Here is a 55090-nt window from a genome sequence, read left to right on the forward strand (position 1 = left end):
ATATTCCGAGCCGAGTGTACCTACCCGAAGCCTCTTATGAACCAGCCCCCAAAGGTCGGGTGATGAGCGACACTGTGGACGACGTCGACCTCCCATACGACGAGGACGAGGCGTCCCAACAGGAGAAGATCCAGGCGCTCGAGGAACGGCTGGAAGTCCTCGAGTCGCAAAACGAGGAGATGCGTGACAAGCTCCTCGATGCGAACGCCGAGAACAACAAGTACCAGCAGAAACTCGAGCGACTGACCCACGAGAACAAGAAACTCAAGCAGTCGCCGTTATTCGTCGCCACCGTCCAGGAGGTCACGGACGAGGGCGTCATTATCAAACAGCACGGGAACAACCAGGAGGCGCTGACGGAGGTCACCGAGGAGATGCGGGAGGACCTGGCGCCCGACGATCGAGTTGCCGTCAACAACTCGCTGTCGATCGTCAAGACGCTCTCGAACGAGACGGACGTCCGCGCACGCGTGATGGAAGTCACCGAGAGCCCCGAGGTCAGCTACGAGGACATCGGCGGCTTAGAGGAGCAGATGCAGGAGGTCCGCGAGACCGTCGAGATGCCCCTCGAGAAGCCCGAGATGTTCGACGACGTCGGGATCGAACCGCCGAGCGGCGTCCTGCTCTACGGCCCGCCGGGGACGGGCAAGACGATGCTCGCCAAAGCGGTCGCCAACGAGACCAACGCCACCTTCATCAAGATGGCCGGCTCCGAGCTGGTCCACAAATTCATCGGTGAGGGCGCGAAACTCGTCCGCGATCTCTTCGACGTCGCCCGCGAACACGAACCCGCCGTCATCTTCATCGACGAGATCGACGCCATCGCCGCCAAGCGGACGGAGTCGAAGACCTCCGGCGACGCCGAGGTCCAGCGGACCATGATGCAGCTCCTGAGCGAAATGGACGGCTTCGAGGAGCGCGGCGAGATCCGCATCATCGCCGCCACCAACCGCTTCGACATGCTCGACCGCGCCATCCTCCGGCCCGGTCGGTTCGACCGCCTCATCGAGGTTCCCAAGCCCGACGCCGAGGGCCGTGAGATCATCTTCAAGATCCACACCCGCGGCATGAACGTCGCCGACGACGTCGAGTTCGGCGAACTGGCCGAGGACGTCGAGGAGGCCTCCGGGGCCGACATCAAGGCGATCTGCACCGAGGCCGGTATGTTCGCCATTCGCGACGACCGCACGGAAATCCGTATGGAGGACTTCCACAGCGCCTGGGACAAGGTCCAAGCCGACTCCAGCGAGACCGAGGACGTCTCGAAGACCTTCGCCTAGACGGCTTTTACTCTCCGTTTCTCACGCCTCGAGAGCGGCGCGTTTCGAGGTCCTGATCGTGAACTGAGTTCGCGATCGTCCGCGTTCGAATAGCGGGCGGACCAGCTACAGTGCCGTGAAGACGAGATAGGGTACGATAAACAGGGCGACCGTCAGCACGGCGAGGATCGCCAGATAGCCGATACCCGTGCCGGCCGCGGCGAGCCACGCCGGATGATCGAACTCACTGAGATCGATTGCCATACGAATACCGTCTGGGGAGACGAGTATAAGCGTACCGGAACCGAGAACCAGTCGGTATCAGTTGCGAGCCGGTCCCCGCACGCGACGACCCTACCGCCACGCGTCCAGCGAGACGGCGTCCCGCTCGGTCATCGAGAGCCAGACGTCGTCCCGTGTGATATCGGCGATCACGAGGTGTGGCTGTCCGTCGATCTCGTCGATCGCGGCGACGACATCCCCGTCGGCCGCCGACTCACTTCCGACCGATCCGGCCTCGAGTGTCATATTTCACGATAGTCTTCCAGGATGTATGAACGTTTTGGTACTGGCCGAGAAGGTGGTTGACTACTTGTTGTTATCGGGTTCTATTGACGGTAAATTGGATGTATTGGCTATATATTTTGAGAAAGTAAATTACAGAGTGTCGCGGTACCGAGCGACAGCGCGGGTGGAAACCGACGCGCGGCGACGACGGTTTCCGGACCGTTTTTACCGGGTGACTGGCTAGGAACGCTCAATGACGAAGATCGTCGTGGTGGACAACCACGGACAGTTCACCCACTTAGAGCGCCGGGCCCTTCGCGACCTCGGCGTCGACACGGAGTTGATCGACAACGAGACACCGCCCGAAGACGTCGACGCCGACGGCGTCGTCCTCTCCGGCGGTCCCGACATGGACCGGATCGGCCACTCGGCCGACTACCTCGAGGCCGACGTTCCGGTACTCGGCATCTGCCTCGGCATGCAACTGATCGCCGCGGAACTCGACGGTCGCGTCGGCGGCGGCGAGTACGGCGGCTACGCCGACGTGAACGTCGAGATCGTCGACGACGACGACCCGCTGACCGGGTCGCTCCACCCCGAAACGCGCGTCTGGGCCAGCCACGCCGACGAAGTGAAGGAGCTCCCCGACGGCTTCGAGCTCACCGCCCGGAGCGACGTCTGCGGCGTCGAGGCCATGAGCGACACCGACCGCGACCTCTACGGCGTCCAGTGGCACCCGGAGGTCGCCCACACCGAGGAGGGCGACGAGATCTTCGAGAACTTCCTCGAGATCTGCGAGTCGGAGTAGGGCGACTCGAGTCGCCTCGATCACTGATCGGGCCGCCTACTGTCTTCTCCATTCTTCGATCGCGGTCCGACGGTCGCGGTGAGCACTGCTACGTTTTCCCTCGCGTCGGTGTCGGTAACATCGGTGTCAGGTAGTATCGCTAGTGTCGCCGCGGTTATATACGGGTTCGGAGCCGAATCAGGTAACGTGATGAAACCAGTTGCGAACGGCGTTTCGCTCCCGACCGTATCGACTCCGACCACCCTCCTCGCGACGGAGGTGAACTGAGATGACCAGCGTCCTCGTCACCGGCGCGACCGGCAATCAGGGCGGTTCGGTCGTCGACCACCTGCTCGCGTCCGAGACCGACTTCGACGTCTACGGGCTGACGCGTGACGCCTCGAGCGACGCGGCCGAGGAACTGGCCGATCGCGGCGTGACGATGGTCGAGGGCGACCTGAACGACAAGGACTCGCTGGCGCCCCACGTCGCCGAGGTCGACGCGGTCTTCGCGGTCACCAACTTCTGGACGGAAGGGTACGACGCCCAGGTCCAGCAGGGGAAGAACCTCGCCGAGGTCGCGACCGAGGAAGGCGTCGAGCAGTTCGTCTTCAGCGGCGTCGGCGGCCACGAGCGCGACACCGGCGTTCCCCACTTCGATTCCACCTGGGAGATCGACCAGCACGCCCAGGAACTCGACCTGCCGCTGACCGTCCTCCAGCCCGTGTTCTTCTTCCAGAACCTCGAGGCCTTCGCGGAGGACGTCGTCGAGGACGGCCAGCTCGCGCTGCCCCTCGAGGAGGGCGTCTCGCTCCAGATGATCGACACCGACGACGTCGGCCGCGCCGCCGCGGTCGCGCTCGCGAACCCCGACGAGTTCGTCGGCGAGCGGATCGAACTCGCGGGCGACGAGAAGACCCTCGCCGAGACCGCCGAGGTCCTCACCGAGGTCACCGGCGAGGACGTCGACCCGGTCCACGTCCCCATCGAGGACGCCTACGAGAGCTTCGGCGAGGAGTTCACCGTCATGTGCGAGTGGTTCAACGAGGTCGGTTACGACGCCGATATCGACGCACTCGAGGAGCAGTTCGGCTTCGCGTTCACCGACCTCGAGTCGTACCTCCGTGAGAACGGCTGGGAGGACAAGGACGGCATGGCCTCGGTCCCCGGCTGGGTCAAGGCGATGCAGTAGTCGGCCGCGTCGCTCCGCGTTGTCGTTTTTCGATCCGTTGATTCGCGACCGGACCGCGATGCCAGTCGCTGATCGTCGAGAAGACAATCGAGAAGGGGACGTCCCGAGCCGTTACTCGCCGAACAGTTCGTCGACGGCGTCCCGCGCGACGAGCGCGGCGTCGTCGGCGACCCGTTCGGGGTCGGGATCGTCCGGTCCTCCGGGTGCGTTCAGATAGACGTCGACCTCGAGGACGCCGTCCTCGAAGGTGACGGTGACGTCGAGATCACGCACCGCCGATTGCTTGTACTGCGAGAAGACGTAGCCTTCCGCAGCGTCGGAGGCCGTCTGGACGACCTCCTCGTCGGTCGGTTCGCCGGTCGACATTTATGCGCCGCCTGCGCCCGGACCGCCCGGGCCGGCCGGGCCGCCCATGCCGCCGCCGGCGCCGCCGAGCAGTTCCTCGAGCTCGTCCTGGAGCTCCTCGAACTGGTCCTGAACGCGCTCTTCCTGCTTCTCTAAGGTCTCGAGTCGGATCTCGAGGGAGTCGACCTTCTCCTCGAGGTCCTCCTCGGCCTCGTCGTACTCGGTCTCGACGAGCAGTTCGCCGACCTTGCGGTACATCGGCGTCTCGGCGTCGATCTCCTCGAGCTCCTCGAGGGCGTTCTCGGCGTCGGTGAGGTTCGATTCGGCTTCCTGCTTCTGGACGGCGACCTGCTGTGCGGTCTCCTGAAGGTCCTGAAGCTGTTCGATTTTCTCTTGTGCTTCCGGCGGCAGATTACCCTGCATACCTCGACCGTCGCCCTCCGGACTGATAAAGCCAAGCTTTGTCATCGAGTCGGGGAGTCGGCGAGGGCAGCCCCCACGCCTATCCGTCGCGGCGGTGTGGAACGGGCGATGCGACGACGCACGGTGCTCGCGACCGGCGGGGTCGTCCTCGCGGGGCTGTCGGCCGGCTGTCTCGAGACGGTTCGCCGGGACGACGCCTGGCGCGAACTCGTCGTCGATCCGCCCGAGGGGGTCTACGTCCCGCCCCACGCCGACGGGATGGTGACCTACGGGACCGCGACCGCCGGCGGGCGCGAGATCGCCCTGCTGGCGACGCGCCCGCACTCCTTTTGGATCGTTGCCGACGCCGAGCGCAATCGAGCGGACGTCCGCTCCCGGCACGACGTCCACCTGATGGTGACCGTCCGCGACGCCGAGACGGGGGCCTTCGTCCCGGCGCCGGTGCGGACGACGATCCGGGCGCGCGGTGACGCTACCGACGCCCGCGACGACACCGACGGCCCGGTCGACGAGCGCTCCCTCTGGCCGATGCTCTCCCAGCGGATGGGACCCCACTACGGCGACAACGTCCCGCTCGAGGGCGACGGCCAGTATACGGCGGCGATCCGGATCGGGGCGACGACCGCGGACGCGATCGGCGGCGTCGCCGACGGCCTCGAGACCGAGACGAGCGTCGACGTCGACGTCGACTTCGAGTTCGATACCGACGAGATCGAGGAGATACCGCGTCGGTTGATCGACGAGGACGAGGGCCGCGGCGAGGCCGACGCGCTCGAACCGATGGCTCACGCCGTGGGCTCCGGAGACGGTGACGACCGCGAATCGGCCGCGGAACTCGGCAGCGCGACGAGCGACGATATCGAGTACACGGCGACGCTCCTCGACGCCGATCGATCCGGGGCCGACCGGCCGGCGCTCGCGGTGACGGCGCGAACGGCCTACAATTCGTATCCGCTCCCGTTCGCCTCGCTCTCCGCAGCGGTCGCCCGAAACGGAGAACAGGTCGCGAGCGCGTCGCTCGAGGAGGCGATCGATTCGCGACTCGGCCACTGCTATCGGACCGCCGTCGATCCGACCGTTCTCGAGGGCGGCGACGAACTGACGATCGACCTCGAGACGCCGCCGCAGGTGGCGCGCCACGAGGGGTACGAGACCGCGTTTCTCGAGGGCGATTCGGTGACGGTAGCGCTCGACGCGCCCTGAGCGGTAGTTCGACGCGCAGATAGCTCACTCGAGGTGTCCCGCGTCGGCGTTTCTCGGGCCGACGGCCCGGTCGACCACCCGAAGGAGACCCAACCCGAGCGCGAGCATGACGACGCTGACGACCACCCAGTGGGGGTTCCACGCCTCGGTCCCGTGGACGACGTTGTGCAGGTCGAGCACGTAGTGGTCGACGATCCCGTCGAAGACGTTGAACACGCCCGCTCCGACGAGGATCGAGCCGACGAGATAGGTCGTCGAGAACCGGCGGTCGGTCCCGTTGACCACGCGCCAGAGCAGCCCGAAGCCGACGCACGTGACGGCGAGCGTGGCGATCAGGAACAGCCCGTCGAAGAACACGTTCGTCCGGTAGCCGTCGAGGCTGTACGGGTCGTAGTAGCCCGAGAGGAGGTGATGCGTCTGCAACGTGAGGTGGAAGATCACCGTGTCGACGACGGCGCCGAATCCGAAGCCGATCGTTCCCCCCGCGAGCAGGAGTCGCCGCCGCAGGCTGTCAGCCGTCGCCATACGAACGCTTCGCCGTCGACGGCCAAAAATCGGGAACCGGCACCTGCTACGCGCGAACGCCGCCTCGAGCGTGCCCGCCTACGACTCGAGGGCCGCCGTTCCGAGATCGGCCGCCTGCTCGGCGACGTCGACCAGCGTGAACCAGGTGTTCAGCGCCGCTCGCAGGGCGATCACGTCCGCGGCGTCGATCTCGATGCGAACGACCGAGCCGTCGCGATCGATGGTCGTCCGCGAGCGCTCGTCGTCGATCTCGCCGATCTCGCGGGCGACGCTGTCGGCGACGAGCCGCGCGCGAGACGGCGTCTCGTAGTCGAACTCGAGGGTCGCGTCGTGAGAAGGCACGCGCGGTTACCGGACGTCGACTTCCTTGACGTCGCGGCTGCGCTCTTTGAGGAGCACGCGGTGGCCACAGTAGGGACAGCGGACGCCACCGTACTCGTCGAGCTGGACGTCGCGTTTACAGCGGGAGCACTTGTAACTCATACTGAGTGTAGAGAGTGTGGGGTTACTCGTCGTCCTCGGCGAGCGCTGCGCGGATCGAGCGCTTGACGGTGCGGCCGGCGGGGGTCTCCGGACGGTAGGCGCCGCCGGTGAAAACCTCGCCGGTCTCCTCGTTCTTCCAGATGCCGGTGCCGACGCGGGTGACATCGTCGCCGTCGACTTCGGCGTTTTCCATGTCGTCTTCGATCTCGCTGACGCGACGTCGGGCGACGCGACCGTAGCGTGCGCCGAACCGGCCCGCGCTACCGACCGTTCCTTTCTTGGCCATAGTAGGGCTAGCTATCGGCAGCGGATTCTTAAACCTGTTGAGTTAGGGCCGCTCAGTCCGTCGCCTCCTCGGCGACCGGCCCGATCAACAGCTCCAAGAAGACGAGCGCCAGCGCGGCGAGGTAGCCGACGGGCGCGAGGGGGGCGGCCAGCAGTCCCGTCCCGATGCCCGTTAGCGCGATAGCTGATCGGAGAACGAGCCCACTCAGTGCGAGCAGCGGAATCGCAGCCAGCACGGCGTCGGGACGCTCGAACATGGCTAATTATATCTAATTACCCCCGATCGGATAAGGGTCTGAGAACCAGCAGACAGTGTCTCTTCCATAAGGTCGTGACAATACTTGCGCGACGGACGTCGAGAGCGCTCGCGACCCGCCACCGGCGTCGGGATCTCGGAGCGCCGGCGATCAGTGATACCGGACATCCCAGTATCGCACCGCCGCGGGTACGGAACGCCGCAGAAATGTCCCGCCCTTTCCGGCGAAGCAGATATTACTGGAACTCCGCGTTCGTCAGCACTTCGTTGAGGTCCTCGCGGATCCGTTCGCCCATCTCCCGGTCGCGTGCGGTGGTGACCACGCGGTTCTCCTGGACGCTCGAGCCGTCCCGCAGGAGCATGCGAACGTTGCCGCCGTCGTCGGCGCGGGTAACTTTCGCCCGAAGCCCCGACTGCGACCCCTTCCCGCCGGCGTCGATCGGGCCCGGGATGACCTTCTTGACGTGCGGGTGGCCGGCGACGGTCCGGATCGCCCGCATCCCCGTCCGGCCGCCGATCAGCGTCGAGTGGCTGCCGCCGATCTTCTCGACGGGCGGCGTCTCGACCACGTCCAGCGCGCGGTTGCCCCGCCGCTCGAGGACCGCGTCGACGGGGTCCTCGTCCTCGACGCGGTAGAACTGGTGGTGGATGTCCTCGCGGACGGCCTGAATCACCGCGCGCTCGCCGCCGGCGTAGACCTCCTCGGGGCGTTTCCGGCGGATCTCGTCGCCGATCAACCCCGCGAAGTTCCGGAGTTCGACGACCTCGTTCTCGCCGTCTTCGGGCATCGTGGTGATCGTCGTCTCGCCCAGAATCGGATCGTCGTCCCGCCTCGCCGAGTCGGCGTCGTCTCCGCCGTCACCGTCGGCCGCGAGCATCGTGAGCGTCGCTCGTTCGCGCGCCGCCTCGAGGACGATCGCTTCCGTGTTGGCTTCCCGGCAGACGAGACAGAAATCGCCGGGTTTCTCGAGCGGCGTTGCACAGTGGCGACACTCCATAGACTAGACGGTCGTTGGCGGGTCGGATGTAAAACAAGCGCGTTTTCGACCGGTGTCACCCTCCGACCCGCCTCCGGCGACGGTCGCACCGTCCCGTCTGTCCGTCCGCGTCGACGACGGTAACGACGATCCGATACTCGGTGATCGTGTACCGCCGGAACCTACAGAATGTCGTCGAGAATCGTCCGCACTGCGTCCGTCTGCACGACGTCGTACGGGACCCGCATCGGCGAGACGGAAATTTGCCCCTCGAGCAGCGCGTGCCGATCGGTGTCCTCGGGGTCGGGGATGTCCCGGTTGGCCATCTGCTGCCAGAGCCGATTCGTGAGCTGGAACTGCCCGTCCTCGAGGGCGGCGTCCATCTCGTAGACCTCCGTCGGTCGGGTGAGTTCGAACCCGTCGTCGTCGACGTCCGGTCGCGGGACGTTGACGTTCAGGTAGTCGACGCGGTCGAACAGGCCGGTTCCGGGCGACCCCTCGACGAGCGCGGCGGCGATCTCGCCCGCGTGCGCGAAGTCCTCGGGCTCGAGTTCCGACTCCATGCCCAGCGTGTCCATCGAGACGGCGATCGAGGGCGTCCCGAGGAAGGCGGCCTCCATGGCGGCGCTGACCGTCCCCGACCGCGAGAAGACGTAGGCGCCGAGGTTCGCCCCGGAGTTACAGCCGGAGACGACGAGGTCCGGGGTCGGCTCGAGGGCGTTGACGCCGACGATGGTGCAGTCACAGGGCGTGCCGTCGACGGCGTAGCCGAGTTCGTGGTCGGCGTGGGGGACCGGCGAGGTGAAGGCGTCGGCCTCGAGGTCGATCGAGAAGTCGTCGCTCTCGGAACTGGTCCGTCCGTAGGACAGCGACCGGCCGACGGCGCTCCGGTTGCGGTCGGGGGCGATGACGGTGACGGTGGCGACCTCGGTCAGGGCGTCGTAGAGCGCCCGGAGACCGGGCGCGTCGATCCCGTCGTCGTTCGTCAGGAGGACGTGGGGCGCGTCGTTGGGATCCATTCGTCGTACGCGTGGCCTAGACGGCGAGCTACCTATCGGTTCGGTTCCGTGACGCCGCGGACGCGGGCGGCTCAGGAACCGGTGTCGAACGCGTCAGTCCTGTCGTCGACCGCGTCAGCGAGTCGCGTCCCGCAGTTCGGACAGTACCGCGAGCCCGCGTCGACGACGGCCTCGCAGTCGGGACAAGAGACGGTGGCGCCCGCGTCGAGCCCGCTCCCGAGTTCCTCGCCGCAGTCCGGGCAGTAGGCGGCCTCCGCCGAGGCGCTGGCGCCGCAGTTCGGACACTCGCGGCCGTCCTCCCAGAGGACGCGTCGCTCGGAGTTCGCGACGTAGTTGTACGCGGCCCAGACGACGTTTCCCAGACCCATCGAGAACCAGAACGTCAGGATCGCGACCAGCAGGTGCGAGACCAGCGATCCGAACGCCCGGTCGATCATCACGACGTGGTCCGGCGCCTCCTCCTCGATCGTCCAGCCCCGGGCGACGAGTTCGTCGATTTCCCGCTGCAATCGCGTGCTTCGCGCGGATGTTCTGCGCATGGGGCCCGTAGGACTCGAGCGGACAAAAGCCTGTTAGCGGCCGTCGCTCGCCCGCCGCGGCTCGCACGTCACCGAGCGAGACTCTCGCACCCGCTGATCGAACGCGCGAATTTACCGTCGAGCGCGTTCTATGGGACGCATGATCGACCCTCTGCAGTTCGTCGCGGCGGCCGTATCGATCGCACAGGCGAATCCGGACCCGGGAATCAACGTCGATATCGGAACGACGGGCGGCATCGTCGGCGGGGCGGTCAGCGCGTTCCTGACGACGCTGGTCGTCGGCGCGATCATGGTCGCGATCGTCCCCGCGTACACGGAACGGATGATGGCCGACGTGCTCGAGGACCCCGTCGGTGCCTTCCTCTACGGGATCCTCTCGCTGTTCGCCCTCGGGCTCCTGATACTCCTGCTGGTCGTCACCATCGTCGGAATCTTCGTGGCGATTCCGCTGGGGATCGTCGCCTATCTCATGTGGGCGGTCGGGTCCGTCGTCGGCTATCTCGCTATCGCCGATCGACTGGTCGGTCGCACGGGCGGCTGGCTGACGCCGTTGGTCGTCGCCGCCGCCATGAACGGCGCGCTCGCACTGACCGGGATCGGCGGCCTCGTCTCGCTCTGCGTCGGCGCCGCCGGCTTCGGCATCGTCCTCCGGGACGCGCTCGAGTGAGCTACGGTCGCGACTGCGGTCGCCCCGTCACCACGGAACGAATCGGCGGAGGCGAGCGAGGATCGACGGGTCCTCGCGGCGGACGCGCAGCGTCGTCCCCTCCGCCTCGAAGGCCGCTTCGATCGCAGGAATCCGCTCGCCGTCGGGCAGCCGGACCGACTGCTCGCGACAGGGCACCGTCCCGCCGCTGGTCGGTCCGAACGTCGGCGCGCGGGTCGTCGGCTCCGGAGCCGGTCGGTCGTACTCGAGTTCGTACACCGTCGTTCCGTCGACCTCTTCCGTGTGCCAGTCGACGAGTTCGCGGTCGCCGCTCGTTCCGACTACGCCGGTCCCTCGGTCGGTGGAGCCGTCGTCGCGGTCCCGTCGGTCGTCGCGGTCGCTCCGATCCGCGACGAATCCGTGGCCTCCAGAGGTCATACGGGCACTTCGTCACACGGCTTCAAAAACGGTCTCCCTCAGCCGAGGTCGACCGGATCGACCTTCAGGTACTCTCGAAGGAGGACCGTCGCGTACGATCCCTTCGGCAGCGCGAACGAGAGCGTGAGGGGGTCGGTCTCGAGCGTGAGCCCCGTCCGAACCAGGATCGCCCGTCGGGTGCCCGCCGAGTAGAACTCGCCGGGCAGGTCGAAGTCGGCGGGCTCGAGGTTCAGGTCGTCGAGGACGGCGCGTTCGATCTCGCCCTGCTCGCCGTCGGCCAGTTCCGTCTCGGTGCCCACGAGCGGCGCCGTGACGAACGCCCGGCCGCGCTCGCAGTGGCGACGGACCGAGCGCACGCGACGGTCGGTGACCCGCTGGAGGCGGTCGGTGTCGGGGAGCTCGAGGCCCGCGGGGGCGTCGGTGTCGGCGAAGCAGGCCACGTCGCCCGCGACGGGTTCGTCGAACGGCAGCCCGCGCTCGAGGCGCTCGGAGAGCATCAGGTTGAACGCGTACGACTGGGCGGCGTGGACGAACAGCCGCTGGAGATTCGACGGCAGGCGCTCGAGGGCCGCGCGGTAGTCCTCGGGTTCGGGATCGCCGTCGACCTCCGCGAGTCCGTGACAGAGCGAGCGCTCGTAGCGCAGGCGATTCGGGAAGCGCTCGAGGGCCTCCTGCCAGTCGCGGGTCTCCTCGACGAACGTGCGGGCTTCCTGGGTAGACTCGGGCTCCGCGTCGGTCGGGTTCCCGAGGTAGGCCATCACCGCGCCCGCCCAGTCGCCGCGGACGATCTCGAGGCCGACCTCGTGGGTGACCGGGCGGCGGCTGCCGAACCGCTGCTGGCCGAAGAAGTTGGGGACGCCGACGGAGACGTCGGCGGAGTCGGCCGCGTTATCGTCGTCCTCGAGGCCCCCGAAGGCGTGCAGTTCGTCCGTGATCTCGGTCGCGGCGTCGGGCCGCTCGGGATCGCTGACGACCAGTTCGAACTCGTTGCCCGCGAGGTCGCCGAACTCGAGCGACCGGCCCGCTCGGCCGACGACCTCGATGTCGGCGCCGCGGACCTCGGGGAGGTCGGCGGGGTCGGCGCCGTAGATCGAGAACAGTTGCGTGGTGACCGCGTACTTGTCCTTCGTCCCGGCCCAGTTGATCCGCTCGCGGGAGACGCCGAGCGCGTCCGAGAGCCTGCCGGCGAAGTCGTTGGTGTCCCAGCCCGACAGCGTCGCGCGAACGACGAGGTAGGGGTAGGCGTCCGTTCCCGCGTCGACCGGCTGCGTGTCGAACCGCTCGCGTTCGCGCACGCGGAAGTGGTCGTCGTCCTCGCGCAGGCGGCCGCCGACGCCGGCGGTATCGGTGACGTAGTGCTCCATGCCGACGGCCTGCTCCGTGGGATGTGCCGGGCGCATGCTGGATGGCGGCGCTTGGGCGGCCGGGGATAAATCGGTTCGTTCTCGCCTCGAGCGGGACGCGAGCGAGTCGACCGGAGCGCGATGAGACGAGTGACCGAACGAGTTATTGGACTGTTGACCGAACGACGCGTATGGACGCGACCGACCTCCGGCGGCCGCTCGAGCTATCGGCCGGCCTGGCGATCGGAATCGGACTCGTGGCGGTCGCGACGGGCGACTGGCCCGAATTCGGGTTCCTGCTCGGAATCGGCCTCGTTCCGGTCACCGTCATCGCGTTCGAGCGCATCGACGGGCCGCTCGCGGCGCGGACGGCGCGAATCGGTGCGATCGTCGTGGGCGGCGGACTCGTCGGCGCGGCGCTCTGGCTGTCGGCCTGACGGGCTCAGAACAGGGAGAGCTCGCCCGTGACACTGTCGACGCGGTCGTCGGCCGCCGGACCGACGGCCAGCGTCGTGACCGTTCCGGGCTCGAGTTGCGTGTGGCCCGCATCTCTAACGATCGCGTTGGGAATGCCCTCGCTGTCGGCGATCGCGGAGAGTTCGTGGAGCTGGCGCTCGCTTTCGCCCTTGAGAACGACCTTCTTCTGACCGCCCTGTTTCCACTGGCTCTGGAGCTGGCCGTCGGCCTTCTCGTAGGCCGACAGCGACGCGTGGGCGACCTGCGCGGCGAGTTTCCCCTGTCCCATGCCGATGTCCGTGCGGGCGACGATTGCCTGTTTCATGCCAGAGCGGAGGAGGGGAACGCCTTTAGCACTGACTATCGCGATCAGTGAACGATCTCGTTCTCGAGGCCGAGTTCGCGCTCGGTCCGGCGCGCCTCCGGCCCCGCCTCGACGAGCGTCGGTTTGCAAACCGGCTCCGAGAACCGGTCGGGATCCGGCTCGACGCGTTCGGCCACCTCCGAGAAGACCGATCCCCGTCGACCGCCCGCCGAGACAATTCCACCGTACTCGCGTTCCTCGAGGGGCGTGTCGTCGGGATCGGGGAACTCCTCGCGAATGAGGTCCGCGGTTTCTCTGACGTACTCAGCGGCCTGCCGCTGCGTGTACTGGCTCTCCTCGTAGTACGTCTCGGCGTGGTCGGCGGCCAACTCCTCCGAGGAGTGTTCCGGCGACTCGTAGTCGATCGCCGCCGGCGTGGTGAAGCCGCTGGCGAAGCGAACGTTCATCGTGAAACAGTCCGGATATCTGACGATCAGCGGGGCGTACACCATCTCGGACACGGTGTGCCACTGCTGGATCCGCCATCCGCCCTCGACGTAGTACGCGGCGATCTCCGCGACCCGATCGTCGCGGTCGCCCCGAAAGTAGGCCATCGCGACCTCGTCGTAATTCTCGCCCGCGATCTGCTCCAGTCGCCGCTGGAAGCTCTCGGCGGCGTGCGCGAACTCCTCCTCGTAGGCGGTGAGCAGCGGGACGTCCGGATCGGCGAGCAGGTCCGCCTTCCGCTCCTGGGCCTCCGCGATGGTCATCATGTTCTCGTGAAAGAGCCGCTCGGCCTCCAGGTCGGGAAGCGGGATCCTGACCGCTCGCTGATGCAGTACCCGTGCATCGCCGTTGAATCGCTCCTGTTGCCCCTCCATAGGCATTCGTTCGGGGTACCACCTACTAATTGATTCGGGCCGTTATCCGGAAAGTGTATTCCCAGTTGTAATCGGATGCAGACTATTCGAATTTCCGTCACGATTCCGGTCTCCCCGAACCGGATCGGGTGATTTAGGGCCCCGTGGTTCGCCCTACCCGATATGATCCTCTCCGACGCGGACATCCTCGAGCGACTCGAGGCCGGCGACCTCGTCGTCGAGCCCCTCGACGAACCCGAACTGCAGATCCAGCCCGCGAGCGTCGACCTCCGACTCGGCCGGGAGTTCCTCGAGTTCCAGCGGACGAACATCCCCTGCATCCACCCCAACTCCGAACAGGAGGTCGACGAGTACGTCACCGAGACGATCGTCGAGGAGGGCGACGATTTCATCCTGCATCCGGGGGACTTCGTGCTCGGGACCACCCACGAGCGCGTCGAGATCCCGGCCGATCTGATCGCGCACGTCGAGGGGCGCTCCTCTCTGGGTCGCCTCGCCGTGGTGGTCCACGCGACGGCGGGACTGTGCGATCCCGGCTATCGCGGACAGATCACCCTCGAGCTGTCGAATCTCGGTACCGCACCCGTCGCGCTCACGCCCGGGATGCGCATCTCCCAGCTGACGTTTACCGAACTGAAGACCGAGGCGGACCGCCCCTACGGCAGCGACCGCGGCTCGAAGTACCAGGACCAGGACGGCCCGCAGGCCTCGCGGATCCAGAGCGACCACGAGTTCGGCGGCGACCAACTCGAGCGCGACTAGGTCACCTCGGACTCGCGTTCGCTCTCGGTAGAGAGCCGTTCGACTATCGTGCGACCGGTCCGGTTCCAGTCGGTCGTAGCGCGATTCCGTTATTCGGAACTCATCGCGAAAACCGCGATCGGTACGGGAGAGATAATTATCGAAGCGGAAGTGCCGCCTTTCGACCGGTACCCCATATCACTCGACGGGCAGGACCTCTCTCTTAGTCGTCCCCGGTACGAACAACGGACAGCTGGAAGGTGTCGAATTCGCGTATCACGTTGAGAAATTCGTCCGGATCGACCGGCTTTTCGATGACGGCATCTTCGTCCGCATCGTGGTCGAGGTCGCGCGATTCGATGAGGTCTTCGTCCACTCCGGACAGAACGATGACGGGAACGTCGTCCAGTTCGGGCTGATGTTTGATTTCGTGCAAGACGTCTTCCCCGTCCACGCGCGGTAGGTTGAGGTCTAATAAGACGATATCCGGATGAGGGGCGTCCTCGTATTCGTCTTGCCGGTGAATGAAGTCCAGTGCTGCTTGGCCATCGGGGATGATATGGAGTTGGTTATTGATCTGTCCGTCACGGAAGGCTTCCTCGAAAAGGCGCACGTCCCCCGGATTGTCTTCGATCAGTACTATTTGCGCCTCGTCCGTGGGCGAAGGGCGGCATTCCATAACCAATTCTATTAGTGAGAAGGTATAAGTGGCTCGGCTGGTGGGCCGTATATTCGCGCGTACTTACGGAGAATCGAGGAGAAAGCCCCGTCCCTTCAGGGCGGGGAGAATGTCAAGGCTCACGTTGTGGTGCCCGTTCCACAGGCACATTCCGTTCCGGGTACCCACAAGTTATTCCGCCAGCGGACGTAGGGGCGGCAAATGCAATTCGTCGAAGAAATCGTCGTGGACGAGTTTCTCCCGACGGTCCGGTCGCTGCTGGCCGGGGAACTCCGCGACCGCGGGCTCACCCAGAGCGAGGTCGCCGACGTCCTCGGTATCAGCCAGAGCGCCGTCTCGAAGTACGCCCACGGCGACGTCACCACCAACGAGCGCATCGCCGACGACGAGCGCGTCGAGGCGCTCGTCTCCGAACTCGCCGACGGCCTCGCGGCCGGCGACGTCACGCCCGTCCAGGCGCTGATCGAGATCGAAGTCCTCGTTCGCGACCTCGAGAGCGGCGGCGATCTACTCGCGCAACTGCACGAAGAGGCCGTTCCCGAGCTCGCCGACCACGGCGCGAGCTTCCGCGTCCACGACCCCGAAAACGACCTGCGGACGAGCGAACGCGTCCTCTCGTCGCTGCGTCGCGGGCTGCGTATCCTCGAGAACGCTGGCGGCTTCGCGACCCTGATCCCGGCCGTCGGCTCGAACCTGGTCGCCTGTACGCCCGACGCCGAGGACGTCGACGACGTCGCCGGCGTCCCCGGCCGAATCTTCGACGTCAAGGGGCAGACGACGGTGCCGTCCGACCCCGAGTTCGGCGTCTCCGAACACGTCGCGAGCGTCCTGCTGGCCGCGCGCGAGCACGGCGCGGACGCGTCGGCGGCGATCAACATCAGGTACGACGAGCAACTGATCGCTGAGCTGACCGAGCAGGGCCACGTCACCGCCGAGTTCGACGAGTCCAGCGACGTCGCCTCGAGCGTGGGCGCCGCGATCGAGGACGATCCAGAGGCGACGGTGCTCTACCAGACCGGCGGCATGGGGATCGAGCCGCTGATCTACGTGTTGGGGCCGGACGCCGAATCGGTCGCGGACGCGGTCCGCTCGCTGATCTGAGATGGCAGGCCTGCGCTCGCGGCTCCGAACGCTGCGCGCGGAGACCGACGCCGAGAGCGCACGGGAGTTCTACGGTCGCTGGGCCGCCCTCTACGATCTCATCGCGCGTCGAACGCCCGGGATTCCGAACCTGCGCCGGCGCTGCGCCGCCGCCTGCCGTCTCGAGCCCGGCGACACCGTCGTCGAGATGGGCTGTGGCACGGGCGCGAACCTCCCCTACCTGCGCGATCGGGTCGGCCCCGAGGGAACCGTCGTCGGAATCGACTTTACCGGCCCAGTGCTCGAGCGGGCTCGAGACCTGACGGCCGAGTACGACAACGTCCACGTGGTTCGGGGAGACGCGATGCGACCGCCGCTGGCCGCTGATTCGGACGTCGACGCCGTCCTCGCGACGTTCGTCGTCGGCATGCTCGACGATCCCGCGGGCGCGGTCGACGACTGGTGCGACCTCGTCGGTCCCGGCGGGCACGTCGTCCTCGCCAACGCCGCCTCGAGCCGCGAGTGGTACGCGCCGCCGGTCAACGCGGTCTTCCGGGCGATCGTCGTGCTCTCGACGCCGCCGACGACGAAACTGCGCTACGAGACGGATCCACACCGACGGTTGGACGAGAAGATCGCCGCCGCCCACGCGCGCCTCCGCGAGCGGTCGACGGCCGTCGCCGACGAGCGCCACGTCTTCGGGGTCGTGCGACTGACCGGCGGTCGACTCGAGTGAGCGGTTACGGCTGCGCGTTGCGCGTCGGCTCAGGCCGACGCCTCGAGGCCCTCGTACGCCGCGATCGGCTCGCGGATCTCGTCGGGTAACGGCGACGGTCGTTTCGTCTCGGGATCGATGTGGACCATGGTCGTCTCCGCCGTCGCGGCGACGTCGTCACCGACGCTGATCTCGTAGGCCATCGTGCAACTCGAGTCGCCGAGCCGCGAGACGTGAAGGGAGACCTCGGGATCGTCGCCCTTGACGATCGGTCGTCCGTAGTCGATCTCGAGGTTCGCGATGACGAACGAGATGTCCTCGGCGGCGATGTCGACGACCTCCTCGAGGTAGTCGGTGCGCGCGATCTCGAGATAGGTCGCGTAGACGGCGTGATTGACGTGGTCCAGCGGATCGAGGTCGCGATATCGGACGGGCACCTCGACGGTAAACGGAGCACTCATTGTGCGTTGTCGAAGTCGGCTGCCGCAAAAGAGGACTGCGGTTCTGGCAATTCCGCTGCGGCCGGCCGCGCCTCTCGGTCGCACGTTACGTCGCTTCTCGCTCGTACAGACGGGCGTGTGCCGTACAGAACGCCGGTTCGCGCAACTGGGCCTCGATTAAGTCCTCGTGGTAGTGGGCGTTGAAGAGGCGACAACCCTCCCGCTCGCAGAAGGCCTCGCCCGTCTCGAGGTAGTGGTACGCCTGCAAGACGTACCCCTTCAGCGCGTCCGTCGTCCGGGGGTCGTCCTCGACCAGAAAGTCGCCCTCGACCTGGTTCTCGAGAACCTCGCGGGGCGGCGCGTCGCCCGATAGCAGCGCGTGGCGCTGCTTTTCCTTGTAGTATTCTTCCGGCTTCGCGGGAGCCTCGTAGAGACCGGGAACCGAGATCAACGCCGGCTGGCCGAGGACGTTGACGCGCTTGTGCCAGCGGCCGTCGTGATCGCCCCAGGTCCCGATCGCGCGATCCAGAATCGGCACGTGGAGCGTCTCGAGGTCCCGTTCGTCGTCCGGGAGCGCGCTGTTGAGCGCCCGCTGGACGGCCACGCCGTCGTAGAGGACCCCGCCCTCGCGCTCGGGGTGCTCGAGGGCCCGTTCCTCGTAGCGGATCGTCCCGAGCATCGTGTTGCCGGTCTCGCGGTCGTACGGCGAGGGGACTCGCGCCTCGGCGAATCGCTCGGCGAGGTCGTCCGTTCGGTGGACGTCCAGAAAGCGGTCGCGAACCGATACCGATGCGTCGATTCGGGCCTCGAGCCAGTCACCGATCGCGTCGACGTCGGCGACGGTCGAGGGAACGCGATAGCAGACGACGGTGTCGACCATGTATTACCTACCGGTACCACCCAGTGAAATACTTGTGATCGACGAGCGGGAACGATCCCTCACCATCGCGGCGCGTCCGGACGTCATCGGCGACAGCAGTACGTTGAGAGTCTCTCGCGGAGAGAGTAACGGACCGAGAGTGAGCGACGCGGTGCTCGTCGGGACGTCGATGCGGTCGAAAAACGCGTTATTTTCGAGATTCGGTCAGTCGTCCGCCGGCGTCGCCGCGCGCGAGGTGATGTCGACGGGTTCGGCGTCGACCTCGAGTTCGTCGAGCGCGACCTGGGCGGCGCGCTTGCCGGAGACGAGCATGGCGCCGAAGGTCGGGCCCATGCGCGGGAGGCCGTAGGTCGTCGCGGTGGCCATCCCCGTGGCGATTAGTCCGTCGTGGACGAGACCGGTGTGCTCGACGACGGCGTCCTCGGACTTGCCGACCCACATGGAGTCGTGGCCCGGCGAGTCGTGGCCGGGTGCGCCGTACGTGTCGTCGTCGGTCTGGTCCATACCGGTTGCCGATTCTTCGGCGTCGCCGATGCCGGGCGCGTCGAGGACGCCGCGCTCGTCGAGTTTCTTGACGGCCATCGCGTCGTGGCCCGTCGCGTCGATGACGAGGTCGGCCTCGACGGCGATCGGGTCGACGCAGGTGATCTCGCGGGGCAGCGCGTGGACCGGCGTCCAGTTCATGACGATCCCCGAGACCTTGTGGTCCTCGCGGATGACGATGTCAGTGAACTCCGTCATGTTCTGCATCTTCGCGCCGGCGTCGCAGGCGGCCTTGATGAGCCCGGAACAGGCCTCGGGGCCGTTGGCGATGTAGAGCCCCTCGCTGTCCTCGGACTGTTTGTGCGAGACGTCGAGTTCGTCGAGGATCTGCTGGGCGGGGTCGCGGACGGTCACCTTGTTCATCAGGAAACCGCCGAGCCAGAACCCGCCGCCCAGGTAGTTGTTCTTCTCGACGACCATCGTCTTGACGCCGCGCTCGGAGAGTTCCTTCGCGGCCGTCAGCCCCGAGGGCCCGCCGCCCACGATGATGACGTCCGAGTCCGAGAAGTCCATGAACTCCTCGGTCCACTCCTGTCCGATCGCGCGGGTAACGTCGGCCTCTCCCACCTGACTGAACTGCTCGAATTCGCTCATACAACTTAGTGGTAGCACCCCGTGGTGAAAAGTCTATCGTGACGAGTCTCTCGGAACCTTCAGATTTCGGACGTGTCACGGCGATGTACTCGGTACTGCTGGAGAACGTCGTCGAGAGCCGATTCGCGTCCACGTCGGTCACGACCCGTCGACCGAGACTCCGCGGGCCTCGACGGCGAGCGCTCGAGGGCGCCGTCAGTCGTCGGTCAACTCGGCGTCGGCGTCGTCCGTCGCGTCCGTTTCACCTGACGTGCGCTCGTCGCCGACTCGCGATTCGTCCCTCGAACCGCGACCGTCGTCGATGACGCCCTCCGTCCACGTTCCCAATCGGAACCAGGCGACGGCGACGAGAAACGAGGCGACCATGCCGAACGAGTAGGCCCACCAGATCCCCTCGATGCCCCAGTCGAGGCCGCCGACCTCGAGGCCGAGGCCGGGAACGGTCACCGTCCACGCGAACGCGAGGACGAGCGCGACGGGCAGGCGGAAGATCCACCGCGAGAGGAAGGAGAGCACCATCGCTTCGCGGGTGTTGCCCGCGCCGCGGAAGGCGCCCTGGACGACCATGACGCCCGCGAAGAGGGCCCAGAACGGCGCCATGATTCGCAGGAAGACGACGCCCTCGGCGATCACGTCGGGGTCGGCGACGAAGATCCGCATGGCCTGGGCCGGAAACGCGATCAGGACCGCCGCGACGGCGCCGATCAGGACCATCGTCCCCGCGGTCGCGGTCCGCGCGACGGCCGCCGCTCGCTCGGGCGTCTCAGCGCCGAGGTTCTGGCCGACGCCGGTCGCGGTCGCGTTGCCGACGGCCCCGGCGACCGCCCACGTCACGGACATCAGCCGGACGCCGATGCCGTAGGCCGCCGTGGGCGTCGCGCCGAAGCGGGCGACCAGTCCGGCCATCGCGACCGAGGCGAAACTGCGCGCCCAGCCGTCGATCGTCGACGGGGAGCCGACGTCGACGAGTTGTTTCAGAATGTCGACGTCAGGTGTGAGATCCTCGAGTCGGAGGCGAACGCCGAAACCCCCGTCGAGCAGGATGTAGATCCCTGCGGCGGCGGCCAGCCCGCGGGAGCAGAACGTCGCGATGCCGGCGCCGCGAGTCCCCCACGCCGGGAACGGTCCCCAACCGAGGATGAGGAACGGGTCGAGGACGACGTTGACGCCGGCCGAGACGACGACGAGCCACATCGCCGTCTTCGTGTCGCCCGCGCCCTGCAGCGACGACCGGAACGCGAAGAAGAGGAAGGTCAGCGGTAAGGCGAGGAAGATGACCTCGATGTACGCCAGCGCTTCGGCGAACACCGGCCCGCGGGCGCCGATCAACTCGAGCAGCGGGCGGCGAAAGACCAGGCCGACCGCGGCGAGAACGCTCGAGACGGCCAGCGTCAGCAGGATCGTCTGGGCGACCACGCGGTCGGCCGTGCGGTCGTCGCCGGCGCCGACGTACTGGGAGACCAGGGCGATCGTCGCCGCGGTGATTCCCATCGCCGTCGAGACGAACAGCCACGAGAGGGGAAACATCAGCGAGACGGCGGCGACGGCGTCGCTGCTGACGCGGCCGACCCAGAACATATCCGCGAGGTTGTAGACGGTCTGGAGCAGGTTCCCCAGGACCAGCGGCCACGCGAGGCGGGCGAGCTTCGGGGGGATCGCCCCCGTCGTCATGTCGACGCGCTTGCGCTCCGGTTGCGAGTCCGTCTCTGCCACGTGTTCGTTCCCGTCCGTACCTCGCCCGTTCGGGAGAAAAGGGCTCGGCTCGACTGACGGATTGCCGGCTCCGCGAGGTCGGAACGAGCGCCCGCGGTCCGAGAGAGTCGGATTCGCGGATCGAAAGAGGGAGTACGTTAGTTGTGAATATCCCTTATATTTATGTGCGAGGGTGTGACAGGCACTATCTGGAATGCACGAAGAAAATTTACAACAATCGTTTTCGCATTCGAGTCGACGCCGGTTCCTCGGCGGTGTAACGGCGATGCTAGCCGCGGCAGCGTACACGCGAACCGTCCCCGAGGACGCGGCAGCGCGAGTGACGAACGGCGACGACCGCGCCGTCCAGTGCGTCAGTTCGCCGGACGGCGCCGTCGAGGTGACCGTCGACGTGTCCGACGGGACCCCGCGCTACGCGGTGGCGGTCGACGACACGACCTACCTCGAGCCGTCACCCGTCGGATTCGACTTCCGGAACCAGCCGTCGTTCGGGGCGGCGGCCGACGGACCGACCGGCGCCGACCTCGCGGTCACCGGAAGCGAACGCGTGTCAGAGACGGAGATCTGGGAGCCCGTCTGGGGCGCCTACGACAGCGTCGACGCCGAGTACAACGCGCTCGTGGTCGGGCTCGAGGAGACCGGCGATCCGGGCCGGACGGCGAACCTCGAGGTCCGCGTCTTCGATGACGGCGTCGGCCTGCGGGTCGTCCTCGGCGAGGACTTCGCGGGCAACAGCGGACGGGCCGTCCTCACGTCCGAAAACACCGGGTTCGCGTTCGCCGACGACTACACCGCCTGGTGGATCCGCAACGAGGTCACCAACCCGCGGTTCGAACAGGAGTACGAGGAGACCGCATTGAGCGAGATCCCCGGCGGGACGCGGGAGACCCGGCCCACGGGCACACCGCTGCGAAACGGCGCGCACACGCCGCTGACGGTCGAGGCCGGCGACGGGGAGGTCTATCTGAGCGTTCACGAGGCGGACCTCGAGGACTACGCGGCCGCGACGCTCGCCCCGCGGTCGGACGCGGGCGGAACGGAGCTCGTCACGGAACTCACCCCGCTGCCCGACGGGACGAAGGCCTCGCTGGAGCTCCCGAACGCGACGCCCTGGCGGACGATCCAGATCGGACGCCGGCCGGGCGACCTGATCGAGTCGCAGCTGATCCCGCTGTTGAGTTCCGACCTGGCGGAGTCGGCCATGCCGACGGTCGACGGCGAACCCGACACCGACTGGATCGAGCCCCGCAAGTACGTCGGTATCTGGTGGACGATGATCGCCGGCTCCGCCAACTGGGAGTACCGGCCGGACGACTCGTTCGATAGCCCCGAGGAAGCGGCGGGATACGTTCACGGCGCCCGCACCGAGCGGATGAAACGGTACATGGCCTTCGCGGCCGAGAACGGCATCGACAGCGTCCTCGTCGAGGGGTGGAACGAGGGATGGGACACCTATCCCGGCGACGGCACCGGCCTGCAGTTCGGCGTCGACGACTCCTACCCCGACTTCGACGTGCGCGAAGTGACCGACTTCGGCCGCTCGCTCGAGTCCGACGTGGAGATGACGATCCACAACGAGACCGCGGGTGCCCTCCCGCATTACGAGGACCAGATCCTGGACGACGACATCTTCGCTCAGTACGAGGACGTCGGGATCCACTCGATCAAGAACGGCTACGTCTCCGACGAGGGGCTGGGGATCGAAGGCGACGGCTCCGAGCCGACGCACAACCAGCACAACCAGCTGGCGGTCAACCACCACCGGTTGGTGATCGAAAACGCCGCGGCGAACCGCCAGCTGCTCGAGATCCACGAGGGGATCAAGCCGACCGGCGAGATCCGGACCTACCCGAACGTGGCCAACCGCGAGGTCGTGAAGGCCCAGGAGTACGACGGCTTCGAGCAGTTGAGCGCGGACGTCGATCCGGACCACCACGTCACGCTCCCGTTCACGCGGAACCTCGCCGGCCCGGTCAGCTACCAGCCCGGAATCTTCGATATCACCTTCAACGACGACCGAGGTGGACAGATTCAGACGACGCGCGCGAAACAGCTCGCCCTCTACCCGAACTACCTGAGCGGGCTGCAGATGGTCGCCGACCGCGTCGAGGCCTACGTCAACGCCGAACTCGAGGTCGGCGAGTGTCTCCAGGCCGCCTCGGGCGACATCGACGGCTTCGTCACGCTGGACGAGTGGCGAAACGCCTTCGGGACGAACTACGTCGCCGTCGATCCCAACCGCGTCCCGTCGGGGTCGTCGGTCTCCGTCACCGTCGAAGACGCCGACGCGGGCACGCACGAGCTCCACCTCCGATACGCGGCGGCACCCGAGGACAACGCGCAGCGAGTCGTCGAGGCGGGCGAAACCCAGGCGACGCTTCGCGTCAACGACGAGACGATGACGATCAATCCCGACTTCACCGACTACTGGGACCAGTGGGAGGTCTTCACGACGGAAGTCGACCTCGAGGACGGCGACAACGAGATCGGGATCGAACTGCAGTACGACGATTCGGGCGACGAGTTCTCCGGCGACGTCGGCGGCTTCAACCTCAACACGATCGGCGTCAGCGAGCTCGAGGAGCCGTCTCCGGTCCCGGCCGACTACGAGGGCTACACGCCCGAAAACGAGAACTTCGACGCGAAACCCGAGTTCGCGTTCATCGAGAACGTGCCCGCGGCCGGCTGGGACGAGACGCGGGTGGTCGACGCCGAGATCGGCGACTACACCGTCACCGCCCGCAGGGCGGGCGACGAGTGGTACGTCGGCGCGATGACCGACGAGGGCGGCCGCGCGGTCGACGTGCCGCTCGAGTTCCTCGCTCCGGGGAACTCCGGCGGCAAGGGCAACGGAAACGGACCGAAGGGGCCCAAGTACGTCGCCGAGATCTACTCGGACGGCCTCGGCGGCGGCTACGAGTCCGATCCCGAGGCCGTCAGGATCGACGAAGCCGTCGTCGACCCGAGCGCGACGATCCTCGCGTCGATGGCCCGCAGCGGGGGGACGGCGATCCGACTCCGTCCCGCAAACGGGAAGGAACGCAAGAAGCTTCCCACCTACGAGCGGCCGACACAGGACGTGAGTTACGACATCGACGGGGAAGCGGATCTCGGCGAGCCGTTCATCGCTGCCACCGGCTCGAACGACGGCGACTTCGTCGGCGGGACGACCGTCGCGATCGAGGTCGACGGCGAGCGCGAGACCGTCGACAACGTCCGTCTCTCGCCCGGAGCGACCGACGAGACCGTCGAACTCGGCTACGCGATTACGTCGATCGGCACGTACGACGTCGTCCTGCGCGATCCGGACGACGGGAGCGTCCTCGAGTCGGCGACCGTCACCGTCGCGCCCGGCGACCTCGTCGCCGAGTTCGACGACCCGGCCGGCGACGACCACGGCCCCGGCGAGTACACCTACCCGACCAGCGACGACTTCCGGGACGGGGCGTTCGACCTGCGTTCGTTCGCCGTCTACGAGGCCGACGACGCGTATCGGTTCGCCTTCGAAGTCGAGGAGCTCTACGACACCTTCGGCGGGGAGTTCTCGCCCCACTACTTCGCGGTCTATCTCCGGGACCCGTCCCTGGACGGCGGCCGAACGACGGAGCTCGGCGACCTCGAGGTCACCGCCGCGTTCGAGGAGCCCTGGCACTACCGCGTCGCCGCCAGCGGCTTCGGCTCGAGCGTCGTCGACGCGGCCGGCACCGACTTCGGGTCGCCGAATACCATCGTCGACTTCGAGAGCGACACGGCCATCCTGTCGGTCCCGAAGGACGCGCTCAGTGTAGACATCGCGAACGTCGAGGTCGTCCCCGTGGTCGGCTCCGAGGACCGCGGGACGTTCCGCGCCGTCGGCGTCGAGGCCGAAGGCTACGTCTTCGGCGGCGCACGCGAAGGCGCGGCCGAGAACGCCCCGCGGATCATCGACCTCCTGACGCCGTCGGACGTCGATCAGTCCGAGGCGCTCGCGTACGACGCGGACTCACCGGCGACGCTCCCGTTCGTCCCGCTGTGACCGCTCGCTCGCGCGTCGGTAGCCGTCGTCGGTGATCGGCTCGGACGGGCCCCAACTCGGTCGCGCGTCCGAGCCCGGATTCGGTCCACCGACGGATACTCGAGGCGACGATTACACGCGAGTCGACCCGTCCACCCCATCCGTTTTCCCGTTGAACCGTCACCGACTGACGACCCTCATTGCGCGCGACCGACGCGTACTATTCGTGGTTATCGCTTATGGATCAGGGCCGCGTGAGTCGGTTATGGCGGCGATCGACTCCATCGAACGGCTTTTCCAGACGGTTTACAGGGGGCCGGTCAAGCGAGCGGCACACGCGACGGGGATCAACGAACTCCTCGAGTGGGGACTCTGGGCGGGCTACCGGACGCTCAACGGCGGCGAGAAGACGCTCCGAATCGGCGGCGAGTCGGCGACGTTCGCCGTGCCGACGCGGTCGACCCTCGGCGTTCTGAGCGTCGCGGAGACGGTCGAACGGCCGATCTATCGGGACCTCCTCGAGCGCGTTCGCCCGGACGACGTCTTCTGGGACGTCGGCGCCAACGCCGGTACCTACAGCTGTCTCGTCGGATCTCGGCTCGCGGACGGCGACGGCACCGTCGTCTCGTTCGAGCCGTATCCGCCGACCGTGGACCTGCTGAGACGGAACCTCCGCCGAAACGACGTCGACGCGACCGTCGTCCCGTTCGCGCTCGGGGACGCCGACGGGACGACCGAACTGGCGGTGCGCTACGACGACGAACCCGGATCGCAGGAGCACACGCTGACGCCCGAGCGTCGCGACTCCGAGGCCGTCGTCGACGCGGTGACGGTCCCCGTCCGCCGCGGCGACACCCTCGTCGACGACGGGACGCTGCCCGAACCGACCGTGCTGAAAATCGACGCCGAAGGCGCCGGCCCGGCGGTGCTCGCGGGCCTCGAGTCGACGCTGTCGACCGGCGCCCCGCGTCGCGTCTACGTCGAGCCCCACGGGAACACGGACGAACTCGAGTCGACGCTCACCGAGTTCGGCTTCTCGGTCACTCGCGAGTATCTCGGTCGGCACCGGGCGAACAGGAACCCGATCCTCGTGGCCACGCGGGCCTCGACGGGACCGACGGGGCGCGTCTCGCGACTGCTCGGTCGGGGCGGCGAGGAACCGCAGTCGTCCTGACCGCGGACCGAGTCGCCGGGGCCACCTCGGACCGAGTCGCCGCGGCACGGTCCTCGCGCACGTGCGACCGCCCGACGCGCACACCGCACGCACACCCGCGCTGTCGGTCGGTTTTCGGCGAAAGCGTTATCAGATCCTCGGTCGTAGCGAGCGACGATGCAGGACACTCGCCCGTCCGTACCGGAACCGATCGCTCGAGGAGGTGAGCCGTCGTGGAACTGATAATCACGGAGAAGGACAACGCCGCGCGACGGATCGCCGACATTCTGAGCGGCGGCACGTACGACTCGAGTCGCGAGAACGGCGTCAACGTCTACGAGTGGGGCGGCAAGCGCTGCGTGGGGCTGTCGGGCCACGTCGTCGGCGTCGACTTCCCGGACGAGTACTCGGACTGGCGCGACGTCGAGCCCGTCGAGCTCATCGACGCGAACGTCGAGAAGACGGCGACGAAGGAGAACATCGTCGCGACGCTGCGCATCCTCGCGCGCAAGGCCACCCGCGTGACGATCGCGACGGACTACGACCGCGAGGGCGAACTCATCGGCAAGGAGGCCTACGATATCGTCCGCGACGTCGACGAGGAGGTCCCCATTCGCCGCGTTCGATTCTCCTCGATCACGGAGAACGAGGTCCAGAGCGCCTTCGACGACCCGGACGACCTCGACTTCGATCTGGCGGCCGCGGGCGAGGCCCGCCAGATCATCGACCTGATCTGGGGCGCCGCGCTGACCCGCTTCCTCTCCCTGTCGGCGGGCCAACTGGGCAACGACTTCATCTCGGTCGGGCGAGTGCAGTCGCCGACGCTGAAGCTGATCGTCGACCGCGAGCGCGAGATCCAGGCGTTCGATCCCGAGACGTACTGGGAGCTGTTCGGCGACTTGACCAAGGAAGATACCACGTTCGAAGCTCAGTACTTCTACCGCGACGAGGACGACAACGAGGCCGAGCGCGTCTGGGAGGAGGCCGTCGCCGACGAGGTCTACGAGACGCTGGCCGAACGCGATTCGGCGACCGTCGTCGACGTCAACCGTCGGACCCGGACGGACACCCCGCCGACGCCGTTCAACACGACCCAGTTCATCCGCGCGGCCGGCGCCATCGGCTACTCCGCCAAGCGGGCGATGTCGATCGCCGAGGACCTCTACACCGCCGGCTACATCACATACCCGCGGACCGACAACACCGTCTACCCCGACGATCTGGATCCCGAGGAACTGCTCGACGACTTCGTCAGCCATCCGACGCTCGGCGAGTCCGCCGAGTCGCTGCTCGAGGCCGACGAGATCGTCCCCACCGAGGGCGACGAGGAGACGACCGACCACCCGCCCATTCACCCGACCGGCGAGATCCCGAGCCGCGGCGGCGACGTGAGCGACGACGAGTGGGAGGTCTACGAACTCGTCGTCCGGCGGTTCTACGCGACCGTCGCCGACGCGGCCGTCTGGGAGCACCTCAAGGTCGTCACCGAGGTCGACGACTACCGCATGAAGTCCAACGGCAAGCGCCTCGTCGAGCCCGGCTACCACGACGTCTACCCGTACTTCAGCACGTCCGAGAACTACGTCCCCGACGTCGCCGAGGGCGAGGAGCTCGCGCTGACCGACGTCGAACTCGAGGAGAAGGAGACCCAGCCGCCGCGTCGCTACGGCCAGTCGCGGCTCATCGAGACGATGGAGGACATGGGGATCGGGACGAAGTCGACCCGCCACAACACCTTAGAGAAGCTCTACGACCGGGGCTACATCGAGAGCGATCCGCCGCGGCCGACGAAGCTCGCGATGGCCGTCGTCGACGCGGCCGAGAACTACGCCGATCGCGTCGTCAGCGAGGAGATGACGGCCCAGCTCGAGGCCGACATGGACGCCATCGCCAGCGGCGAGGCGACGCTGGACGACGTCACCGACGAGTCCCGCGAGATGTTAGAGGAGATCTTCGCTAACCTCGCCGACTCCCGGGACGAGATCGGCGACCACCTCCGCAAGTCGCTCAAGGACGACAAGCGGCTGGGCCCCTGCCCCGAGTGCGGCGAGGACCTGCTCGTCCGGCGCAGCCGCCACGGCTCCTACTTCGTCGGCTGCGACGGCTATCCCGACTGCGAGAACACCCTCCCGCTGCCCTCGACGGGCAAGCCGCTGATCCTCGAGAGCGAGTGTGAAGACCACGGCTTAAACGAGGTCAAGATGCTCGCGGGCCGGCAGACGTTCGTCCACGGTTGTCCGCTCTGTAAGGCCGAAGACGCCGGCGAGGGGCCCGTGCTGGGCGCATGTCCTGACTGCAGTGAGGAACACGACGGCGAGTTAGCGATCAAAACCCTCCAGAACGGCTCCCGACTCGTCGGCTGTACGCGCTACCCCGACTGCGAGTACTCGCTGCCCCTCCCGCGGCGCGGCGAGATCGAGGTCACCGACGAGCGCTGCGACGAACACGATCTCCCGGAACTCGTCGTCCACAGCGGCGACGATCCCTGGGAACTGGGCTGTCCGATCTGTAACTACCAGGAGTTCCAGGCCCGCGAGAGCGATACCGGGTCGGACCTCGAGGCGCTGGACGGCGTCGGCGCCAAGACCGTCGAGAAACTCGCCGACGCGGGCATCGAGAGTCTGGACGACCTGACCGAGGCCGATCCGGACGCGGTCGCCGAGGACGTCGACGGCGTCAGCGCCGATCGGGTCCGGACCTGGCAGGCGAAGGCGTAACGTCGACCGGCATCAGATCCGCTTTTCGACCGTTTGAACGCCCTCCGAGAGCGTCTCGCGTTTGAAGTACAGCGCCTCGACCGCGAAGACCGCCGCTGCGATGACGACGACCAGCCAGAAGACGGCCGGGAGCTGCGAGTAGAGGTACCAGGTCAGCATGACGAAGAAGGCGGCCGAACCGATCGCGCCGAGCAGCGGCGGGATCGGATTGACGTCGACGTCGTCGGAATCGCGCACCGTCAGCGCGAGCGCGCACATGGTGCCGAAGACGACGATAAAGGCCAGCGAGGCGAACTCCACGACGGCCTCGAGGCTCCCGAGGACGGCGAAGGCGGCCGTCAGGACGCCGATGACGATCACGGTCCGCTTCGGCGCGGCGTCGGCGTCCGGATCGCCCATCTCGTGGGGGAGGATGTCGTCGCCGATCAGGTTCTTGGCGAAGATGGCCTCGCTGAACAGCGTCGAGTTGATCGCGCTGGCGGTCGAGATGAGCCCGGCGAGTCCGACCGCCAGCGCGAGCCACTTCGAGATCAGCAGACCGCCGTAGAGCAGCGCCGGTTCGGGCTGGGCGGCGACGACCTCTTCGGGCAAGAGCGTCGTGATCACGAACCCGACGAGGATGTAGATGGCGGCCGCGATCGGGATCGAGATATACACCCCCTTCGCGAGGGTCTCGTCGGGATCGTCGAACTGCTCCTGATCGTAGAACAGCAGCTGCCAGCCCTCGAAGGAGACGAAGCCGACCGAGGCGGCGATTACGGGATTGAGACCGAGTTGGGAGAAGCCGGTCCGCAGCTGAAAGTTCGCCGCGCCGTACCAGAGGCCGATGAGACCGAAGGCGGCGATGATTCCCGCCTGGACGAACACGAGATAGCGCTCGACCGCCGCCGACGAGCCCGCACCGAGCAGGTTCAATCCGACGAAGACCGCGAGCACGCCGACCGAGAGGAACTGTCGGATCGGCAGTCCCCAGACGTACTCGAAGCCGATCAGCATCTGGCCGTACATCCCGAACGCGTAAGCGTACATCGCCATCGTTCCGATGTAGCCGACGACGAGCGTCCAGCCGACGACGCCCGCGGTCGTCGATCTGCCGGTCAGTTCCTCGATATACGTGACCGAGCCGCCGTCGCTGTCGGTCGCGTCGTTGAGCTTGACGTACGAGTACGCACAGCAGATGACGACGACGGTCGCGAGACTGTAGGCGAACCACGTCAGGACTCCGGCGGCGGCGACGACGATCCCGATCGCCGCGTAGATCCCGCCGCCGACGATACCGCCGACGCCCAGCGCGACGGCCGTTCCGACGCCGAACCCGTCGTCTCCGCCACCGTCGTCTCCGTCGTCGCTCATGATCCCGACCCCACTGTGGCGACCTCGTTTTCCCACACGAGCCGCGGATTGACTCGTGCGATCGGATGGACGCGGAAGTTCTCGACGCCCGCGTCCACCGCGAAGCTGTTCTCGAACGAGCAGATCGGCAGGCAGACGCGGTCCTCGAGCAACCGCGTGATCGCCGCCTCGTAGAGCCGGCGCCGCTGCTCGCGATCCGTCGTCGTTCGCGCCGACTCGAGCCGTTCCATGACGGCGTCCTCGCGGTAGAAGGTCCCGTTGGTCACGCCGGTCAGATTCTCGTGGAACGTCGGGTAGAGGTGCGAGTCCGGGTCGGGAGTGCCCGTGATCTCGCCGACGAACACCGAGTAGTCGCGCTCGGAGCCGGAGACGTACCGCTCGAGGAATTTCGTTTCGGACACCGAGACGGTGAGCGCGCCGTGACTGGCGTCCCGGAGGCCGCCGGCCAGCGCCTCGCCGAACTCCTTGTGTTTCGGATCCGTCGAGGTCAAGATGCGCAGTTGGCCGCTGGCCTCGTCGGCCTCGCGGAACAGTTGGCGGGCCCGCTCGGGATTTTTCCCGTTCGCGAGTTCCGCCCACTCGTCGGTCGGCATATTCCACTCCTCGGCCACCTGCGGCGGCAGCGGGCTGTACTGGCGCTGTCCCATCGGTTCGACGAACTCGGAAACCGCTTTCTCGAGGTCGATGCAGTAGCTGATCGCCTCTCGAACCTGGGGGTCCGTCGTCGGTCCCTCGTTGCAGTTGAATCCGAAGTAGAACGACGTATACCCCTGTTGGCGCTTCACCGACGCGTTCGCGACGTCGCTGACGTGATCGACGATCAACGGCGAGACCGGCTCGATCATATCGTTTCGGTTCGTCCGGAGGCTGGTCAGCTGGGTCACCGGGAACTCGACGTAGACCATTGTGAGCCGATCGACCGCGGGCGAGGTCTCGCCCCAGTAGTCGTCCCAGCGCCGCAGCGTGGTCTTCTTCTCCGCGCTGAACGATGCCACCTCGAACGGACCGGCCCCGATCGGGTCCGTGGCGAACGCCTCCCTGTCGTCCTCGCGCTCCTGCCGGGGAACGATCGGGTGCGTGAGCGCGTGCTCGAGCCCCGGATACGGCTCCGCCAGCGTGAACCGGACGGTGTGTTCGCCGTCGGCCTCGACCGATTCGAACGGGCTCGCCAGCCACTGCGTCGGCGCGTCCTCCTCGAGCGGCGCGGTGTAAGAGTAGACCACGTCTTCGGCGGTCACCGCCCGGTCGTTCTGAAACCGCGCCCGCTCGTCGAGTTCGACGACGACCTCCCGGTCGTTGTCGGCGATTTCCGGCGCTCCGGTCGCGATCGCGGGACCGATATCCGTCCCCGTCCCGTAGCTGTAGAGTCCCTCGAAGATCCGATCGATCGCCTGCTCGGAGCCGATCCCGTGTGCGGTGATGGGATCGAGCGAGAGCGGCGGCCGGAGCGTCCCGACGCGGAGCGTCGAGTCCGATTCCGATCCCAGCGTCGTCGAACAGCCCGCCAGTGCTGCCGTGCTCGCGCCGCCGAGGGCGGCGAGCAGGTCGCGTCGCGTCGTCCCGTCCGTTCGCGTGTCTCCCTGAGTAGTCATCGTGAGTCGTCGGAACCGGTCGCCGTCGGCACGCCGGTACGTCGAACTCTGGGGGTCATCAGACGTCGAGCAATCATCTCGTACTCAGACGTTACCGGCTAGTATTGCGTCGGACGACGAGTGCGGTCTGCCTGCACCTGATGGGGCCCACTCGACGGATCGACAGCGCGATCGCTCGACAGTCGAATCGGCTCCCGGGAGTAGAATTAATGAGTGTGTTCGCATATGTCAGTATCAGTCTCGCGACGCCGTCGGGCGTCGCAATCCAGAGCATGCCAGGACCTAACGAAATCACCCGGTTCGGGAGCACCGATCCGTGAACCGCCTCGGCCCGCTCTGTCTGTAGAATCAGCCAGCGTTCCGGCGACCGCCGCGTTCAGTCGATTTCGGATCGTTCGTCGGTCGCGTTCAGTGCTTCGCCGGTCGCGTTTCCGTCTCCGGTACCGGCGTCTCGAGCTACGGCCTCGAGTGCGTCCTCGACGACCCGAACGATCGTCTCGCGCTCGAGGACGTCGGTCTCGTGCCACCGTTTCTCACCGTTCGGATCGACGACGATCGTGGTCGGATAGCCGACGACGCCGTAGGCGCCGGCCAGCCCCGAATCGTAACCGACGGACCAGTCGCCGCCGTGGCTCGCCCACCAGTCGCGGAGCGCGGCCGGCGACAGCGTCTCGGAGCGCTGGTACGTGGCCGAGAGGAATCGAACGGCGTCGCCGCGTCGCTCGCGGAGTCGATCGCGAGCGGCGGCGAGCTCGGGAATCTGCGCCTGACAGTTGCCACAGCCGGTGACGAAAAACGTGACGAGCGTGACCGAGCCGTTCGGGAGGCGGACCGTCCCGTCCTCGCTCCCGCTGGCGGCGATCGTTTCCACCGCGAGCGAGTCGCCGTCGCCGCTCGTCTCCGGACCGTCAGTGCCGAACGACGGCGGACCGAACCGGAGCAGAGTCCCGGCGCCGGCGAGGGCGCCCGCGCTTCCGACCCCGGCGAGGAGTTCGCGTCGGTTCATCGGCTCACCCCCCGCGCAACGGGGACCAGCATAGCTCGCGTTAGGGGACGATGCGGCAAGAGTTCACTGCCGGCGACGCTCTCGAGACCACCACCGCCAAATATCGCACGCCCGTCGGTACGGCCATGTCCGACGAGCGCGAGCGGTGGAACGAGCGGTACAGCGACGTCGAGTTCGAACTCCCCGACGACCCGATTCCCGAACTCGAGCGCCGGATCGCTACGTTACCCGAGGGGCGGGCCCTCGACGTCGCGACGGGCACCGGGCGCAACGCGCTCTTTCTCGCGGCCCAGGGCTACGACGTCGACGCGATCGACGTCTCCGACGAGGCGATCGAGCGGGCGCGGCAACGGGCCGACGAGCGCGACCTCGAGGTGAACTGGCAGCGCGCCGATCTGGCCGACGTCGACCTCTCGACCGACGAGTACGACGTGATCGCCGTGAGCTTCTTCGCCGCGCTCGAGCACCTGCCCGACCTCAAGGAGGCGCTGGCGCCCGGCGGCGTCCTCGTCTACGAGCACCACCTCCGCTCCGCCGATCCGGTCGAGGTCGGTCCCTCGAGCGAGCGCTTCCGGTACCGGTCGAACGACCTCCTGCGGGCGTGTCTCGACCTGACGATCCTCTCCTACGCGGAGCGGCGGCGACCGGTCGCCGGCGGCACCGCGGCGGTGGCGACCCTCGTCGCCCGCAACTCCCGCGGCGGAACGCAGTCGTATCCGAAGCTGACGGAGTAGCGACGGCGGCGCGCCGCCGTTGGTCGAGCCGTTCGCGGCGATGGGGCCGCTCTCCGGCGGCCACGTCCGCGTCGGTCTCGAGGACGACGCCTGCTATCGGCGGGGCGAACTCGCGGAGCGCGACGCGAAACTGAGCGATCGCGTGGTTCGCGTCGCCGAAGAACTCGGCCGGCGGGGTCGCTGCCTAATTGTTCGAAGCCCACTATCGCGGCTCCCGGAATCGATCGAACCATCGGATCGGTGATCGATCACTGAATCGGACCTTCTATTAGCCGGACACGGTATCGAAACTACTATTTCATATATGGCCGTTATACGTGTTTATACAATGACCAACTGCTCGAGTCGAGGGCTCTTACGGGTGCTCGACGAGCGCGGCGCGGTCGAAGTGGGGACCCTGGCGGCGACGCTCGACGAGCATCCGGTGACGGTGACCCAGGTGTGCTACGACCTCCAGTCGGACGGCCACGTGCGACAGGTCTCGGGCGGCGTCTATACGATCACCGAGGACGGTCGGGAGCACCTCATGACGCTGTCGGAGTGACGACCGCCGGGGGGCGCTCCGCTCGATCAGCGGACTCGCACCGTTCTCTTCCCGTGGCGGAGATGAATCGCCGCGAAAACGATGGCGGCGTCGGCCGGCGGTTCCGAACCCGTTCCGAAACGGGCCGGCTGGTGGTCGCACCCGACGAGACACGCCGCGGTCCGGCGAAACCGACGGACGAATCGCCGGGGCTATACGGTCGAGGTGGCGTCGTGGGAATATGGACGAGCGGACGGTCGGTATCGGTCTGGTACTCGCGTCGGCCGTGGGGTTCGGAACCGTCGGTATCTTCGGGACGCTCGCGGGCGACGTCGGCCTCTCGATTTCGACCATCCTCGTGTTTCGGTTCGCTATCGCGACGCTGGCCCTCTGGGGCCTGTTAGTCTTGCAGGGCCGGCGGCGCCTCCTCGGCGGCCGGCCGCTCGGCTGGGCGGCCGTCCTCGGGATCGGCGGCTACGGCGGCATGAGCGGGTTCTACTTCTGGGGACTCGAGTATCTGACGGCGGGGCTGGTCGCGATCGTGCTCTTCACGTTTCCGGCGATCGTCGTCGTCGTCACGATCGCGACGAATCCGGAGCGAATCAACCGGACGCTCGTCGCCGCGCTCTGTCTCTCGCTCGGCGGCGTCGCCCTGATCGTCGGCGCGGATCCGGCCGGCGCCGATCCGCGGGGCGTGCTCATCATGCTCGGCTCGGCGATCTGCTACGCCGGATACATGCTGGGCAGCGAGCGCGTCCTCGAGTCGGTCGAGCCGCAGGTGCTGACGGCGCACGTATTGCCGGCGTCCGGGCTCCTGTTTCTCGGGATCGGCGTGGTAGGGGGGACGTTCGGGGTGCCGGCGGCAACTGACGCGACGGCGTGGGGCATGTTAGTCGCGCTCGCGCTGCTTTCGACGGCGATTCCGATCTGCCTGCTCTATGCGGGCCTGTCCAAAATCGGGGCGAGCAGGGCGAGTATCATCAGTACGGCCGAACCCGCGGTCGCCGTCGTCCTCGGTGCGGCGGTGCTCGAGGAACCGGTATCGACGACGACGGTGCTGGGCGGGGCGCTGGTCGTCGTCGGCGTGATCCTGATTCAACGGCGAGGGTAACGACGCCGTCGGGGCCGACCTGCGGTCACGTGCGATCGCTGCGATAGAACGCGATCGTCGCGACTGATTCCGGTGGTCAGATGCGATCGCTGCGATAGAACACGTAGTGGTCACATGCGATTGCCGCGGTAGATCTCGGCCGTCTCGCGGTCGATCTCGTCGAACTCGATGATATCGTCCTCGGTCAACGCTTCGGCGTCGTACTCCTCGAGGAAGGCGACGGCGTCGTCCCGGTCGGCGAACGTCCGCGGATTGATCCCCATCTTATCGTCGACCGCGTGCTCGTCGGTAATGAGCACGAAGTACGCCTCGGTGGCGTCGACGAGGTCGCCCGTCTCGTAGTCGACGGTCCAGGCGCCGGTGACGGGCGACTCGACCGTGTTCGCGACGAGATAGGCGAACATGCAGCCCGAGGTGTCGAAGGCGGCCCCCTCTCCGTTCTCGTGGGCGACCTGACTGTGCCAGTTGGAGTAGTCGGCCGGCGTCATATTGCAGACCGGGCAGTTCTGGTCGTCGGTGAACGCGACGGGTTCGCCGCCCGGATGGTCGATGGTCGGATCGAACGTCCGTTTCTCGTCCGTATCCTCGTTGGCGGAGTCGTCTTCGCCACCGCCAAGACAGCCAGCGCCCCCCGCGAGCGCGCTCGCCCCGAGCAGTCCGAGTAGCCGTCGCCGCTCGAGAGTCCCCGCGTTCGGTCCGGTCATACAGTAGCTACCACGGCGACGGCCAAAACGAGCGTGGTTCGACCGCCGAACCGCGTCGACGGAGTCGTCGGTCGACCGTCGGCTGCGACGTCCAGTGATCGTCTCACTCGAGGCGTTCCTTCGTCAGTCGATGCCGCGTGCGGAACATCGCTTCGAAGCCGACCCTCGAGAACGGCGTCGCGGCGTCGGTGAGCAGTCCCACGCCGGCGACGCCGCTGCCCGGGAGTTCGTACGCGACGTGATCCCGGAGCACCGTCCGCTCGCCGTCGGCGAAGAAGGCGTGAGTGTGCTCCCAGCGATCGAACGGCCCGCGGACCATCTCGTCGCGGAAGTACGCGCTGCCGTCGCCGCGTTCGCGGTCCGTGATCAGCGACGTCCAGCGCTGGCGCGGCCCGACGCCGAACGGCCGTATCGACAGCGAGAGCTCGGTTCCGGCCTCGAGTCGCTCCGGATCGGTAGTCCCGTCGGGCCCGATCACCGACTCGACGCGCAGCCCCATCCAGTCGGGCGTCACCCCCTCGAGGCCCTCGACTCGCGAGTGAAACGCCCAGACGTCCGCGAGCGGCGCGTCGATCGTCGTCCGGCGGTCGTAGGTCGCCATCGCGCGTCGCTACGCCGGCCGGCGGGAAAACTGGACGGCCAAACGACGGGCGAGGCGTCGGCCACCGAGCCGACTACTTTAGTCGTTCCTGGAGGAAAGAGGGATGTGCCGCAGTGACGCCGTCGATCTCGAGCAGTTGATCGGAGATGATCTCGCCCAGCGCGTCGCCGTCCGCCGCGCGGACCTCGGCCATCAGCATGTGGTCGCCGCTGGAGCTGTACAGCGCCTCGATCTCGTCCAAGTCCTTCAGCGCCTTCGTCGCCTCGACGTAGCGCTCGCTCGAGACGTCGATCCCCACCATCGCGATCGTCTTGCTCGAGAGTTTCTTCGGGTCGATGTCGGCCGAGTAGCCGACGATGACGCCGTCCTCCTCGAGCTGGTTGATGTACTTGCGAACGGTCGGTTTCGAGACGTTCGCCCGCTCGGCGATCTCGGCGTAAGACGCCTGAGCGTCCTCCTCGAGCACCTCGAGGATGCGATCTTCCGTAGCCTGTGTACTCATGCTACTCTCTTTTGCTCCGGCGGAAAAATATCTTTTGTATACGAAAACGACCGATACGTCGGGGTAAACGACACCGACGTGAGGTGTTCGACCGCCGGATCGCCGGACTTATTCTCGCGGTGACCCCAGGTTCGCTATCCGAGATGGTCGAGCCCAATCACGTCAGCGGGATCGTCTGGTTGTGCTGTGGCGTCGCGATCCTGGCGCTCGGCTCCCTCATCGCCGTCCGCGGTCGGGCCGACCTCCATTCCGACTACGACGAGTCGGTCGATCCGGCGTACGTCTCCCGGTGGGCCGGCGGCACGGCCCTGCTCATGGGCGCGCTCGTCGTCGCCTACGCCGTCCGGGAACTGCTCTACGGTTTCGATCCCCTCCTGCTCGGCGGACTCATCGCCGCGTTGCTCGCGTTGAGTTACCTCTCGAAACTGTTCGCCCGCGGCTTCGGCGCGGGCGGCCGCGACTGAATCGGAGCGCGGCCGCCGTCCCGATCGGCCACCGCCCCCTCGACAGCGTGTAACAATTTATTTGTCGAACGAATCACGGTGAAGTCGTATGGAACCGACACGCCGCGGGTTCGTCGCGCTCGGCTGCGGAGCAGTGACGACGGCGGTGGCGGGCTGTCTGAACGTCGGCGGCAGCGTCGAGACGACGGCCGCGGACCTCGAGTCGACGCTGGCCGAGCTCGACCGTCCGGAGACCGTGATCGCGACGGTCGAGACGACGTTCGATCGGGACGAGACGACGAGCGTCGCGACGAACGAGATCAGAGCGCGGCTCACCGGCGAGACGTACGTCGAGGGCAGCAGCGACGACGCGACGTTTCGGAACGTCGACGACGGCGACCGGGGCTGGTTCCACGACCTCGAGCGAAACCGAGTGGCGGTGCTGGACTCGCAGCGGACCGGCGAGAGCCACATCGAGTACATCTACGGCGAGACGACGACGTACTTCGACCAACTCGAGGCGCGGCTCCGCGCGGCGACGACCCTCGACGGTCGGGAGGTCTACCACGTCCGATTCGACTCCCCGCCGGACGAGACCGTCGAGCGATCGATCGGCGTCCTCGTCGGCAACACGGAGTACGTGCTCCCGCTCGAGACAAAGGACCGCGAGGAGACGGCGTTCCAGAAGCGCGTCGATCGGATCGACGTCTGGTTCGACCGGGAGACGCTGTTCCCGGTCAAGCAGGTCATCGAGACCAGCGACGTCGACCTCGAGGCGGTCTGCACGACGCTCTCGCTCGGCGAGCCGGTCGACGACGAACTGTTCGCGTACGAGCCGCCGGCGGACGCCCTCGTCGAGGAACACGTCTTTCCGTACCTCGACCGGTACGACTCGCTCGCGGACGCCGAAGCCGCGGCGGGCGTCGAAATGGTGCCCCCGACGCGCGTCCCCGAACGGTTCGAGCGCGCCGCGGCCGCCGTCGCCGACTACCCGTACGCGGACGATCTGCGGGCGGTCTCGGTCAGGTACGCCGGCGACGAGTCCGTCGGCGAGTCGATCCGGGTCGGTGTCTGCACCGGGTCCCGACCGTTCGAACTCGACGGCGAGGCGGTCACCGTCGACGGCGTCTCCGGAACGATCGTCGAGAGCGACCTCGGCACGACCGTCGAGTGGCCCTGCGGCGAGCGGACGTACTACGTCGTCGCGACCGCATCGGTCGATCGGGAGACGGTCCTCTCGGTCGCGGAATCGGTCGACGAAGACTGCGATTAACGAGGCCGACTTCGAATCGCGGCGAAAATGGAGCGCTCGGTGCGCCGAACCGCGGCGGCGAGCGATTACTTGTGGCGGTCGAGCAGGTCGTAGCTGCGCTCCCACTCGGCGTCGTCGTCGAAGTAGCGCTCGGCCAGCGGCTGGTCGGGCATCTCGCCGACGGCGTGTTTCTCCTGGGAGTAGGAGGGACGGTCGTCCTCGACGTAGTACCGTCCCGTCAGGACGGTCCCCTCGTTGAGGACGTCCTCGGTCTCGCGCATCATCTCGGCGGCTTCCGCACGGTCGTGGACGTCGAAGTCGTAGTCGTCGGACTCCTGGACGTCGATGTACGGGACGTACTGTCGCGCGTCCTTGTTCCAGGTGGGACACTGGGTCAGGAAGTCGACGTGGGCGAAGCCGTCGTGTTCGATGGCCTCCTTGATGATCTCCTTGGCCTGGTTCGGGTTGACCGCGGCGGTGCGAGCGATGTAGCTCGCGCCGGCGTTCAGCGACGTCGACAGCGGTCGCAGCGGCGTCTTCGCGCTGCCCGACGGCTGAGTCTTGGACTTGTGGCCCTTCGGACTCGTGGGCGAGGTCTGCCCCTTCGTCAGCCCGAAGATCTCGTTGTTGAACACGATGTACGTGATGTCGTGGTTCTCCCGGGCCGTGTGGATGAAGTGGTTGCCGCCGATCCCGTAGCCGTCGCCGTCACCGCCGGCGGCGATGACCTCGAGTTCGGGGTTGGCGAGCTTCGCGGCCCGAGCGACGGGCAGCGAGCGGCCGTGGATCGTGTGGAAGCCGTACGTGTCCAGGTAGCTGTTCAGCTTGCCGGAACAGCCGATCCCGGTGACGGTCAGCACCTCTTCGGGGGTCTTCCCGACTTCGGGAAGCGCCTGCTTCAGCGACTTCAGGACGCCGAAGTCCCCACAGCCCGGACACCAGGTCGGCTGCGGTTCGACACCGGGCGTGTACTCGTCCCGGTCGATCTCGCGTTCCTCACCGATCGCGTTGAATGCACTCATTGGTTAGTCACCTGCAGCGGGTTCGATTCGTACCTGTGCGGTTGGCTGACGGTCCTCGTCGGCGAGGTTGACCTCGTAGCCTTCGACGATCTCGGCGGGTTCGAAGGGGTTGCCGTTGAACTTCAGCAGGCTGGTCATCTTGTCGCCGAAGCGGCCCAGCTCCTTCTGGATCAGGCCGCGGAACTGCGCGGTGGCGTTCATCTCGACGACCATCGCCTCGTCGACGCTCTCGAGGAACTCCGTCACTTCCTTCTCGGCGAAGGGCATCATGTCGGAGACGCTGATCCCCTTTACCGAGTGTCCTTGCGCGTTCAGGCGCTCGATAGCCTCCGCGACGGCACCCTGGGAGGAGCCCCAGGTGATGATGCCGTACTCGGCGTCTTCCGGACCGAAGTAGGTCTGGGTCGAGTCCCGTTCCTCGTCGAGCTCCGCGCGGATCGACTCGAGCTTCTCGAGTCGGCGCTCCATCTGCGCGACGCGGTTGTCGGGATCCTCGCTGATGTGCCCGACGGGGCTGTGCTCGTTCCCGGTCGCGAGGTAGCGTCCGCCCTTCTGGCCGGGGATCGAGCGGGGTGCGACGCCGTTTTCGGCGTCCTCGTGGTTGAACCGCTTGAACTTCCCGGAGTTGTCGTGTGCGGCCTCCCGGAGTTCCTCCTCGGTCAGCGTCGAGCCGAGATCCGGCTGCGGTTCGCGGTCGAAGAACTCGACGTCGACGTTGGTGTTCTCGCCGGAGAGCTTCTGGTCGTAGATGACGATCGCGGGGATCTGGTAGTCCCAGGCGATCTCGAAGGCCAGTCGCGTCTGTTCGTAGGCCTCTTCGATGTTCCCGGGCGCGAAGACGACGCGCTGGGAGTCGCCCTGGCTCGTGTAGAGGACGTGCTCTAAGTCGGCCTGTTCGGGCTTCGTCGGCATCCCGGTCGAGGGACCCGCACGCATCGACTCGACGAGGACGAGCGGCGTCTCGGTCATCTCCGCGAGCCCCAGCGGTTCGCTCATCAGCGCGAAGCCGCCGCCGGAGGACCCGGACATGGCCTTGACGCCGGCGTGGCTCGCACCGACCGCGAGGGCCGCCGCGGCGATCTCGTCCTCGACCTGTTCGGAGACCCCGCCCATGTCGGGGAAGTTCTGGCTGAGGATGGTGAACACGTCCGTCCACGGCGTCATCGGGTAGCCGGCGATGAACCGACAGCCCGCGTCGATCGCGCCGTAGGCGATCGCGTTCGACCCCGACAGCAGCGCCTGCTCGGTCTCGTGGGAGCCCTCGGGCACGCGCAGGTCGTGTTCGAAGTCGTACTCCTCCTGGGTCATCTCGTAGGCCTCGTGGAGGATCTCGAGGTTCGACTCGAGGATGTCCCCGCCCATGGCGTCGGACATCAGGTCCTCGATGTGCTCGAGTTCCATGTCGAGCAGCGCCGCCGTCACACCCACGCCGGCGGTGTTGCGCATGACCTCGCGGCCGTGCTCCTTGGCGAGTCCGCGCAGATCAACCGGGAAGACGTGCCAGTCGTTCTCCTCCGCGCGCTCGTGGAGGTTGACGGCCTCGACGTCCTCCTCGCTGATCAGTCCCTCGTCGTAGACGATGACTCCGCCTTCGCGGAGTTCGTCTAAGTTCTCCGAGAGGGGCTTGATCTCCTCGTTGCCGTAGTAGGCCTCCTCCTGGGGGTTCCGAGCGAACGAGTCGCCCAGCGACAGCAGGCAGTTGTAGCCGTCTCCCCGTGACTGTACCTCCCGATCTGCGGCTCGGATTTCGACGTACGTGTGGCCGCCGCGGATTCGCGACGGATAGTGTCGATGGGTGAATACGTCGAGCCCCGAGCGCATTAGCGCCTTGGCAAAGTTCTGGCTCGTCGAGTCGATCCCGTCGCCGGAACCGCCCGCGATTCGCCAGATGAGTTCGTCGCTCATAGCTAAATCAGTGGCCGGTGGGCCGACCGTGCCGTGATTTTGCTCTACGTGACCTAAAGCCTTTGCTATACATTGCCATAGATCTATCGTGAAGAATGTACAACCACACAGTATATACCATCAAAGACCATTATATTTGGAGGAGAGTCGAGCGATAGTTGCTATTTGTGACGAAATGTTCAGCGTAGGCGACCGGACAGTTCGCGATTATTGCCCAGCAGAGAATGATTATATACTGGAGACGACTCGATGAAAGGGCCATTCGGCTCGCTGTGGTGAGAGAAATTACCCGTAGTCAACGGCAATCAGGCGCTCGCCGGCCGGGCAGACAGCGAGGGGCGACCGTCGACGACAGTCGAAACTCGACGGGCGGTCGGACTCGAGCGCTCGAGTCCGACGTCGAAAAACCGGTCGCGGACTACTCGTTCTGCGGGTTACTCGGGTGGTAGTCCGTGTCGTACTCGCCGGGCTGACCGTCGACGCGGTCGGGGTTGATCCGACCCGACAGCAGCATGAAGTCGACGAGCGTCAGCGCGAGCATCGCCTCAACGACGGGAACGCCTCGCGGCGGGAGGACGGGGTCGTGGCGGCCGATGACCTTCTCCTCCTTGAGCTCGCCCGTCTCCCAGTCGGCGGTCTGCTGGGACTTGGGGATCGAGGTCGGCGCGTGCAGCGTGACCTCGCCGTAGATCGGCTCGCCGGAGCTGATCCCGCCCTGAATACCGCCGTGGTCGTTCTCGACCGGCGTCGGGTTCCCCTCCTCGTCGAACTCCCAGTCGTCGTTACGTTCCTTGCCCGTCCACTCTCGAGCCTCGCGGCCGAGGCCGAACTCGAAGGCCGTCGTCGCCGGCACCGCCATCATGGCCTGTCCGAGTCGCGCGGACAGCGAGTCGAACCGAGGTGCGCCGAGGCCGACGGGGACGCCCTGGGCCTCGAAGTAGATGCTACCGCCGATGGAGTCGCCCTCCTCCTGGTACTCCTCGATCAGTTCCTGCATCTCCGCGGCGGTCTCGGGGTGGGCACACCGGACGTCGTTCTCCTCGGAGTGTTCTTTGATCTCCTCGAAGCTCACCTCGGGCGCCTCGACGTCGCCGATCTGGTTGACGTGGGCCTTGAGTTCGATCCCCTCTCGTGCGAGGAGCTTCTTCGCGACGGCGCCCGCGGCGACCCAGTTGACGGTCTCGCGGGCCGACGAGCGGCCGCCACCGCCCCAGTTGCGGGTGCCGAACTTCGCCGAGTAGGTGAAGTCGCCGTGGCTCGGCCGCGGCGCGGTGATGAAGGGCTCGTACTTGCCCGAGCGGGCGTCCTTGTTCTGAATGACCAGCCCGATCGGCGTCCCGGTCGTGTAGCCGTCCTGGATCCCCGACTTGATCGAGACGTCGTCGGGCTCGCCGCGGCTGGTCGTGATCATCGACTGACCCGGCTTTCGCCGATCGAGGTCCTCCTGAATGTCCTCCTCCGAGAGCTCGAGGCCGGCGGGACAGCCCGAGATGGTACAGCCCATCGCCTCCCCGTGGCTCTCGCCGAACGTGGTCACCTGAAAGAGGCGACCGAAGCGGTTGCCGTTCATTACGGGTTCCTCGGAGACGGGGCCACTTAGCGGTGCAGGATCTCCGGCGGACGGTGGCCACCGAACCGATTCCGAGCGACTCGACCGAACGCGGCGCTCGAGGCGAACTCCCGTTCGAGCGTCGGCCGCGAAATGACCGACGTGCAGACTCTCCCGAAATCCTGAATTCGACTGCCTCAGCCCACCCAAAGCGTCTTTGATCCGAGTGGTGTAAGTGGTGTCACACTATGAACCGCCGTTCGCTGCTCGCCGGCGTCGCCGCCTCGAGCGCCGCGATCGCGGGCTGCGCCTCGATCGAGGCGACGGTTTTCCAGGAGTCGACGGCCCCGGAGGTCCCGTCGGATCCCGACGACCCGATCGCTCGCGCGACGATCGGCGCCTCGTCGGACGACTCGCCCCACCGCATCCGTCTGTGGAACCGAACCGACGACCAGCGGTCGATCGGGCTCGACCTCGAGGCCGAGACGGCCACCTTCGAGGGGAACTACGATCTGGCTTCCGACGCCCACGTAGTCATCGTTCTTCACGATCGGGCCGAGTACGCCGTGACCGTGACCGTCGACGGCGACGAGATCGAATCGACGACCCTCGAGGCCGAATCGTTCGACGATCCCTGCCCGGCGACCGAGCTGTTCGTCCTCGAGGACGACGAGTTCGAGATGACGACGGAGTCCGAGTCTGACCACTGTTAACCGAGCCGTTCGCCGCGATCGCTCGCCGCTCCCTGCCGCGACCACCGTTTGTCTCGCTCGACGCGTTCGCTTCGCTCACGGTCTCGCTCGCAAAATCTGGACCAAAAAGGCTAGCGGAACCGTCTCAGGGCAGTTCGAACTCGATCGCCGCTCCCTGTCCGAAGCCGACACACTCCGTCGCGATGCCCCGGTCGACACCGCGGCGGTTCATCTCGTGGACGAGCGTCACCGGCAGCCGCGCGCCGGAACAACCGAGCGGGTGGCCGATCGCGATGGCGCCGCCGTTGACGTTGAGTCGGTCGTCCGGGATTCCGAGTTCGCGCTGGGAGTACAGCGTCTGGCTCGCGAAGGCCTCGTTGATCTCGACCAGCCCGTAGTCGTCGATCTCCCGGCCGGCGCGCTCGAGTAGCCCCTCCGTCGCCGGAACCGGACCGACGCCCATGATCGTCGGATCGACGCCGGCGACGTAGCTGGTGCCGACTGCCGCGAGGATCTCGAGGTCGCGGTCCTCGGCGAGTTCGCGGCTCGTGACGAGGACGCCCGCCGCGCCGTCGGCGATCTGGGAGGCGTTGCCGGGCGTGACGGTGCCGTCGTCCTTGAAGACGGTCGGCAGTTCCGCGAGTTTCTCGGTGGTCGTCCCGGGTCGCAGGCCCTCGTCCTCGTCGTGGACGCCGTCGCCCGTCTCGATGGGGACGATCTCGTCGTCGAACTTGCCCTCCTCGGTCGCTTCGACCGCGCGCTGCTGGCTGCGGGCGCCGTACTCGTCTTGCTCCTCGCGGGAGATGTCGTACTCCTCGGCGACCTTCTCGGCGGTCATTCCCATTTGCAGATTGCGCATCCCGTACTCCTCGTCGAGTTCGGGATACAGCTGGCCGCTGTCGGCGGCGCCCATCTTCACGCGACTCATGCTCTCGACGCCGCCGGCGACGACCGCGTCGTGGCGACCCGCGGCGATCGAGTCCGCGGCGCTGATGATCGCCTGCGCCGACGACGCGCACTGTCGGTCGATGGTGGTCGCGGGGACCTCCTCGCCGAGGTCCGAGAAGAGCGCGATCTGACGGGCGATGTTCGTCCGCTGTTCCTCGCGCTGCTGGGCACAGCCCCACATCAGGTCGTCGACGTCCTCGCCGGAGAGTCCCGTCTCCGCGAGCATCTCGTTCACCAGCGGAATCGAGAGGTCCTCGCTGCGGACGTCCGCGAGCGCGCCGTCTTCCTTTCCCTGTGCCGTTCTAACAGCGCTAACGATCACTGGTGTATTATCTGCCATTGTATAGAATGATTTTTCGTGAAGGTAAATAGCTATCCTCTCCGGAAAGCGACGAACGGAATTACCGAACGACTGGAAGCGTCGCTCCCGAGCGGTCGGAACGGACGCTCTCGACGTCGAGTTCGGGTTCGAGTACGACGAGACGGCTCGAGAAGTCACGATCGCTCACGAGAGCGGATCCCGTCCGAGATGGGGCTGTGGAGATCTGATCCGGAGACGATCGCACTGACGAGCAGTTCTCCGACGAGATCGCTTCCCCCGTTCCGTCCGCTCCCGTGAGAGCGTCGGCGCTACTGCTCGCCGCGCTCGAGCGCGACGCCCAACTCCTCGAGCAGGTCGAAGAAACCGGGGAACGAGACGTCGACGTGGTCGGCGCCCTCGATGGTCGTCTCGCCCTCGGCGACCAGTCCGGCGAGCGCGAGCGCCATGATGATCCGGTGATCGGCCCGTCCCTGAACCGTCGCGCCCTCGAGTCGGGAGTCGCCGCCGTGGACCGTCAGCGAGTCGCGCTCCTCGGTGGTTTCGACGCCCATTTTGCCCAGTTCCTCGGCCATCGCGCTCACGCGGTCGGTCTCCTTGTAGCGGACGTGCTCGGCGTTCGTAATGTGCGTGTCGCCGTCGGCGACGGCGCCAAGCGTCGCGATCGTCGGCAGCAGGTCCGGCGTGTCCTCGACGTCGACCTCGATCCCCGACAGCGGCGCGCTCGAGACGTCGATGACGCCGGCCTCGCGGTCCCAGTCGACGTCGGCGCCCATCCGCTCGACGATCTCGACGATGGCGGTGTCTCCCTGCGCGCTCGGGTTGGCGCCCTCGATGCGGACGCCCTCTGCCGCGTCTCCCGCGATGGCGCCCGCCGCGAGGGGGTAGGAGATCGACGAGAAGTCGCCGGGGACGGCGTACTCGCCTCCTGCCGGGTCGTAGGACTGGCCGCCCTCGACGGCGAACCCGTCGTCGGTGTGACGCGCGTCGACGCCGAAGTCCTCGAGGACCTCGAGCGTGATATCGACGTAGGGCGCGGACTTCAGTTCGGTCTCGAGTTCGATCTCGATCCCCTCGTCGGTGACGGTGCCGGCCATCAGCAGGGCCGTGATGTACTGCGAGGAGACGTCGCCCGGGATCGAGACCGCGCCGCCCGACAGCGGTCCGGTGACGACCAGCGGCGCCAGCCCGTTGCCCCGCGTGCTGTACGCCTCGGCGCCGAGATCGGAGAGCGCCTCGAGCAGCGGCCCCTGGGGCCGCGAGCGCAGCGATTCGTCGCCCGTGAGGACGGTCGTCCCGTCGGCCAGCGCCGCCGCGGCCGTGACGAGGCGCGTCGTCGTCCCGCTGTTCGCGCAGTCGATGACGTCCGCCGGCACGTCGGGCCGGCCGTCGAAGCCGTCGATCTCGAGGGTGGCGTCCCCGGCGCGGGTAACGTCGCCGCCGAAGAGTTCCACCGCGCGTGCGGTCGCCTGCGTGTCCGCGCTCCAGAGCGCGTCGCGGACCGTCGCCTCGTCGGCGTAGCCCGCGGCGAGGATCGCTCGGTGCGTGTAGCTCTTCGAGGGCGGTGCCCGCGCCGACCCGGCGACGCTCGAGGGCGTGATCGTGACGTTCATGGTCGCTCTGTGGGGTGGCCCCGCCTTACCGATACCGATCCTCGGAGTTCCGGCGATCGGCGACGCCGACGAAAACGAGAGCTATCGGGCTCGGCTGCGACGGAGCCCGTCACCGACAGCCGATCGAGGCCGTAATCTCCCGGAGCGGCTCGCCGTCGACCAGACTCGAGACCTCGTAGCTCACGTCGCCGCAGTCCCAGAAGACGCTCTGGATCCGGCCGTCCCGGTAGTAGGCCGTCCGCCCGTCGATCTCGATCTCCTCGAGGACGTCCGGATCGAACCGGGCCCGTTCGCGGACGACGACGTAGAGTTCGCGCGCGACGACGTTCGGATCGTTGTACCACAGCGTCGTCGTCACCCCGCCGTACTTCTCGGCCCGCTCGACGACGGTGATTCGATCGAGGAGGTAGGCGTCGGGGACGTCAGCCGCCGGCAGCTCGTAGGGGACGGCCGCCTCGGCCTCGTCGAACGAGTCGAAGATCCCCTCGGGTTCCGTCCCGTCGGTGACGACCTGCGCGTCGGCCGGCGGCTGATAGGTGAACGTCTCCGACTCGACGCCCTCGTCGATCGCGAGGTCCTCGTAGGTGACGGTCAGCCGGTAGCGGACCTCGCCGCCGTCACGGACCTCGTTGCGTTCCCTGACCGGATACCGGTACTCGTCGTCGATACAGATCGTCCGGGAAACCTCGAGGTCCTCGAGTTCGTCCGTCGACAGCGGGACGGCGTAGGTCGTGTCCCCGACGACGAGATCGATCCGGCGCCCGGTCTCGTCGAGCGGCGGCCGCGTCTCGATGACGTGGGCCTCGCGGCCGTCGACGGTCGTCGTCCCCTCGTAACCGAGCCGGTAGTCCTCGAGCAGGGCCTCGAGGACCCGCAGCGTCCGATCGGCGTCGACCTTGGTGCCGTGAAACTGGACGTCCACCACGTCCGTCTCCGGGTTGTACTCCCACGTCGTTTCCCGGTTGGTCACGGTGACCGAGCCGACGGGCGCGTCCGGATCGGTCGACTCGAGGACCTCGAGGCGCTGTTTGGCCGGCGGTTGGCGGACGACGCGTTCCGTTCGCTCGACGGTCTCCGACGGCGTTTCGACGGTCATCGTTCGACGAGCCGTGAGGTCGCTCAGGTGGCGGCGCGTCTCGACCGCGTCGCGGAGCAGCGACTCGCTCGAGGGCCCGTCGTCGGCGGACGGATAGCTCACGCAGCCGGCGAGCGCGACGCCGGCACCGGTACCGACTGCCAGAAACCGTCGACGATTCATACACGAGTGACTGTAATCAAAATTTGTAAGTGTGTGGGTTGACCGTTTCCGCGCTCGAGTCCGCGACCGAACGAGCGAAGCGACGTGAAAAGGTGGACTCGCCGGCAGTCACGCGAGCGAAGCGAGTGTGACTCCGACGAGTCCAGTCCGGACTGGACTCGTCGACATTATGTGCTCGCCCGTCCCACACCCGGTATGGAACTCGACGTCGACCTCGCCCCGTTGCGCGAGCACCTCGAGACCGCGGGCCTGGACGGCTACCTGATCGACGACGACGCCTCGGACGCCGACCAGCGGTACGTCTCCGGCTTCACGGCGCCGGACCCCTACCAGACGCTGGTCGACGGCGACGGCACCCACCTGCTCGTCTCCGGACTCGAGTACGGCCGCGCGACGGCGGACTCGAGCGCCGACACCGTGACGCGGCTGTCGACCTACGGCTATCAGGACCTCGTCGCGGAACACGGCGCCTACGGGGCCAAGAGCCGAGTCCTCGCGGCGTTCCTCGAGGATCACGGCGTCTCGTCGGTCGCCGTCCCGAAGAACTTCCCGACGGGGACCGCGGACGGCCTCCGCGAGCGGGGGCTCACGGTGACGGTCGAACCCGAGGGGATCGTCGAGGACGTCCGCGCGACGAAGACCGACTGGGAACGCGAGCAGATTCGGACCGCCCAGCGGGCCAACGAGGCCGCGATGGCCCGCGCCGAGGAACTGATCGCGACCGCGGACGTGGAGGACGGGGTTCTAGTTCGGGACGGCGAGCCCCTGACCAGCGAGCGCGTCACGGAGGCGATCGAGATCACGCTGTTGCGCCACGGCTGCGCGCTCGACGAGACTATCGTCGCCGCCGGCGCCGACGCGGCCGACCCGCACGACCGCGGCAGCGGCCCGCTCGCGGCCGACTCGCTCATCGTGATCGACATCTTCCCGCGGGACAAGGAGACGGGCTACTTCGCGGACATGACACGGACGTTCGCCCGCGGAGAGCCGGGCGAGGAAGCTCGACGGCGGTACGACGTGACGCGAGAGGCGTACGAGGCCGCCCTCGAGGCCGTCGAACCGGGCACCACCGGCGCGGCCGTCCACGACGCGGCCTGCGACGTCATCGAGGCGGCCGGCTACGATACCCTTCGGAGCGATCCGGACACCGAGATCGGCTTCATCCACAGCACCGGTCACGGCGTCGGGCTGGACATCCACGAACAGCCCACCGTCTCCCCCTCCGGCGGCGAACTCGAGCCCGGCCACGTGATCACGATCGAGCCCGGCCTCTACGACCCCGACGTGGGCGGCGTGCGGATCGAGGACCTGATCGCCGTCACCGAGGACGGGTACGAGAACCTGACCGACTATCGGGTCGGACTCGAGCCCAAAGCAGAGTAACTGGCCTCTCGATCCGGGGTGTCGGTACCGGCTCGGGATGTCGGTTCCAGCTTGGATTCTTTTCCCTTCGGTGGCGCGCGCTGAGATCCAGTGAGCGACGGCGAACTGGATATCGAAGCGCGCGAGGGATGAGTGAGCGAGAGCGCGGCGCTACGCGCCGCGTACGCGAACGGCGCAGCCGTGAGCGCGAGCGAACGAATCGGCTGGGGAGGGTGTGGCAATTCCTTGCCGCCAGGAATAGCAGGATGCTTCGTTCGTGCAGGTATCGTAGCCGAAAGGAGGCTATCTCGCTCGCGCTGGCAACAGGGATTACCACACCCTCCCCAGCCGATTCGCTCACTCACTCCGTTCGATCGCTCATCCCTCGCACGGTTTCGGGACGTGGTTCGTAACTCACCACGTCCCAGCGCGCGCCACCGCAGGCTGGTCGATGGCAGCAGTGTGGGACAAGCTATCAAACGACCGCTTGAGAACGTAATCTGCTCGACAACGTCTGCGCAGCTAGTTGCTCCTCACGACGCGCTCACCGGTCTCGAGTCCGTTGCGCAACGCGGCGTGCAGTCGTCCCTCGCCGGCGACCCAGTCGCCGAGACAGTACAGCCCCTCGGCTTCGGCCTCTCGCACCGACTCGAGATCGACCCCGTCCTCGGGCAGCGCGTAGCGCCAGCCCTGGTGGTCCGTCCAGTCGGGCTCGAGCAGGCGCTCGTCGTCTAGCAATTCGGCGGTCAGTTCGGCGAGGTCCTCGAGGTTCGCGTCGGGGTCCTCGTCGTAGTGTTCGACGGACCACTCGTGGTTGGCCTGGACGACGAGCAGCGACTCGCCGTCGGGGACGTGACCGGGCTTGCACTCCTCACGGGCGATCCAGCCGAGCTCGTGGGTCTTGTCCGTATTCACGAGCGCGTAGTACGGTCGCTCGAGCGCGAACGGGTAGTGAAAGACGCCCGTCCAGATCGTCCGGTAGGGGACGGCCTCGGCCGCGTCGGCGAGCCGATCGCGAACGCCGGTGTCGGCGTCAGTATCGGGGTCGGTGTCAGTATCGGCGCCGACGTCCCACTCGGCCGACCGCAACAGCTCGGCGGTCTGCGGCGCCGGCGGGTTCAACAGGAGGGCGTCGAACGGGCCCCACTGGTCGCCCGCGTCGTCCTCGAGTCGCCACGTTCCCGCGGCGGGCTCCCGGCGGATCGTCTCGACGCGCGTGTTCCGGTGGATCGACGCGTCGGTGCGCGCGAAGAGCCGTTTGGCGAGCTGGGTCAGGCCCCCCTCGTAGGTCCACTTGTGATCGTCGGCGTCCCGGCCCTCGGAGACCGCGCCGTCGGCGTCGAAGGTCCAGACCGGGTCGGTGACGTCGACCAGCCCGTCGGTCTCGAGCGTCTCCGTGAGCAGGTCGACGACCCGCTGATCGTCCGATGTGACGTAATTCGCGCCGTAGTCGTAGGTCACGTCCCCGTGCCGGCGAGTGGCCGCGCGACCGCAGAGACCGCCGGACTTCTCGAGGACGGTCACGTGCGTCTCGGCGGCCGACTCGGCGATCGCGAACGCCGCGGCCGCGGCGGCCGCGCCGGCGCCGACGATTCCGATGCGTGTCATGGCGGGGCGTTCGGCCCCCGCCGTCAAGTATTCCGGCCCGAACGGCGCCGCCCGCCGCTACAGCTCGCGGGCCATCGTCACCTCGTCGATCCACTCGCCGTCGATCTCGTAGTGGTCCCGGCGGATCGCCTCGGTGTCCCAGCCGTGTTCGGTGAGGAACTCGAGGGCGCGGTCGTTGGTGATGGGGACGCTGTTGTACACCTTCCGGTAGCCGTTGGCTTCGGCCCACTCGAGGCCCCGCTGGAGGAGCTTGCTCCCGATCCCGTGGCCGCGGTGGGCCTGGCGGACGCCGACGGTCTGCTGGGCGGTCCCCTGCAACTGGTCGACCTGCGGGAGATCGAGGTGGGTCCAGCCGACGACGTCGCCGTCGATCGTCGCGACGAAGAACATCCGCGATTTGACCGTGTTGTGTCTGGTGACGGAGTCCTCGTAGAGGAGCTGCTCGGCGATGGTCTCGGCGACGACGTAGGTCTCCTCAGACGTGACGTCCCTGATCGTCTCGATGAGGCCGTCGAAGTCGGACTGGCGTCCCGGCCGGATGACGAACGAGCGCTCGTCGGTCTCGTGTTCCGCGACCGCGCCGAACTCGACGGCGATCTGGAGCGTGCCGCCGTCCTCCTCGAGGTAGCCGTCGGCCTTCAGCGACTCGAGGCGGGACTCGAATTCCTCGGACGGCAGCGAGACCATGTCCATGACCTTGTGCCGCGCGACGGTCCCGTTGCGTTCGACGTACTCGTAGATCCGTCTGCTGGCGTCGGACGAAAAGGTCGGCCGCTCTGTCACGCCCATACGGCCAGTACGGAGAGCGGCGATTTAGTCTTTGGGAGTAGGTAGCATGTACCACGGAAATCCGGTCACCGACGAACCGGTCGCCGAACTACTGAGCGGCTGACAGAACGCCCTCGAGCGAGCGGACGGTCACGGCGGCCGATCGATCGAACCGCTTTTGCGACGCCGGACGGTAGCAGGGGCCGATGGACGTACTGATCGTCGGCGCGGGGGCGATGGGGACGTGGCTCGGCCGTGCCGTAGACGCCTCGGTGACGTTCGCCGACGTCGACGCCGACGCCGCGGCCGCCGCCGCCGACGCGGTCGGGAACGGCGCCGAGACGACGACGCTCGAGGGGACGGACAGCTACGACGTCGTCGCTATCGCCGTCCCGATGACCCACGCCGTCGACGCGATCGCCGACCACGCCGACCGGGCCGAGGGGGCGATCGTCGACGTCTCCGGCGCGATGGGCCCGCCGCTCGAGGCGATGCGGACCCACGCGCCGGACAGGGAGCGAGCGAGCCTCCACCCGCTGTTCGCGCCCGAGCGAGCGCCCGGGTCGATCGCCGTCGTTCGCGACGAGACCGGACCGACGGTCGAAACGCTCCTCGACGCGCTCGCGACGCGGGGCAACGACGTACTCGAGACCACGGCGACGGAACACGACGACGCCATGGAGACGGTTCAGGCGGCGACCCACGCCGCCGTGCTCTCCTTCGCGCTGGCCGCGGAACCGGTGCCCGACGGCTTCGAGACGCCGATCTACGAGGGGCTGGGGACCCTGGCCGAGCAGATGACCGAGGGGACGCCCCGCGTGTACGCCGACATTCAGGAGGCCTTCGACGGCGCCGACGCGATCGCCGACGCCGCCGCGACGGTCGCCGAGGCCGACCGGGACGAACTCGAGTCCCTCTACCGAGAGGCGGCCGATCGGTGGCAGGCGGACGCGGCGGCCGAGATCGACGGGACGAACGGCGAGACCGACGACGGGACCGGCGATACGAACGACGAGACCGCCAAATACGAGACGAACGGCGACGCGAACGGAGGGACCTCCCGATGAGCGACCAGCGCGAGTCCGTGCGATCGAACGCGAAGTACCTGCAGAACGTCCGCCCGATCGACCCCGACGAGATCTGCGAGTACGTCGAGGGCAACCCCCACCCGGCGGTCGTTCGCCAGCACCTCCGCGAACTGGCGCCCGAACTCGAGTTGATCGAGCGCGACGACGGCACCTTCGTCCCCGTCGAGGACGACCCCGTGGCGCCGAACCGCGGCCCCGTCGAGCGCTTCCCCGCGGCGTACGAACGGCGACTGGAAGACCTGCTGGTCGACCGCTACGGCGCCGACTGGCACGAAGACGCCACGGGCGAGCTCCTCCGGTCGACGATCCGCCGGTTCAAGCACCGCTACCTCGAGCGACGGCCGGTCGAGTACGACGACGACGTCGCCGCCGGCTACGCGATCTACCACCTTCCGGGCTACTACGCGGCCGTCCAGTACGCGCTGGACGACCTCGCCGAACGGGGCCTGCTGGGGCGGTCGCTTCGCGTCCTCGACATCGGCGCCGGCGTCGGCGGCCCCGCGCTGGGCCTCTGTGACTACCTCCCCGAGGACGCCCTGCTCGACTACCACGCCGTCGAACCCAGCGCGGCCGCCGACGTCCTCGAGGAACTGCTCGCGGAGACCGGCCCGAACGTTCACCCGACGATCCACCGGACGACCGCCGAGGCGTTCGATCCCGGCGCGATCGGTGCGGGTGGCGACGGCAGTGACGGCAGCGGCGGCAGCGGCAGAAGCGACGGCAGCGACAGCGACGACGCGTTCGATCCGACCGCCCCCGACGACGGCTTCGACCTCGTCCTCGCCTGCAACGTCCTGAGCGAACTCGAGGACCCGACGGCCGTCCTGCGGTCGGCCCTCGAGACGCTCGCCCCGGACGGAACGCTGCTGGCGATGGCGCCGGCGGACAAGAACACCAGCGTCGAGTTGCGGGCGGTCGAACGGGAACTCGAGGACGAACGGCTGTGGACAGCCGACAAGATGGGCCTCGAGGACGGCGAGGCGGGTGAGGACGGCGAGGGTGCGGCGGACGGCGATACCAGCCGCGAGGCCCACCGGCGCGGTCTGGTGACGGTCTACGGGCCGACCGTTCGCCTCTGGCCGGGCGAGCGCCCGACGGACCGGGGCTGGACCTTCGACGTCAGACCCGATCTCTCCGTCCCCTCGTTCCAGCGGAAACTCGACGAGGCGACGCCCGACAGTGACGAGGAGCACGCCCCCGGCGAGTTCGTCAACGTCGACGTCCAGTTCTCCTCCTCGCTGTTGCGCCTCGACGGCAAGCGGCGGATCGACCTCGCGCTCGAGACGGGCGACTGGGCGAAGATGGCCGAGATGGAACGGCACGTGACCAACCGGATCGACCTCGTCGCGGCGAAACTCAGCCGCTCGCTGAGCGACACTGACCGCGACGACGGTCACGGCGGCCGCTCCAACCCGCTGTTCAAGATCAGCGACGGCAGCGAGGCGATCGACCACTACGCCGTCGTCACGTCAGAGACCTCGCTCAACCGGCCGCTGCTCGAGGCCGACTACGGCGAGGTCTGCTCGTTCGAACGGATCCTCGCGCTCTGGAACGACGACGAGGAGGCGTACAATCTGGTCGTCGACGAGGAGACGATCGTCGACCGCATCGGCTGACCGGTCGCTAGTGGTACGGTTTCGTTATTCGAACGAAAGTCAGAAACGAAGACGTTCGGTTCGTACGTGAGGCTATTGAACGGCTGTACCGTGCCTGAATCGAGTGAAAACGAGCGTTCTGTACCGTGGCAACAGGGAATCACCACACCCTCCCCAGCCGATTCGCTCCCTCCGGTCGCTCATCCCTCGCACGATATCGTCGATCGGCCTCGCAATCGCTCAGCCGATCAACAGCGCGCGCCACCGCCGCGCTCGAGCGACCGACAGCGAGCCGACCCCGCCATACGACCCACCGAAGCGGTGGGCTTTTCGCTCCGGCCTCCGACCCGACGGATATGAGCGACCCCCTCGAGATCCTGTTGACCAACGACGACGGGATCGACAGCACCGGCCTCCGGGCGCTG

At 67.3% G+C, this 55090-nt stretch carries 57 protein-coding genes and 1 pseudogene (1 of these 58 cut by a window edge); 23 read left to right on the forward strand and 35 right to left on the reverse strand.

Going from position 1 to position 55090, the window contains the following annotated elements:
- Positions 1-62 precede the first annotated feature (62 nt).
- A complete protein-coding gene (pan1, locus tag WD430_RS00005) occupies positions 63-1280 on the forward strand; it encodes a proteasome-activating nucleotidase Pan1 (RefSeq protein ID WP_339103984.1) in 1218 nt (405 codons plus the stop codon).
- A 105-nt stretch (positions 1281-1385) separates the two neighbouring features.
- Here the strand turns inward: pan1 and WD430_RS00010 are convergent, their stop codons facing one another.
- Both WD430_RS00010 and WD430_RS00015 read right to left on the reverse strand, forming a co-directional pair.
- Entirely contained in the window at positions 1386-1523 is a 138-nt protein-coding gene (locus WD430_RS00010; RefSeq protein WP_339103985.1) for a hypothetical protein, read from the reverse strand.
- Between the two features lie 90 nt (positions 1524-1613).
- Positions 1614-1787: a hypothetical protein gene (locus tag WD430_RS00015; protein ID WP_339103986.1), complete on the reverse strand. Its 174-nt coding sequence runs from the start codon at positions 1785-1787 to the stop codon at positions 1614-1616.
- Positions 1788-2019: 232 nt separating this feature from the next.
- On the opposite strand from WD430_RS00015, the gene WD430_RS00020 reads away from it, so the two are divergent.
- On the forward strand, positions 2020-2574 hold the full coding sequence (locus WD430_RS00020) for a GMP synthase subunit A (RefSeq protein ID WP_339103987.1): 555 nt from the start codon (positions 2020-2022) through the stop codon (positions 2572-2574).
- A gap of 268 nt (positions 2575-2842) precedes the next feature.
- A complete protein-coding gene (locus WD430_RS00025) occupies positions 2843-3745 on the forward strand; it encodes an NmrA/HSCARG family protein (protein ID WP_339103988.1) in 903 nt (300 codons plus the stop codon).
- A 111-nt stretch (positions 3746-3856) separates the two neighbouring features.
- Here WD430_RS00025 and WD430_RS00030 read toward each other — a convergent pair whose 3' ends face one another.
- On the reverse strand, positions 3857-4111 hold the full coding sequence (locus WD430_RS00030) for a DUF3194 domain-containing protein (RefSeq protein WP_126663419.1): 255 nt from the start codon (positions 4109-4111) through the stop codon (positions 3857-3859).
- On the reverse strand, positions 4112-4513 hold the full coding sequence (locus WD430_RS00035) for a prefoldin subunit beta (protein ID WP_339103989.1): 402 nt from the start codon (positions 4511-4513) through the stop codon (positions 4112-4114).
- Positions 4514-4621: 108 nt separating this feature from the next.
- On the opposite strand from WD430_RS00035, the gene WD430_RS00040 reads away from it, so the two are divergent.
- Positions 4622-5716 carry an iron transporter gene (locus tag WD430_RS00040; protein ID WP_339103990.1) on the forward strand — a complete coding sequence of 365 codons (1095 nt, stop codon included), beginning with the start codon at positions 4622-4624 and terminating at the stop codon, positions 5714-5716.
- Between the two features lie 24 nt (positions 5717-5740).
- Here the strand turns inward: WD430_RS00040 and WD430_RS00045 are convergent, their stop codons facing one another.
- The 8 genes from WD430_RS00045 to WD430_RS00080 form a co-directional block, all read right to left on the reverse strand.
- Positions 5741-6241 carry a DUF2243 domain-containing protein gene (locus WD430_RS00045; protein WP_339103991.1) on the reverse strand — a complete coding sequence of 167 codons (501 nt, stop codon included), beginning with the start codon at positions 6239-6241 and terminating at the stop codon, positions 5741-5743.
- Between the two features lie 78 nt (positions 6242-6319).
- Positions 6320-6583, reverse strand: a complete 264-nt coding sequence (locus WD430_RS00050; protein ID WP_339103992.1) for a KEOPS complex subunit Pcc1 — start codon at positions 6581-6583, stop codon at positions 6320-6322.
- 6 nt (positions 6584-6589) lie between these two features.
- Complete coding sequence (locus WD430_RS00055; protein ID WP_005581305.1) at positions 6590-6724, reverse strand: DNA-directed RNA polymerase subunit P; 135 nt, start codon at positions 6722-6724, stop codon at positions 6590-6592.
- A 22-nt stretch (positions 6725-6746) separates the two neighbouring features.
- Positions 6747-7010 (reverse strand): 50S ribosomal protein L37ae, encoded by a 264-nt coding sequence (locus tag WD430_RS00060; RefSeq protein WP_339103993.1) that lies wholly within the window; start codon positions 7008-7010, stop codon positions 6747-6749.
- A 52-nt stretch (positions 7011-7062) separates the two neighbouring features.
- Positions 7063-7266, reverse strand: a complete 204-nt coding sequence (locus tag WD430_RS00065) for a hypothetical protein (protein ID WP_339103994.1) — start codon at positions 7264-7266, stop codon at positions 7063-7065.
- Between the two features lie 235 nt (positions 7267-7501).
- Positions 7502-8263: a DUF2103 domain-containing protein gene (locus WD430_RS00070; RefSeq protein ID WP_339103995.1), complete on the reverse strand. Its 762-nt coding sequence runs from the start codon at positions 8261-8263 to the stop codon at positions 7502-7504.
- A 161-nt stretch (positions 8264-8424) separates the two neighbouring features.
- Positions 8425-9261 carry a 5'/3'-nucleotidase SurE gene (gene surE / locus WD430_RS00075; RefSeq protein WP_339103996.1) on the reverse strand — a complete coding sequence of 279 codons (837 nt, stop codon included), beginning with the start codon at positions 9259-9261 and terminating at the stop codon, positions 8425-8427.
- Between the two features lie 71 nt (positions 9262-9332).
- Positions 9333-9800, reverse strand: coding sequence for a zinc ribbon domain-containing protein (locus WD430_RS00080; RefSeq protein WP_339103997.1), 468 nt, complete (start codon positions 9798-9800; stop codon positions 9333-9335).
- Between the two features lie 139 nt (positions 9801-9939).
- Here WD430_RS00080 and WD430_RS00085 point away from each other — a divergent pair, with 139 nt between their 5' ends.
- A complete protein-coding gene (locus WD430_RS00085) occupies positions 9940-10467 on the forward strand; it encodes a hypothetical protein (protein ID WP_339103998.1) in 528 nt (175 codons plus the stop codon).
- Between the two features lie 27 nt (positions 10468-10494).
- Here the strand turns inward: WD430_RS00085 and WD430_RS00090 are convergent, their stop codons facing one another.
- Positions 10495-10884, reverse strand: a complete 390-nt coding sequence (locus tag WD430_RS00090) for a hypothetical protein (protein WP_407067130.1) — start codon at positions 10882-10884, stop codon at positions 10495-10497.
- A gap of 38 nt (positions 10885-10922) precedes the next feature.
- Entirely contained in the window at positions 10923-12284 is a 1362-nt protein-coding gene (gene truD / locus WD430_RS00095) for a tRNA pseudouridine(13) synthase TruD (protein WP_339103999.1), read from the reverse strand.
- Between the two features lie 134 nt (positions 12285-12418).
- On the opposite strand from truD, the gene WD430_RS00100 reads away from it, so the two are divergent.
- Positions 12419-12664 carry a hypothetical protein gene (locus WD430_RS00100; RefSeq protein ID WP_339104000.1) on the forward strand — a complete coding sequence of 82 codons (246 nt, stop codon included), beginning with the start codon at positions 12419-12421 and terminating at the stop codon, positions 12662-12664.
- Between the two features lie 5 nt (positions 12665-12669).
- Here WD430_RS00100 and pth2 read toward each other — a convergent pair whose 3' ends face one another.
- Both pth2 and WD430_RS00110 read right to left on the reverse strand, forming a co-directional pair.
- Positions 12670-13008, reverse strand: coding sequence for a peptidyl-tRNA hydrolase Pth2 (pth2, locus tag WD430_RS00105; RefSeq protein ID WP_339104001.1), 339 nt, complete (start codon positions 13006-13008; stop codon positions 12670-12672).
- Positions 13009-13052: 44 nt separating this feature from the next.
- Positions 13053-13868 (reverse strand): hypothetical protein, encoded by an 816-nt coding sequence (locus tag WD430_RS00110; protein ID WP_339104002.1) that lies wholly within the window; start codon positions 13866-13868, stop codon positions 13053-13055.
- A gap of 162 nt (positions 13869-14030) precedes the next feature.
- On the opposite strand from WD430_RS00110, the gene dcd reads away from it, so the two are divergent.
- Positions 14031-14630, forward strand: coding sequence for a dCTP deaminase (gene dcd, locus WD430_RS00115; protein WP_339104003.1), 600 nt, complete (start codon positions 14031-14033; stop codon positions 14628-14630).
- Positions 14631-14832: 202 nt separating this feature from the next.
- Here the strand turns inward: dcd and WD430_RS00120 are convergent, their stop codons facing one another.
- Positions 14833-15288 (reverse strand): response regulator, encoded by a 456-nt coding sequence (locus WD430_RS00120; RefSeq protein WP_339104004.1) that lies wholly within the window; start codon positions 15286-15288, stop codon positions 14833-14835.
- Positions 15289-15489: 201 nt separating this feature from the next.
- Between WD430_RS00120 and WD430_RS00125 the strand changes: the two genes are divergently transcribed.
- The gene (locus WD430_RS00125) at positions 15490-16389 is read left to right on the forward strand and encodes a thiamine-phosphate synthase family protein (protein WP_339104005.1); all 900 of its coding nucleotides are present in this window, start codon (positions 15490-15492) and stop codon (positions 16387-16389) included.
- 1 nt (position 16390) lies between these two features.
- Positions 16391-17104, forward strand: a complete 714-nt coding sequence (locus WD430_RS00130) for a methyltransferase domain-containing protein (RefSeq protein WP_339104006.1) — start codon at positions 16391-16393, stop codon at positions 17102-17104.
- 29 nt (positions 17105-17133) lie between these two features.
- Here WD430_RS00130 and WD430_RS00135 read toward each other — a convergent pair whose 3' ends face one another.
- The 4 genes from WD430_RS00135 to WD430_RS00150 form a co-directional block, all read right to left on the reverse strand.
- A complete protein-coding gene (locus WD430_RS00135; protein ID WP_339104007.1) occupies positions 17134-17544 on the reverse strand; it encodes a thioesterase family protein in 411 nt (136 codons plus the stop codon).
- Positions 17545-17629: 85 nt separating this feature from the next.
- Positions 17630-18403: a DUF7001 family protein gene (locus tag WD430_RS00140; RefSeq protein ID WP_339104008.1), complete on the reverse strand. Its 774-nt coding sequence runs from the start codon at positions 18401-18403 to the stop codon at positions 17630-17632.
- 204 nt (positions 18404-18607) lie between these two features.
- Positions 18608-19540 (reverse strand): sulfide-dependent adenosine diphosphate thiazole synthase, encoded by a 933-nt coding sequence (locus WD430_RS00145; protein WP_339104009.1) that lies wholly within the window; start codon positions 19538-19540, stop codon positions 18608-18610.
- Positions 19541-19735: 195 nt separating this feature from the next.
- The gene (locus tag WD430_RS00150) at positions 19736-21211 is read right to left on the reverse strand and encodes an MATE family efflux transporter (protein ID WP_407067148.1); all 1476 of its coding nucleotides are present in this window, start codon (positions 21209-21211) and stop codon (positions 19736-19738) included.
- 235 nt (positions 21212-21446) lie between these two features.
- On the opposite strand from WD430_RS00150, the gene WD430_RS00155 reads away from it, so the two are divergent.
- The 3 genes from WD430_RS00155 (at position 21447) to WD430_RS00165 (ending at position 29117) form a co-directional block, all read left to right on the forward strand.
- Entirely contained in the window at positions 21447-25268 is a 3822-nt protein-coding gene (locus WD430_RS00155; RefSeq protein ID WP_339104011.1) for a glycoside hydrolase family 97 catalytic domain-containing protein, read from the forward strand.
- A 244-nt stretch (positions 25269-25512) separates the two neighbouring features.
- On the forward strand, positions 25513-26421 hold the full coding sequence (locus tag WD430_RS00160) for an FkbM family methyltransferase (protein WP_339104012.1): 909 nt from the start codon (positions 25513-25515) through the stop codon (positions 26419-26421).
- Between the two features lie 212 nt (positions 26422-26633).
- Complete coding sequence (locus WD430_RS00165; protein WP_339104013.1) at positions 26634-29117, forward strand: DNA topoisomerase I; 2484 nt, start codon at positions 26634-26636, stop codon at positions 29115-29117.
- Positions 29118-29129: 12 nt separating this feature from the next.
- Here the strand turns inward: WD430_RS00165 and WD430_RS00170 are convergent, their stop codons facing one another.
- From WD430_RS00170 to WD430_RS00180, 3 genes are all read right to left on the reverse strand, one after another.
- A complete protein-coding gene (locus WD430_RS00170; RefSeq protein WP_339104014.1) occupies positions 29130-30470 on the reverse strand; it encodes an APC family permease in 1341 nt (446 codons plus the stop codon).
- A complete protein-coding gene (locus WD430_RS00175) occupies positions 30467-32062 on the reverse strand; it encodes an ABC transporter substrate-binding protein (protein ID WP_339104015.1) in 1596 nt (531 codons plus the stop codon). Before WD430_RS00175 ends, WD430_RS00170 begins: the two co-directional genes overlap by 4 nt.
- A gap of 376 nt (positions 32063-32438) precedes the next feature.
- Positions 32439-33068, reverse strand: coding sequence for a TlpA disulfide reductase family protein (locus tag WD430_RS00180; protein WP_339104016.1), 630 nt, complete (start codon positions 33066-33068; stop codon positions 32439-32441).
- A 125-nt stretch (positions 33069-33193) separates the two neighbouring features.
- Between WD430_RS00180 and WD430_RS00185 the strand changes: the two genes are divergently transcribed.
- The 4 genes and pseudogenes from WD430_RS00185 (at position 33194) to WD430_RS00200 (ending at position 35436) form a co-directional block, all read left to right on the forward strand.
- The gene (locus tag WD430_RS00185) at positions 33194-33802 is read left to right on the forward strand and encodes a methyltransferase domain-containing protein (protein WP_339105840.1); all 609 of its coding nucleotides are present in this window, start codon (positions 33194-33196) and stop codon (positions 33800-33802) included.
- Positions 33803-33830: 28 nt separating this feature from the next.
- A pseudogene (locus tag WD430_RS00190) lies at positions 33831-34046 on the forward strand (3-keto-5-aminohexanoate cleavage protein); the annotation flags it as partial.
- Positions 34047-34130: 84 nt separating this feature from the next.
- On the forward strand, positions 34131-34346 hold the full coding sequence (locus WD430_RS00195; RefSeq protein ID WP_339104018.1) for a hypothetical protein: 216 nt from the start codon (positions 34131-34133) through the stop codon (positions 34344-34346).
- Between the two features lie 220 nt (positions 34347-34566).
- A complete protein-coding gene (locus WD430_RS00200; protein ID WP_339104019.1) occupies positions 34567-35436 on the forward strand; it encodes an EamA family transporter in 870 nt (289 codons plus the stop codon).
- A gap of 110 nt (positions 35437-35546) precedes the next feature.
- On the opposite strand, the gene WD430_RS00205 is transcribed toward WD430_RS00200, so the two are convergent.
- From WD430_RS00205 to lrpA1, 3 genes are all read right to left on the reverse strand, one after another.
- Entirely contained in the window at positions 35547-36140 is a 594-nt protein-coding gene (locus WD430_RS00205; protein WP_339104020.1) for a nitrous oxide reductase accessory protein NosL, read from the reverse strand.
- Positions 36141-36243: 103 nt separating this feature from the next.
- The gene (locus WD430_RS00210; RefSeq protein ID WP_339104021.1) at positions 36244-36741 is read right to left on the reverse strand and encodes an SRPBCC family protein; all 498 of its coding nucleotides are present in this window, start codon (positions 36739-36741) and stop codon (positions 36244-36246) included.
- Between the two features lie 73 nt (positions 36742-36814).
- Entirely contained in the window at positions 36815-37243 is a 429-nt protein-coding gene (lrpA1, locus tag WD430_RS00215) for an HTH-type transcriptional regulator LrpA1 (protein ID WP_339104022.1), read from the reverse strand.
- Positions 37244-37386: 143 nt separating this feature from the next.
- On the opposite strand from lrpA1, the gene WD430_RS00220 reads away from it, so the two are divergent.
- Positions 37387-37707 carry a hypothetical protein gene (locus tag WD430_RS00220; RefSeq protein WP_339104023.1) on the forward strand — a complete coding sequence of 107 codons (321 nt, stop codon included), beginning with the start codon at positions 37387-37389 and terminating at the stop codon, positions 37705-37707.
- Positions 37708-37795: 88 nt separating this feature from the next.
- Positions 37796-38959, forward strand: coding sequence for a hypothetical protein (locus tag WD430_RS00225; RefSeq protein ID WP_339104024.1), 1164 nt, complete (start codon positions 37796-37798; stop codon positions 38957-38959).
- A 65-nt stretch (positions 38960-39024) separates the two neighbouring features.
- Here WD430_RS00225 and WD430_RS00230 read toward each other — a convergent pair whose 3' ends face one another.
- The 3 genes from WD430_RS00230 to aroC all read right to left on the reverse strand — a co-directional run bounded on the left by WD430_RS00230 (position 39025) and on the right by aroC (position 43435).
- Complete coding sequence (locus tag WD430_RS00230) at positions 39025-39960, reverse strand: thiamine pyrophosphate-dependent enzyme (protein ID WP_339104025.1); 936 nt, start codon at positions 39958-39960, stop codon at positions 39025-39027.
- A gap of 3 nt (positions 39961-39963) precedes the next feature.
- Positions 39964-41865: a 2-oxoacid:acceptor oxidoreductase subunit alpha gene (locus tag WD430_RS00235; RefSeq protein WP_339104026.1), complete on the reverse strand. Its 1902-nt coding sequence runs from the start codon at positions 41863-41865 to the stop codon at positions 39964-39966.
- Positions 41866-42283: 418 nt separating this feature from the next.
- Complete coding sequence (gene aroC, locus WD430_RS00240) at positions 42284-43435, reverse strand: chorismate synthase (protein WP_339104027.1); 1152 nt, start codon at positions 43433-43435, stop codon at positions 42284-42286.
- Positions 43436-43662: 227 nt separating this feature from the next.
- On the opposite strand from aroC, the gene WD430_RS00245 reads away from it, so the two are divergent.
- Entirely contained in the window at positions 43663-44127 is a 465-nt protein-coding gene (locus WD430_RS00245; RefSeq protein WP_339104028.1) for a hypothetical protein, read from the forward strand.
- A gap of 124 nt (positions 44128-44251) precedes the next feature.
- Here the strand turns inward: WD430_RS00245 and WD430_RS00250 are convergent, their stop codons facing one another.
- The 3 genes from WD430_RS00250 to WD430_RS00260 all read right to left on the reverse strand — a co-directional run bounded on the left by WD430_RS00250 (position 44252) and on the right by WD430_RS00260 (position 48244).
- Complete coding sequence (locus WD430_RS00250; protein ID WP_339104029.1) at positions 44252-45394, reverse strand: thiolase family protein; 1143 nt, start codon at positions 45392-45394, stop codon at positions 44252-44254.
- Positions 45395-45684: 290 nt separating this feature from the next.
- Positions 45685-46986, reverse strand: coding sequence for a 3-phosphoshikimate 1-carboxyvinyltransferase (gene aroA / locus WD430_RS00255; protein WP_339104030.1), 1302 nt, complete (start codon positions 46984-46986; stop codon positions 45685-45687).
- Positions 46987-47095: 109 nt separating this feature from the next.
- Positions 47096-48244: a DUF2092 domain-containing protein gene (locus tag WD430_RS00260; RefSeq protein ID WP_339104031.1), complete on the reverse strand. Its 1149-nt coding sequence runs from the start codon at positions 48242-48244 to the stop codon at positions 47096-47098.
- 195 nt (positions 48245-48439) lie between these two features.
- On the opposite strand from WD430_RS00260, the gene WD430_RS00265 reads away from it, so the two are divergent.
- Positions 48440-49627: a Xaa-Pro peptidase family protein gene (locus WD430_RS00265; RefSeq protein WP_339104032.1), complete on the forward strand. Its 1188-nt coding sequence runs from the start codon at positions 48440-48442 to the stop codon at positions 49625-49627.
- A 501-nt stretch (positions 49628-50128) separates the two neighbouring features.
- Here WD430_RS00265 and WD430_RS00270 read toward each other — a convergent pair.
- Both WD430_RS00270 and WD430_RS00275 read right to left on the reverse strand, forming a co-directional pair.
- Entirely contained in the window at positions 50129-51214 is a 1086-nt protein-coding gene (locus tag WD430_RS00270) for an FAD-dependent oxidoreductase (RefSeq protein WP_339104034.1), read from the reverse strand.
- Positions 51215-51271: 57 nt separating this feature from the next.
- Positions 51272-52003: a GNAT family N-acetyltransferase gene (locus WD430_RS00275; protein ID WP_339104035.1), complete on the reverse strand. Its 732-nt coding sequence runs from the start codon at positions 52001-52003 to the stop codon at positions 51272-51274.
- Between the two features lie 185 nt (positions 52004-52188).
- Here WD430_RS00275 and WD430_RS00280 point away from each other — a divergent pair, with 185 nt between their 5' ends.
- The 3 genes from WD430_RS00280 to surE (WD430_RS00290) all read left to right on the forward strand — a co-directional run.
- On the forward strand, positions 52189-53049 hold the full coding sequence (locus tag WD430_RS00280) for an NAD(P)-binding domain-containing protein (protein WP_339104036.1): 861 nt from the start codon (positions 52189-52191) through the stop codon (positions 53047-53049).
- Positions 53046-54686: a class I SAM-dependent methyltransferase gene (locus WD430_RS00285; RefSeq protein WP_339104037.1), complete on the forward strand. Its 1641-nt coding sequence runs from the start codon at positions 53046-53048 to the stop codon at positions 54684-54686. The genes WD430_RS00280 and WD430_RS00285 overlap by 4 nt, the downstream gene beginning before the upstream one ends.
- A 335-nt stretch (positions 54687-55021) precedes the next feature.
- On the forward strand, positions 55022-55090 hold the beginning of the coding sequence (surE, locus tag WD430_RS00290; RefSeq protein WP_339104038.1) for a 5'/3'-nucleotidase SurE. The gene runs 738 nt beyond the window's last position; 69 of the gene's 807 nt are visible here — the first part of the coding sequence; its start codon is at positions 55022-55024; the stop codon falls past the right edge of the window.

Origin of the sequence: Haloterrigena sp. KLK7, from assembly GCF_037914945.1 — an archaeon.
Lineage (GTDB): Archaea > Halobacteriota > Halobacteria > Halobacteriales > Natrialbaceae > Haloterrigena > Haloterrigena salinisoli.

Coding starts and splice junctions, on each gene's coding strand:
- WD430_RS00230 (WP_339104025.1), bottom strand. CDS start 39,960: ATGAGTGCATTCAACGCGATCGGTGAGGAACGCGAGATCGACCGGGAC.
- WD430_RS00220 (WP_339104023.1), top strand. CDS start 37,387: ATGGTCGAGCCCAATCACGTCAGCGGGATCGTCTGGTTGTGCTGTGGC.
- WD430_RS00020 (WP_339103987.1), top strand. CDS start 2,020: ATGACGAAGATCGTCGTGGTGGACAACCACGGACAGTTCACCCACTTA.
- lrpA1 (WP_339104022.1), bottom strand. CDS start 37,243: ATGAGTACACAGGCTACGGAAGATCGCATCCTCGAGGTGCTCGAGGAG.
- WD430_RS00275 (WP_339104035.1), bottom strand. CDS start 52,003: ATGGGCGTGACAGAGCGGCCGACCTTTTCGTCCGACGCCAGCAGACGG.
- WD430_RS00170 (WP_339104014.1), bottom strand. CDS start 30,470: ATGAGCGACGACGGAGACGACGGTGGCGGAGACGACGGGTTCGGCGTC.
- WD430_RS00225 (WP_339104024.1), top strand. CDS start 37,796: ATGGAACCGACACGCCGCGGGTTCGTCGCGCTCGGCTGCGGAGCAGTG.
- WD430_RS00235 (WP_339104026.1), bottom strand. CDS start 41,865: ATGAGCGACGAACTCATCTGGCGAATCGCGGGCGGTTCCGGCGACGGG.
- WD430_RS00125 (WP_339104005.1), top strand. CDS start 15,490: ATGCAATTCGTCGAAGAAATCGTCGTGGACGAGTTTCTCCCGACGGTC.
- WD430_RS00035 (WP_339103989.1), bottom strand. CDS start 4,513: ATGCAGGGTAATCTGCCGCCGGAAGCACAAGAGAAAATCGAACAGCTT.
- WD430_RS00175 (WP_339104015.1), bottom strand. CDS start 32,062: ATGACTACTCAGGGAGACACGCGAACGGACGGGACGACGCGACGCGAC.
- WD430_RS00145 (WP_339104009.1), bottom strand. CDS start 19,540: ATGAGCGAATTCGAGCAGTTCAGTCAGGTGGGAGAGGCCGACGTTACC.
- WD430_RS00090 (WP_407067130.1), bottom strand. CDS start 10,884: ATGACCTCTGGAGGCCACGGATTCGTCGCGGATCGGAGCGACCGCGAC.
- WD430_RS00030 (WP_126663419.1), bottom strand. CDS start 4,111: ATGTCGACCGGCGAACCGACCGACGAGGAGGTCGTCCAGACGGCCTCC.
- WD430_RS00250 (WP_339104029.1), bottom strand. CDS start 45,394: ATGGCAGATAATACACCAGTGATCGTTAGCGCTGTTAGAACGGCACAG.
- WD430_RS00280 (WP_339104036.1), top strand. CDS start 52,189: ATGGACGTACTGATCGTCGGCGCGGGGGCGATGGGGACGTGGCTCGGC.
- WD430_RS00070 (WP_339103995.1), bottom strand. CDS start 8,263: ATGGAGTGTCGCCACTGTGCAACGCCGCTCGAGAAACCCGGCGATTTC.
- WD430_RS00285 (WP_339104037.1), top strand. CDS start 53,046: ATGAGCGACCAGCGCGAGTCCGTGCGATCGAACGCGAAGTACCTGCAG.
- WD430_RS00200 (WP_339104019.1), top strand. CDS start 34,567: ATGGACGAGCGGACGGTCGGTATCGGTCTGGTACTCGCGTCGGCCGTG.
- WD430_RS00260 (WP_339104031.1), bottom strand. CDS start 48,244: ATGAATCGTCGACGGTTTCTGGCAGTCGGTACCGGTGCCGGCGTCGCG.
- WD430_RS00085 (WP_339103998.1), top strand. CDS start 9,940: ATGATCGACCCTCTGCAGTTCGTCGCGGCGGCCGTATCGATCGCACAG.
- aroA (WP_339104030.1), bottom strand. CDS start 46,986: ATGAACGTCACGATCACGCCCTCGAGCGTCGCCGGGTCGGCGCGGGCA.
- WD430_RS00150 (WP_407067148.1), bottom strand. CDS start 21,211: ATGACGACGGGGGCGATCCCCCCGAAGCTCGCCCGCCTCGCGTGGCCG.
- aroC (WP_339104027.1), bottom strand. CDS start 43,435: ATGAACGGCAACCGCTTCGGTCGCCTCTTTCAGGTGACCACGTTCGGC.
- WD430_RS00120 (WP_339104004.1), bottom strand. CDS start 15,288: ATGGAATGCCGCCCTTCGCCCACGGACGAGGCGCAAATAGTACTGATC.
- WD430_RS00210 (WP_339104021.1), bottom strand. CDS start 36,741: ATGGCGACCTACGACCGCCGGACGACGATCGACGCGCCGCTCGCGGAC.
- WD430_RS00140 (WP_339104008.1), bottom strand. CDS start 18,403: ATGGTCGACACCGTCGTCTGCTATCGCGTTCCCTCGACCGTCGCCGAC.
- WD430_RS00195 (WP_339104018.1), top strand. CDS start 34,131: ATGACCAACTGCTCGAGTCGAGGGCTCTTACGGGTGCTCGACGAGCGC.
- WD430_RS00015 (WP_339103986.1), bottom strand. CDS start 1,787: ATGACACTCGAGGCCGGATCGGTCGGAAGTGAGTCGGCGGCCGACGGG.
- WD430_RS00080 (WP_339103997.1), bottom strand. CDS start 9,800: ATGCGCAGAACATCCGCGCGAAGCACGCGATTGCAGCGGGAAATCGAC.
- WD430_RS00265 (WP_339104032.1), top strand. CDS start 48,440: ATGGAACTCGACGTCGACCTCGCCCCGTTGCGCGAGCACCTCGAGACC.
- pan1 (WP_339103984.1), top strand. CDS start 63: ATGAGCGACACTGTGGACGACGTCGACCTCCCATACGACGAGGACGAG.
- WD430_RS00110 (WP_339104002.1), bottom strand. CDS start 13,868: ATGGAGGGGCAACAGGAGCGATTCAACGGCGATGCACGGGTACTGCAT.
- WD430_RS00025 (WP_339103988.1), top strand. CDS start 2,843: ATGACCAGCGTCCTCGTCACCGGCGCGACCGGCAATCAGGGCGGTTCG.
- WD430_RS00270 (WP_339104034.1), bottom strand. CDS start 51,214: ATGACACGCATCGGAATCGTCGGCGCCGGCGCGGCCGCCGCGGCCGCG.
- WD430_RS00135 (WP_339104007.1), bottom strand. CDS start 17,544: ATGAGTGCTCCGTTTACCGTCGAGGTGCCCGTCCGATATCGCGACCTC.
- WD430_RS00040 (WP_339103990.1), top strand. CDS start 4,622: ATGCGACGACGCACGGTGCTCGCGACCGGCGGGGTCGTCCTCGCGGGG.
- WD430_RS00130 (WP_339104006.1), top strand. CDS start 16,391: ATGGCAGGCCTGCGCTCGCGGCTCCGAACGCTGCGCGCGGAGACCGAC.
- WD430_RS00245 (WP_339104028.1), top strand. CDS start 43,663: ATGAACCGCCGTTCGCTGCTCGCCGGCGTCGCCGCCTCGAGCGCCGCG.
- WD430_RS00065 (WP_339103994.1), bottom strand. CDS start 7,266: ATGTTCGAGCGTCCCGACGCCGTGCTGGCTGCGATTCCGCTGCTCGCA.
- WD430_RS00160 (WP_339104012.1), top strand. CDS start 25,513: ATGGCGGCGATCGACTCCATCGAACGGCTTTTCCAGACGGTTTACAGG.
- truD (WP_339103999.1), bottom strand. CDS start 12,284: ATGCGCCCGGCACATCCCACGGAGCAGGCCGTCGGCATGGAGCACTAC.
- WD430_RS00010 (WP_339103985.1), bottom strand. CDS start 1,523: ATGGCAATCGATCTCAGTGAGTTCGATCATCCGGCGTGGCTCGCCGCG.
- dcd (WP_339104003.1), top strand. CDS start 14,031: ATGATCCTCTCCGACGCGGACATCCTCGAGCGACTCGAGGCCGGCGAC.
- WD430_RS00205 (WP_339104020.1), bottom strand. CDS start 36,140: ATGACCGGACCGAACGCGGGGACTCTCGAGCGGCGACGGCTACTCGGA.
- WD430_RS00055 (WP_005581305.1), bottom strand. CDS start 6,724: ATGAGTTACAAGTGCTCCCGCTGTAAACGCGACGTCCAGCTCGACGAG.
- pth2 (WP_339104001.1), bottom strand. CDS start 13,008: ATGAAACAGGCAATCGTCGCCCGCACGGACATCGGCATGGGACAGGGG.
- WD430_RS00045 (WP_339103991.1), bottom strand. CDS start 6,241: ATGGCGACGGCTGACAGCCTGCGGCGGCGACTCCTGCTCGCGGGGGGA.
- WD430_RS00180 (WP_339104016.1), bottom strand. CDS start 33,068: ATGAACCGACGCGAACTCCTCGCCGGGGTCGGAAGCGCGGGCGCCCTC.
- WD430_RS00185 (WP_339105840.1), top strand. CDS start 33,194: ATGTCCGACGAGCGCGAGCGGTGGAACGAGCGGTACAGCGACGTCGAG.
- WD430_RS00100 (WP_339104000.1), top strand. CDS start 12,419: ATGGACGCGACCGACCTCCGGCGGCCGCTCGAGCTATCGGCCGGCCTG.
- WD430_RS00060 (WP_339103993.1), bottom strand. CDS start 7,010: ATGGCCAAGAAAGGAACGGTCGGTAGCGCGGGCCGGTTCGGCGCACGC.
- surE (WP_339103996.1), bottom strand. CDS start 9,261: ATGGATCCCAACGACGCGCCCCACGTCCTCCTGACGAACGACGACGGG.
- WD430_RS00155 (WP_339104011.1), top strand. CDS start 21,447: ATGCACGAAGAAAATTTACAACAATCGTTTTCGCATTCGAGTCGACGC.